The sequence below is a fragment of the Streptococcus australis genome, assembly GCF_040226615.1.
GTDB lineage: Bacteria > Bacillota > Bacilli > Lactobacillales > Streptococcaceae > Streptococcus > Streptococcus australis_E.
The window spans coordinates 101,841-159,511 of the sequence record NZ_JBCOAT010000004.1 but is presented as its reverse complement, the minus strand read 5'-3'; the positions used below and the strand labels follow the sequence as shown (position 1 = coordinate 159,511).

51 protein-coding genes and 2 tRNA genes (1 of these 53 only partly in view) are annotated in these 57,671 nt (G+C 43.8%); 7 read left to right on the top strand and 46 right to left on the bottom strand.

Annotation, left to right across the window (positions count from 1 at the left end; translation table 11 throughout):
• Positions 1-634, bottom strand: the 5' portion of a protein-coding gene (locus ABT997_RS05535) for a MerR family transcriptional regulator (protein WP_006595545.1). 107 nt of this gene lie to the left of the window's left edge; only the first 634 of its 741 coding nucleotides appear in the window; it begins with the start codon at positions 632-634; its stop codon lies beyond the left edge, outside the window.
• A gap of 249 nt (positions 635-883) precedes the next feature.
• Between ABT997_RS05535 and ABT997_RS05530 the strand changes: the two genes are divergently transcribed.
• Positions 884-2,224: a sodium-dependent transporter gene (locus ABT997_RS05530; protein ID WP_006595544.1), complete on the top strand. Its 1,341-nt coding sequence runs from the start codon at positions 884-886 to the stop codon at positions 2,222-2,224.
• A 40-nt stretch (positions 2,225-2,264) separates the two neighbouring features.
• Here the strand turns inward: ABT997_RS05530 and ABT997_RS05525 are convergent, their stop codons facing one another.
• The 6 genes from ABT997_RS05525 to tsaB all read right to left on the bottom strand — a co-directional run bounded on the left by ABT997_RS05525 (position 2,265) and on the right by tsaB (position 6,288).
• A complete protein-coding gene (locus ABT997_RS05525; protein WP_006595543.1) occupies positions 2,265-2,939 on the bottom strand; it encodes a hypothetical protein in 675 nt (224 codons plus the stop codon).
• Positions 2,940-3,059: 120 nt separating this feature from the next.
• Positions 3,060-3,389 (bottom strand): AzlD domain-containing protein, encoded by a 330-nt coding sequence (locus tag ABT997_RS05520; RefSeq protein ID WP_350018939.1) that lies wholly within the window; start codon positions 3,387-3,389, stop codon positions 3,060-3,062.
• Positions 3,376-4,071, bottom strand: a complete 696-nt coding sequence (locus ABT997_RS05515) for an AzlC family ABC transporter permease (RefSeq protein WP_350018938.1) — start codon at positions 4,069-4,071, stop codon at positions 3,376-3,378. Before ABT997_RS05515 ends, ABT997_RS05520 begins: the two co-directional genes overlap by 14 nt.
• 93 nt (positions 4,072-4,164) lie before the next feature.
• A complete protein-coding gene (tsaD, locus tag ABT997_RS05510) occupies positions 4,165-5,181 on the bottom strand; it encodes a tRNA (adenosine(37)-N6)-threonylcarbamoyltransferase complex transferase subunit TsaD (RefSeq protein ID WP_350018937.1) in 1,017 nt (338 codons plus the stop codon).
• Positions 5,171-5,608 (bottom strand): ribosomal protein S18-alanine N-acetyltransferase, encoded by a 438-nt coding sequence (gene rimI / locus ABT997_RS05505; protein WP_350018936.1) that lies wholly within the window; start codon positions 5,606-5,608, stop codon positions 5,171-5,173. The genes tsaD and rimI overlap by 11 nt, the downstream gene beginning before the upstream one ends.
• Positions 5,605-6,288: a tRNA (adenosine(37)-N6)-threonylcarbamoyltransferase complex dimerization subunit type 1 TsaB gene (tsaB, locus tag ABT997_RS05500; RefSeq protein ID WP_350018935.1), complete on the bottom strand. Its 684-nt coding sequence runs from the start codon at positions 6,286-6,288 to the stop codon at positions 5,605-5,607. The genes rimI and tsaB overlap by 4 nt, the downstream gene beginning before the upstream one ends.
• 284 nt (positions 6,289-6,572) lie before the next feature.
• Between tsaB and ABT997_RS05495 the strand changes: the two genes are divergently transcribed.
• Together ABT997_RS05495 and rnjA are read left to right on the top strand one after the other, a co-directional pair.
• Positions 6,573-6,803, top strand: coding sequence for a DNA-dependent RNA polymerase subunit epsilon (locus ABT997_RS05495; RefSeq protein ID WP_126404878.1), 231 nt, complete (start codon positions 6,573-6,575; stop codon positions 6,801-6,803).
• A 3-nt stretch (positions 6,804-6,806) separates the two neighbouring features.
• The gene (gene rnjA / locus ABT997_RS05490; RefSeq protein WP_350018934.1) at positions 6,807-8,489 is read left to right on the top strand and encodes a ribonuclease J1; all 1,683 of its coding nucleotides are present in this window, start codon (positions 6,807-6,809) and stop codon (positions 8,487-8,489) included.
• Between the two features lie 248 nt (positions 8,490-8,737).
• On the opposite strand, the gene glnA is transcribed toward rnjA, so the two are convergent.
• The 4 genes from glnA to ABT997_RS05470 all read right to left on the bottom strand — a co-directional run bounded on the left by glnA (position 8,738) and on the right by ABT997_RS05470 (position 12,440).
• Positions 8,738-10,084: a type I glutamate--ammonia ligase gene (gene glnA / locus ABT997_RS05485; RefSeq protein WP_350018933.1), complete on the bottom strand. Its 1,347-nt coding sequence runs from the start codon at positions 10,082-10,084 to the stop codon at positions 8,738-8,740.
• Between the two features lie 41 nt (positions 10,085-10,125).
• Entirely contained in the window at positions 10,126-10,491 is a 366-nt protein-coding gene (locus tag ABT997_RS05480; protein ID WP_350018932.1) for a MerR family transcriptional regulator, read from the bottom strand.
• Positions 10,492-10,560: 69 nt separating this feature from the next.
• Positions 10,561-11,094 carry an FUSC family protein gene (locus ABT997_RS05475; RefSeq protein WP_126404882.1) on the bottom strand — a complete coding sequence of 178 codons (534 nt, stop codon included), beginning with the start codon at positions 11,092-11,094 and terminating at the stop codon, positions 10,561-10,563.
• 146 nt (positions 11,095-11,240) lie between these two features.
• Positions 11,241-12,440, bottom strand: coding sequence for a phosphoglycerate kinase (locus ABT997_RS05470; RefSeq protein ID WP_006151517.1), 1,200 nt, complete (start codon positions 12,438-12,440; stop codon positions 11,241-11,243).
• Between the two features lie 141 nt (positions 12,441-12,581).
• On the opposite strand from ABT997_RS05470, the gene ABT997_RS05465 reads away from it, so the two are divergent.
• The gene (locus ABT997_RS05465; protein WP_350018931.1) at positions 12,582-13,289 is read left to right on the top strand and encodes a hypothetical protein; all 708 of its coding nucleotides are present in this window, start codon (positions 12,582-12,584) and stop codon (positions 13,287-13,289) included.
• Positions 13,290-13,383: 94 nt separating this feature from the next.
• Here the strand turns inward: ABT997_RS05465 and ABT997_RS05460 are convergent, their stop codons facing one another.
• The 12 genes from ABT997_RS05460 to rsgA form a co-directional block, all read right to left on the bottom strand.
• The gene (locus ABT997_RS05460; RefSeq protein WP_350018930.1) at positions 13,384-18,117 is read right to left on the bottom strand and encodes an endo-beta-N-acetylglucosaminidase; all 4,734 of its coding nucleotides are present in this window, start codon (positions 18,115-18,117) and stop codon (positions 13,384-13,386) included.
• 228 nt (positions 18,118-18,345) lie between these two features.
• Positions 18,346-19,356, bottom strand: coding sequence for a type I glyceraldehyde-3-phosphate dehydrogenase (gap, locus tag ABT997_RS05455; protein ID WP_129269939.1), 1,011 nt, complete (start codon positions 19,354-19,356; stop codon positions 18,346-18,348).
• A 255-nt stretch (positions 19,357-19,611) separates the two neighbouring features.
• A complete protein-coding gene (gene fusA, locus ABT997_RS05450; protein ID WP_350018929.1) occupies positions 19,612-21,693 on the bottom strand; it encodes an elongation factor G in 2,082 nt (693 codons plus the stop codon).
• 234 nt (positions 21,694-21,927) lie between these two features.
• Positions 21,928-22,398 carry a 30S ribosomal protein S7 gene (rpsG, locus tag ABT997_RS05445; protein ID WP_003003105.1) on the bottom strand — a complete coding sequence of 157 codons (471 nt, stop codon included), beginning with the start codon at positions 22,396-22,398 and terminating at the stop codon, positions 21,928-21,930.
• Positions 22,399-22,417: 19 nt separating this feature from the next.
• Positions 22,418-22,831 carry a 30S ribosomal protein S12 gene (rpsL, locus tag ABT997_RS05440; protein WP_001142332.1) on the bottom strand — a complete coding sequence of 138 codons (414 nt, stop codon included), beginning with the start codon at positions 22,829-22,831 and terminating at the stop codon, positions 22,418-22,420.
• Positions 22,832-23,046: 215 nt separating this feature from the next.
• Complete coding sequence (locus ABT997_RS05435; protein WP_306474702.1) at positions 23,047-23,583, bottom strand: hypothetical protein; 537 nt, start codon at positions 23,581-23,583, stop codon at positions 23,047-23,049.
• Positions 23,584-23,605: 22 nt separating this feature from the next.
• Positions 23,606-24,430 carry a pur operon repressor gene (gene purR / locus ABT997_RS05430; protein ID WP_048715719.1) on the bottom strand — a complete coding sequence of 275 codons (825 nt, stop codon included), beginning with the start codon at positions 24,428-24,430 and terminating at the stop codon, positions 23,606-23,608.
• Between the two features lie 129 nt (positions 24,431-24,559).
• A complete protein-coding gene (locus tag ABT997_RS05425) occupies positions 24,560-25,510 on the bottom strand; it encodes a 3'-5' exoribonuclease YhaM family protein (RefSeq protein WP_129269931.1) in 951 nt (316 codons plus the stop codon).
• Positions 25,497-26,753: a DNA recombination protein RmuC gene (locus tag ABT997_RS05420; RefSeq protein ID WP_154854434.1), complete on the bottom strand. Its 1,257-nt coding sequence runs from the start codon at positions 26,751-26,753 to the stop codon at positions 25,497-25,499. Before ABT997_RS05420 ends, ABT997_RS05425 begins: the two co-directional genes overlap by 14 nt.
• Position 26,754: 1 nt before the next feature.
• Positions 26,755-27,420: a thiamine diphosphokinase gene (locus ABT997_RS05415; protein ID WP_154854431.1), complete on the bottom strand. Its 666-nt coding sequence runs from the start codon at positions 27,418-27,420 to the stop codon at positions 26,755-26,757.
• A complete protein-coding gene (gene rpe / locus ABT997_RS05410; RefSeq protein WP_154854428.1) occupies positions 27,380-28,039 on the bottom strand; it encodes a ribulose-phosphate 3-epimerase in 660 nt (219 codons plus the stop codon). The genes ABT997_RS05415 and rpe overlap by 41 nt, the downstream gene beginning before the upstream one ends.
• Positions 28,040-28,054: 15 nt before the next feature.
• Positions 28,055-28,933 (bottom strand): ribosome small subunit-dependent GTPase A, encoded by an 879-nt coding sequence (gene rsgA, locus ABT997_RS05405; RefSeq protein ID WP_350018928.1) that lies wholly within the window; start codon positions 28,931-28,933, stop codon positions 28,055-28,057.
• Positions 28,934-29,263: 330 nt separating this feature from the next.
• Between rsgA and ABT997_RS05400 the strand changes: the two genes are divergently transcribed.
• The 3 genes from ABT997_RS05400 (at position 29,264) to ABT997_RS05390 (ending at position 30,477) form a co-directional block, all read left to right on the top strand.
• Positions 29,264-30,184 carry a CPBP family intramembrane glutamic endopeptidase gene (locus ABT997_RS05400; protein WP_154854419.1) on the top strand — a complete coding sequence of 307 codons (921 nt, stop codon included), beginning with the start codon at positions 29,264-29,266 and terminating at the stop codon, positions 30,182-30,184.
• Between the two features lie 117 nt (positions 30,185-30,301).
• A tRNA-Leu gene (locus tag ABT997_RS05395) sits at positions 30,302-30,384 on the top strand.
• 4 nt (positions 30,385-30,388) lie between these two features.
• Positions 30,389-30,477 (top strand) — tRNA-Ser (locus tag ABT997_RS05390).
• 46 nt (positions 30,478-30,523) lie between these two features.
• Here the strand turns inward: ABT997_RS05390 and rsmA are convergent.
• The 23 genes from rsmA to ABT997_RS05275 form a co-directional block, all read right to left on the bottom strand.
• The gene (gene rsmA, locus ABT997_RS05385; RefSeq protein WP_350018927.1) at positions 30,524-31,399 is read right to left on the bottom strand and encodes a 16S rRNA (adenine(1518)-N(6)/adenine(1519)-N(6))-dimethyltransferase RsmA; all 876 of its coding nucleotides are present in this window, start codon (positions 31,397-31,399) and stop codon (positions 30,524-30,526) included.
• Positions 31,400-31,472: 73 nt separating this feature from the next.
• Entirely contained in the window at positions 31,473-32,099 is a 627-nt protein-coding gene (locus tag ABT997_RS05380) for an immunity protein Imm33 domain-containing protein (protein WP_350018926.1), read from the bottom strand.
• Positions 32,100-32,119: 20 nt separating this feature from the next.
• The gene (gene rnmV, locus ABT997_RS05375; protein WP_350018943.1) at positions 32,120-32,704 is read right to left on the bottom strand and encodes a ribonuclease M5; all 585 of its coding nucleotides are present in this window, start codon (positions 32,702-32,704) and stop codon (positions 32,120-32,122) included.
• On the bottom strand, positions 32,676-33,446 hold the full coding sequence (locus ABT997_RS05370) for a TatD family hydrolase (RefSeq protein WP_314369006.1): 771 nt from the start codon (positions 33,444-33,446) through the stop codon (positions 32,676-32,678). The genes rnmV and ABT997_RS05370 overlap by 29 nt, the downstream gene beginning before the upstream one ends.
• 122 nt (positions 33,447-33,568) lie before the next feature.
• Entirely contained in the window at positions 33,569-33,703 is a 135-nt protein-coding gene (gene rpmH / locus ABT997_RS05365; protein WP_003003086.1) for a 50S ribosomal protein L34, read from the bottom strand.
• Positions 33,704-33,849: 146 nt separating this feature from the next.
• A complete protein-coding gene (locus tag ABT997_RS05360; protein ID WP_048715697.1) occupies positions 33,850-34,494 on the bottom strand; it encodes a hypothetical protein in 645 nt (214 codons plus the stop codon).
• Positions 34,495-34,580: 86 nt separating this feature from the next.
• Positions 34,581-35,525, bottom strand: coding sequence for an RNA-binding cell elongation regulator Jag/EloR (gene jag / locus ABT997_RS05355; protein ID WP_350018925.1), 945 nt, complete (start codon positions 35,523-35,525; stop codon positions 34,581-34,583).
• 15 nt (positions 35,526-35,540) lie between these two features.
• Positions 35,541-36,356: a YidC/Oxa1 family membrane protein insertase gene (locus ABT997_RS05350; protein ID WP_048715693.1), complete on the bottom strand. Its 816-nt coding sequence runs from the start codon at positions 36,354-36,356 to the stop codon at positions 35,541-35,543.
• A gap of 4 nt (positions 36,357-36,360) precedes the next feature.
• Positions 36,361-36,702, bottom strand: a complete 342-nt coding sequence (gene rnpA / locus ABT997_RS05345; protein WP_048690882.1) for a ribonuclease P protein component — start codon at positions 36,700-36,702, stop codon at positions 36,361-36,363.
• Positions 36,703-36,808: 106 nt separating this feature from the next.
• Positions 36,809-37,504: a CPBP family intramembrane glutamic endopeptidase gene (locus ABT997_RS05340; protein ID WP_129822514.1), complete on the bottom strand. Its 696-nt coding sequence runs from the start codon at positions 37,502-37,504 to the stop codon at positions 36,809-36,811.
• Between the two features lie 110 nt (positions 37,505-37,614).
• A complete protein-coding gene (locus tag ABT997_RS05335) occupies positions 37,615-38,532 on the bottom strand; it encodes a TDT family transporter (RefSeq protein ID WP_350018924.1) in 918 nt (305 codons plus the stop codon).
• 142 nt (positions 38,533-38,674) lie between these two features.
• Positions 38,675-39,223, bottom strand: a complete 549-nt coding sequence (locus ABT997_RS05330) for a carboxymuconolactone decarboxylase family protein (protein WP_023024535.1) — start codon at positions 39,221-39,223, stop codon at positions 38,675-38,677.
• Between the two features lie 185 nt (positions 39,224-39,408).
• The gene (asp5, locus tag ABT997_RS05325; RefSeq protein ID WP_129269911.1) at positions 39,409-39,633 is read right to left on the bottom strand and encodes an accessory Sec system protein Asp5; all 225 of its coding nucleotides are present in this window, start codon (positions 39,631-39,633) and stop codon (positions 39,409-39,411) included.
• Between the two features lies 1 nt (position 39,634).
• On the bottom strand, positions 39,635-39,823 hold the full coding sequence (asp4, locus tag ABT997_RS05320) for an accessory Sec system protein Asp4 (RefSeq protein ID WP_048715685.1): 189 nt from the start codon (positions 39,821-39,823) through the stop codon (positions 39,635-39,637).
• Positions 39,816-41,171, bottom strand: a complete 1,356-nt coding sequence (gene gtfB, locus ABT997_RS05315) for an accessory Sec system glycosylation chaperone GtfB (protein ID WP_350018923.1) — start codon at positions 41,169-41,171, stop codon at positions 39,816-39,818. Before gtfB ends, asp4 begins: the two co-directional genes overlap by 8 nt.
• Entirely contained in the window at positions 41,155-42,669 is a 1,515-nt protein-coding gene (gene gtfA / locus ABT997_RS05310; RefSeq protein WP_350018922.1) for an accessory Sec system glycosyltransferase GtfA, read from the bottom strand. The genes gtfB and gtfA overlap by 17 nt, the downstream gene beginning before the upstream one ends.
• 10 nt (positions 42,670-42,679) lie before the next feature.
• Complete coding sequence (gene secA2 / locus ABT997_RS05305) at positions 42,680-45,055, bottom strand: accessory Sec system translocase SecA2 (protein WP_350018921.1); 2,376 nt, start codon at positions 45,053-45,055, stop codon at positions 42,680-42,682.
• Positions 45,056-45,101: 46 nt separating this feature from the next.
• Positions 45,102-45,548, bottom strand: coding sequence for an accessory Sec system protein Asp3 (asp3, locus tag ABT997_RS05300; protein WP_350018920.1), 447 nt, complete (start codon positions 45,546-45,548; stop codon positions 45,102-45,104).
• Between the two features lie 5 nt (positions 45,549-45,553).
• Complete coding sequence (gene asp2, locus ABT997_RS05295) at positions 45,554-47,098, bottom strand: accessory Sec system protein Asp2 (RefSeq protein WP_350018919.1); 1,545 nt, start codon at positions 47,096-47,098, stop codon at positions 45,554-45,556.
• A 1-nt stretch (position 47,099) separates the two neighbouring features.
• Entirely contained in the window at positions 47,100-48,677 is a 1,578-nt protein-coding gene (gene asp1 / locus ABT997_RS05290) for an accessory Sec system protein Asp1 (RefSeq protein ID WP_350018918.1), read from the bottom strand.
• Between the two features lie 8 nt (positions 48,678-48,685).
• Positions 48,686-49,900, bottom strand: coding sequence for an accessory Sec system protein translocase subunit SecY2 (gene secY2 / locus ABT997_RS05285; RefSeq protein WP_350018917.1), 1,215 nt, complete (start codon positions 49,898-49,900; stop codon positions 48,686-48,688).
• Between the two features lie 304 nt (positions 49,901-50,204).
• Positions 50,205-56,741 carry an accessory Sec-dependent serine-rich glycoprotein adhesin gene (locus ABT997_RS05280; RefSeq protein ID WP_350018916.1) on the bottom strand — a complete coding sequence of 2,179 codons (6,537 nt, stop codon included), beginning with the start codon at positions 56,739-56,741 and terminating at the stop codon, positions 50,205-50,207.
• 239 nt (positions 56,742-56,980) lie between these two features.
• The coding region (locus ABT997_RS05275) for an LPXTG cell wall anchor domain-containing protein (RefSeq protein WP_350018915.1) at positions 56,981-57,671 on the bottom strand (691 nt) is incomplete at its 5' end.

Below are 57,671 nucleotides of genomic sequence, written 5' to 3'. Positions count from 1 at the left end.
ATCCTTTACCGATATGTCCGAAGACTTCAATAGAGCAGTCAAATCCATAAGTACGAATGGCTTGCAAGAGCTTGGCTGCTAGCTCTTGGTTTTCAATTGCTGTTGCAGGTAAACCAGCTTGAAGATTTTGTGCTAAAGTTTGAAAGACTTGGTTAAAGGCAGCCGTAGACTCATCTTCACGACCTTTTTGGCGTTCGAGGGCTTGATCCATGACTTCTTGGCCATACTTCTCCACCGCTTCTTGCTGGTATTTTTGATGATCTTGATAGCTAAATCCAGTGAATTTTTCCTCAATGGTCATTTTTCTTTCTCCTTTTTGTTCTCGAATCGTTTTTTGCAAGGTGGAAATCAAGGTATCCAGATGTTGCCTTTCTCGAGTTAGATAGTTCAACTGCCTAGTCAAATGGGGCAATAAATCTATTCTTTCTTCCTTTAATAGCTCTGCTATTTTCTCTAAAGAAAACCCTAGATATTTGTAGTAAAGAATGACCTGAAGGCGTTCCAAATCCTCTTGACTGTAAGTTCGATAGCCGTTTTCCGACTTTAAGGGGACCAAGAGTCCTATCTTGTCATAGTGGTGCAGGGTCTTGACAGAGACACCTGAAAGCTGCGCAGCTTCTTTTATTTGGTACATGATTTGCTCCTTACAATGATAGTATACCCCCTCCCCTTAGGTCAGAGTCAAGTGTTTTTGCGAAAATTTTTTAACTTTTTGAGAAAACTATAAAAACATGAAAACCGCTTTCTTGACAGTCTTTAAAAATCATGATAGGATAATCAAGTCTATCAATCACACAGAAGGCTCCTAAAGAGCCGTTGAGAGAAGGCTATTTGATAACTCAAGTAGCCTTTTCTTATTTAAAAATAGATCGGAGTTTTAAAGATGTCTGAAAAATCTCAATGGGGTTCCAAAATTGGCTTCATCCTAGCCTCTGCAGGTTCTGCAATTGGGCTTGGAGCAGTTTGGAAATTTCCCTATATGACCGCTGCTAACGGGGGCGGAAGTTTTCTTCTCGTTTTTTTGATAGCAACTCTACTCATCGGCTTTCCCCTCTTACTGGCTGAATTTACTCTAGGACGTGCAGCTGGTGTCTCTGCCATTAAGACCTTTGGAAAACTCGGTGGCCGTCGCCTCTACGATGGAATCGGTTGGATTGGTGCCTTTGCCCTGTTCATCCTCCTCTCCTTCTACAGTGTCATCGGTGGCTGGATCCTGATTTATCTAGGAGTCGCCTTGGGAGAGTTATTCCAACTTCTCTCAGTTAGTGATTATACCCAGCTCTTTGGGGAGATTATTTCAAATCCCTGGTTGGTTCTTGGGGCCCAGGCCATCTTCATCCTCCTCAATGTCTTGATTGTTTCTAAGGGGGTGGAACAAGGGATTGAAAAGGCCTCAAAATTCATGATGCCTCTTCTCTTCATCATTTTCTTAGTCATGATTGGTCGTTCCTTGACCTTACCTGGCGCTTGGGAGGGAGTCGCCTATTTCCTCAAGCCAGACTTCTCCAAGATGACCAGCGAAGGTCTTCTCTATGCCTTGGGCCAATCTTTCTTCGCCCTCTCTCTAGGGGTGACGGCCATGTTGACCTATGCTTCCTATTTGGACAAGGACACTGACCTGGTCCAATCCGGGATTTCCGTCGTCTTCATGAATATTGCCGTTTCCATCATGGCGGGCTTGGCGATCTTCCCAGCTATGTCAGCCTTTCAAATCCCTTCTACTAGTGGACCGGGGCTCCTCTTTGTAGTCCTTCCACAAGTCTTTGACAAGATGCCTTTTGGTACTCTCTTCTACCTGCTTTTCCTTCTTCTCTTCCTCTTTGCGACTATTACCTCATCCGTCGTCATGTTAGAGATTAATGTCGGAAATGTTACCAACCAAGACAACAAAAAGCGGGCTAAATGGAGCCAAATCATTGGTCTTCTGACCTTTGTCTTTGGGATCCCATCTGCTCTTTCCTATGGAGTGCTCTCCAAATGGACCCTCTTTGGAAAATCCTTCTTTGATTGCATGGACTTTTTGGTTTCCAACCTCCTCATGCCTTTTGGAGCTCTCTGCCTCTCCCTGTTTACAGGCTATCTCTTTGATCAAGTCCTAGCCCAAGAAGAACTCAAGGTGGGAGAAGAGAAAACCAAGAGTTTCTTCTTCAAGCTCTGGATTTTCTTGCTTCGCTTTGTGATTCCAATCGTCATCCTCATTGTCTTTATTACACAATTTATCTAAAACAAAATCCACGACTCCTTAGGGATTCGTGGATTTTTATTTATTTTGTAAGGGAAACACGGAAATCATTGTATTTGCTATAATCAAAGTCTTCATTAAGCCCTGTTACAAATACAATCGGTGTATAGTGGCCCTCTTCTAAAATGAAACCGGGTTTTACCTTCATATTCGCTCCTCCAAGTCCAGCAATCCCTGGAAGAAGGGCATCAAAAGCGCCAGGTTCGTCTGTTTCCCAGTAATAGACATTACCAGAAGCTTGGACGGCCTTGGCTTTTGTTGTTGCAGTACGAACAGGATTCAAGTCAGCTTGATAAAAGTTAGCTGTCGTAGTGACCGTACCGTCCGCAGCCACGGTCATTTGGACATCTTTGGCAATTTCGGTTGTTCCTGTCCAAGTCCCTACCAGCTCTTCTGGCACCATTTGAGACGAATCTGTGGCCTTGTCAGTGCTTGCTGCAGCAGATCCTGCTTCAGTTTGACCTGAGTTTGCTACATCTTTAGAAGCAGCTTGTGCCCCTTCTTGCGAATTCGCTTCAGTAGCTTTTGTCTCTTTCTTACCAGAAGCAGCCTTTGCTTTTTTCTGACTAGACTTCACCGTCGTTTGTGCTTCTTTAGCAGAAGATTTGTTCTCTTCTTTTTTTGAACCACAGGCTACGAGTAGGCTTGCAGAAGTTAATCCTAAAAGTGCTAAACTTGTCCATTTTTTCATCATCATGATCCCTCACTTCATTTGATAAAAACTATTATATTACAATATTACTCAATGTCAAGCTTTTTTTGAAATATTTTTGTAATATTTGCAACAAACAGTAATCTATCTAAAAATTCAGGAGATTCAGGCAACAAGCAATCGTAAGAGAGCAACCAAAACAATGCCAAATAGAACCGTGCCCATTAGGTTTTTGTAGCGAAAGGCTACCAGCATGGTCGGGACGGCTGCTAGCAGATCCAACCATCGAACCTGAGGGAGCTGGCCCACCTTCCCCTCAACTAGACTGGAAAGAATCAAGGCAAAAATGATGGCAATGGGAAGGTACTTTAGAAAACGCAGGACTGGATCTGGTAGGCCCCTGTATTTGACCAAAACAAAGGGCAGAATACGTGGAATCCAGGTGACCACTGCTGAAATCAAAATAACCAAGAAAACCCAACTATTCACGCGCATCACACATCACCCCCACAAAACAACCTGTTAAAGTAGCTACTAAAACAGCCAAGGATTGGCTCAAAAAGAAGGTCAAGAGGAAAAAGCTAAAAGCTACAGCACCTAAAACAAGGAGCATGGTTGACATCTTTTCCGTCAAACGCATTCCTTGAAACTGACCAACAAAAATCCCAATAAACATGGCCACTAGTGCAAAGTCTAAGCCAAAGGCACTAGGATTAGGTAAGAGGGCCCCCAACGCTGTCCCCAAAATAGTTGATGAGCCCCAGGCTAGATAACCGACCACATTATTGCCATGCATCCAGGGAACAGTGATCCGGTCATTTTTCAATTTTTCGCTTAAATAAACCCCATAACTTTCATCTGTCAACAAACTACCAATTCCAATATTATGGACCAGGCTAGCCTCCTTAAAATCAGGGGAGGTATGCAGACTCATGAGCATATTGCGCAAATTGATGAAAAAGACAGTTAAGGCAATATTCATGAGGGACGAATGAACGGCAATCAAAGAAATCATGGCAAACTGAGAAGCCCCTGCGTAAACTAAGAGACTCATCAAGCCCATTTCTAAAGGGGAGAGATAGGGCGAAGCTACCACACCACAAGCCAAGCCAATACTGATATAACCTAAGGCTGTCGGAAGGGCATCCCTGACCCCCTGCTGAAAATTCTTCTCCACTCCTTCTTCCTTTCCATTTTATGATGCTAACTATTATAACAAAAAAGAGACGGGAATCGTACTCCCGTCATTTATGTCTGTTCTTTAACTATTCTAGTTCTCTTCTAACGGATCAAAAGCAAGGCTTGGCTTAGCATTGAGGTCTAAGCTAGCAAAATTTCCCTTATTCCATTCGCTAACACTAGCATAGGCAATCATCCCCGCATTGTCCCCACAAAGGCGCAGAGGCGGAATGATGACCTTAACATCCGTGATTTCAGAAGCCAGGCGTTCACGTAATCCTTGGTTAGCCGCGACTCCTCCCGCCACCACCAGGGTCTTAACCGGGTATCTTTCCAGGGATTTTTTGGTCTTGGCCATCAAGATATCCATCACCGCCGCTTGGAAGGAAGCCGCTAGGTCTTCCTTGGACAGGCTCTCGCCTTTTTGCTTGGCATTGTGGTGGAGATTGATAAAGGCTGATTTGAGCCCTGAGAATGAGAACTCCAAATTATCTTCCTTGATCATGGCACGGGGGAAATCGTAGATATCCTGACCCTTATGCGCTAACTCGTCAATTTCGCGACCGGCTGGATAGGTCAAGCCCATGACGCGGCCGACCTTATCGTAGGCCTCACCAACCGCATCATCACGCGTTTCCCCAACAATTTTATAATCACCCGCCTCCGAGACATAGACCAACTCGGTGTGTCCTCCGCTGACAAGCAAGGCCAAGAGCGGAAATTCTAAAGGCTCAACGCTTTGAGCAGCCATCAAGTGTCCTGCCATATGATTGACAGGAATCAAAGGAATCCCATGGGCCCAAGCAAAGGCCTTGGCCGCAGCAAGGCCAACCAAGAGAGCTCCAACCAGACCGGGTCCGTACGTCACCGCAACCGCTGTGACTTCTTCTTCTGTAATGCCCGCTTCTTCTAGCGCTTCCTCAATACAGGCCGTAATGACTTCGACATGGTGCCGACTGGCAACTTCTGGAACCACACCCCCGAAGCGTTTATGGCTTTCAATTTGACTGGCAATGACATTGGACAAGAGCTCTGTATCGTTCTTTAAGACGGCGACACTGGTCTCATCACAAGATGTTTCAAATGCCAAAATATATCTATCCTTCATTTGCTTCCCTTTTCATCATAATAGCGTCTTCGGAAGGGGCATGATAATACCCTTTCCGACAACCAATTTCTTTAAATCCTTGCTTCTGATAGAGAGTCCGAGCCGGAGTGTTTCCTTCTCTCACCTCTAAAAAGACCTCTTTCTCCCAAGGGACGGTCTCTAGTAGCTGACCAGCAATCCCGCGACCTTGCCACTCTTTTCGAACAGCAATTTGGACGACTTCTAACTCGTATAGATTTTCTTGTATGGCCAAGAAGCCAACCAATTCTTCCCCACTATAGGCAAAGGCATACCAGTTTTGAGGTTGACCAAGATCTGCTAGGACTTGCTCCAAGGTCCATGGGCTTTGTGCATAGACATCGTCTAAGATTTCTACCAACTGAGGGGCTACGTCAAATCGCCCCGCCTCCTTCTCGATACGGATCATAGGCGTTTGATGTAAGACTGACCAGACTCTTGATGGTCCTTGAGCCAGTTTTCCTCAGCTTCTACCCGCTTGAGGTAGTTGGGCACAAAACCATGAACGGAGACAGCTTCTTTTGTAAGTCCTAGTCGACCGATCCGTACCGCATCCGGTAGAGTTTCTAGCATCTGAGCATGCGGCAAGGCTTCTTGTATCTGCTCCCCAAAGGCTTTCACTTCCCCAAGGAAGGTCACCTTTTCAGCTCCCTTTGCTCTTTCTAATACCGCTTCAAAAGAGAGGTGAGCCTCCGGATAGACCAGCTGATCCTCTTGGTAAAAGCCCGCATAGACATGGTTGCGCCGGGCATCCATTACTGGAATGGCCAGACCTTCTATCTCTTCTGGTACCAAGGCTAGTAAACTAGATACCCCTACCAAATCAATCTTTAATGTTTGAGCTAGAGTTTTAGCCGTTGCCACCGCAATTCGCAAGCCAGTATAGGATCCAGGTCCCTCTGCTACGACGATGCGGTCCAGATCTGTCGATTTCCAATCAATGCTCGCCATCAAAAATTCTATGGTAGGCATCAAGGTAATGCTGTGGTTTTTCTTGATTGTAAGCGTCAACTCTGCTAATAAATTTTCTTCCTCCAAAAGGGCAACGGATAGGGCCTTACTGGAGGTGTCGAATGCTAATACTTTCATATTTTCTCCTCGTTGTCTGTCTCATATTATACTACAAATAGACGCCAAACGGTAGAGGAAGCCCCCCTCAGACTGTGAAATCCCCTGCTCTCTATTCCCTCTAAAAAAGCGCTTCCTTCTGCTTTCAGAGCCTGCTTGCATCTTTTCCTTAGAGCCTATTTATGGTATAATGAATAATAATTGTATCGAATCAGGACAAAAGAAAGCAAGAATAGGTGTCTCAGCTAGCTACTAGCTGTTTCTTTTCTGCTACAGTCCGAACAAATGAAAGGAACCAAAACGAAATGATTTACAAAGTTTTCTACCAAGAAACAAAAGAACGAAACCCTCGTCGTGAAACGACTCATGCCCTCTATCTCGATATTGATGCTAAGAATGAGCTGGAAGGACGCATTGAAGCTCGTCGCATCGTTGAAGAAAATACATCATACAACATCGAATTTATCACCCTCTTGTCAGACCAACACCTAGAATATGAAAAAGAGTCTGGCGCATTTGAAATTACGGAGTTCTAATCCATGGCATATACCTTAAAACCTGAAGAAGTTGGTGTTTTCGCCATTGGAGGTCTCGGGGAAATTGGTAAAAATACCTATGGGATTGAATACCAAGACGAAATCATCATTGTAGATGCTGGGATCAAGTTTCCTGAAGATGATTTGTTAGGGATTGATTACGTTATTCCTGACTATTCCTATATCGTTGAAAATATCGACCGTGTCAAAGGGGTCTTGATTACTCACGGACACGAAGACCATATCGGAGGAATTCCCTTCCTCTTGAAGCAAGCCAATGTGCCCATCTATGCTGGACCTTTGGCCCTAGCCCTTATTCGTGGAAAATTGGAAGAGCATGGCCTCCTTCGCGGTGCTAAACTCTATGAAATAAACCAAAATACGGAGTTGACCTTTAAGCATATTAAAGCGACCTTCTTCCGTACAACTCACTCCATTCCAGAACCTTTGGGGATTGTTCTCCACACACCTCAAGGAAAAATCGTCTGCACGGGAGACTTTAAATTTGACTTCACGCCCGTTGGTGATCCGGCCGATCTTCACCGGATGGCTGCACTAGGAGAGGAAGGCGTCCTCTGTCTGCTTTCTGACTCAACCAACGCGGAAGTCCCAACCTTTACCAACTCTGAAAAAGTCGTTGGCCAATCCATTATGAAGATCATTGAAGGCATTCATGGACGCATCATCTTTGCATCCTTTGCTTCTAATATCTTCCGTCTCCAACAGGCTGCGGATGCCGCTGTTAAAACCGGCCGTAAGATTGTTGTCTTTGGACGCTCGATGGAAAAAGCCATTGTCAACGGGATTGAGCTGGGCTATATCAAGGTACCTCCTGGAACAATTATTGAACCAAGTGAGATCAAAGATTACCCGGCAAACGAAATCCTCATTATGTGTACAGGGAGTCAAGGGGAGCCCATGGCGGCCCTATCTCGGATTGCTAATGGAACCCACCGCCAAGTGCAACTCCAACCGGGAGATACCGTTATCTTCTCATCTAGTCCGATTCCTGGGAATACAACCAGCGTTAACAAATTGATTAATACGATTTCTGAAGCGGGTGTCGATGTTATTCACGGGAAGATCAACAACATCCATACATCTGGACACGGGGGGCAACAAGAACAAAAACTCATGCTCCGCTTGATCAAACCAAAATACTTCATGCCTGTCCATGGTGAATACCGGATGCAGAAGATCCACGCAGGACTTGCTCGTGATTGCGGAGTAGAAAAAGACAATATCTTCATCATGAGTAACGGTGATGTCCTCGCCCTTACAGCCAACTCTGCTCGTATCGCAGGAAGCTTTAATGCTCAAGACATCTATGTCGATGGAAACCGCATCGGGGAAATCGGTGCTGCTGTCCTTCGTGACCGGCGTGATCTGTCCGAAGACGGTGTCGTGCTTGCTGTTGCAACAGTTGACTTCAAGTCAAAAATGATTTTAGCTGGACCAGATATTCTCAGCCGTGGCTTCATTTACATGCGTGAATCAGGAGATTTGATCCGTGAAAGCCAACGCATCCTCTTCAATGCCATTCGTATCGCCTTGAAGAACAAGGATGCCAACATTCAAACCGTACACGGTGCTATTGTCAACGCCCTTCGTCCTTTCCTTTACGAAAGCACGGAACGTGAACCCATCATTATCCCTATGATTTTGACACCAGATAAAGAAAATTAAGTAAAAAGAATGAGGCTGGGACAAAAGTCCTAGCCTCTCAATTGTCTTTGGATTGTCGAGCAAGACGCAGTGGTTGAGTGGGCTCTACTACGCTGATTTCATCAGCTTTTACAGCCCTACTCAACTGTGCGGAGGTGGGACGACGAAATCGAATTCTAACGAATTATCGATTTCTGTCCCACTCTCATTTTCTATATATGAACAATGAGCCAGGTCATCAAACCTAGCTCATTTTTGTATGGATCTGCTTAATACAAGTCCAAATAGTTATCAATTTCCCATTGTGAAACAAAGGTTGCATAGCTTGCCCACTCGATGCGTTTGGCTTCTAAGAAGCTGGTATAGATATGTTCACCAAGAGCATCCTTAACTACTTCGTCTTCCGTCAAAGCTTTCAAAGCATTGTGAAGGGTAGATGGAAGGTCAGTGATTCCAGCTTCTTTACGCTCTTCCGCTGTCATGATGTAAATATTTTCTTCGATCGGAGCGGGTGCTTCGATTTTGTTTTCAATCCCATGCAAACCAACTTCCAAAAGAACAGCCATAGCAATATAAGGATTGGCCATCGGATCTACTGAGCGCAATTCAAGGCGTGTTCCCATACCACGTGAAGCTGGTACACGAACCAATGGGGAGCGGTTGCGACCAGCCCAAGCGATGTAAACGGGTGCTTCATAACCTGGAACCAAACGTTTGTAAGAGTTAACCGTTGGATTCATGATGGCTGTATAGTTGTATGCGTGCTTGATCAAACCACCAAGGAAGTGATAAGCTGTTTCTGATAACTGCATCCCACGTGGATCCTCAGGATCAAAGAAGGCATTGTTTCCTTCGGCATCAAACAAGGACATATTACAGTGCATCCCTGAACCAGCAATCCCAAATTTTGGCTTAGCCATAAAGGTTGCATACAAACCGTGTTTGCGAGCAATGGTTTTGACAACGAGTTTAAAGATTTGGATCTTGTCACATGCGCGAAGAACTTCATCATACTTAAAGTCAATCTCATGTTGTCCCACTGCCACTTCGTGGTGACTAGCTTCTACTTCAAATCCCATTTGAGTCAAGACATTAACGATCTCACGACGAGTGTTGTCGGCAAGGTCTGTCGGAGCCAGATCAAAATAGCCACCCTTGTCATTCACCTCAAGAGTTGGGTCTCCATTTTCATCGAGCTTAAAGAGGAAGAACTCTGGTTCTGGTCCAAGGTTGAAAGATTTGAAGCCAACTTCTTCCATGTGACGAAGGGCACGTTTGAGGTTACCACGTGGGTCTCCTGCAAAAGGTTCCCCTTCTGTTGTATAGACATCACAAATCAATCCTGCAACACTACCGTTCTCATCTCCCCAAGGGAAAACCGTCCAAGAGTCCAAGTCAGGATAGAGATACATATCAGATTCATTAATCCGAACAAACCCTTCAATAGAAGATCCATCAAACATAGCCTTGTTTGATAGAACTTTTTCCAACTGTTCATCTGTCGCTGGAATTTCAACGTTTTTCATGGTCCCTAAGATATCTGAGAACATCAACCGAATAAAGGTTACATTTTTTTCTTTGACTTCGCGGCGAATATCTTCAACAGTAATTGACATGTGTGTCTCCTTATGAATAAAGCAATAAGCAAAAAGAATGATCAGCGTAACTGACCATATGACGATGAGGTCGTATGAAAGCGACTTTGCTGGAGAATGTCGCGGTGAAGAGCCCTTCGAACTTCCTTCTCGCTGACAACCTTGGCAGCTTGACGTTTAGCTTCTTTCTCAGCAATCCGTTTTTTAATTCCTGCGATATTGAGACCTTCCGATAGGTAATCCTTGATTTCCAACAGGCGATCCATATCGTTAAGAGAAAACATCCGACGGTTGCCTTCTGTTCGATCCGGAGTAATGAGTTGTTGATCTTCGTAGTAGCGAATTTGACGAGCTGTTAAATCCGTCAATTTCATAACACTACCAATCGGAAAGACCGCTAACGTTCGTCTTAGTTCTTTTTCTTTCATACCCGACCTCCTTTCCCTTCTATTATAACCGAAAAAAAACCGATGTCAAGATTAAAATGTCATATAATCTCACATGGTTTTTCTTTTTTCTTTTATAAAATCTCGAATCCGATCCACATCTGAATTAACCAAAATCGCAACGAAGACTCCGATAAAGGTTTCAAAGATGCGGGCAAAAACATATAGGAAAGTTTCTCCTGTCGGAATCGAGAGAGTAATAATCAACATGGCTGAAACACCACCGATGATTCCAGCTTTATTGTTCATGGCGACATTGGTCATAATGGTTAACATGGTCGCAATGGGCACAAAAATCAGGGTTACCCAAAAAGCATTGTGGAAGAGGATCTTAATCATAAAGAACAGCAGCGCATAAAAACCACCGATGCTGTTGCCCATCACGCGCGAAGCTCCGAAGTGAACACTCTTATCAAAATCTTCTCTCAAACTAAAGACAGCTGTCAGCGCCCCAATCTGCAAGCCCCGCCAGCCAAAGATACCAAAAATCAATAGAACCAGAAAAACGGCTATCCCTGTTTTGAAGGTTCGCATTCCTAATCGAAATTTGGAACGGTCAAATTTATGTCGTTTAAAGTAATCCATTGTCCCCTATCTTTCTATCTCTTTTATTCTAACATATTTCTAGAAAGGTTCAAGCAGGGAAATGAAGATCGACTAGCTTCCTTCTACTCACATCCAATAGAAAAAGCACCTTTCGGTGCTTCTTCTATGGTTCATGAGGAACCGTCTTATTTTTCAGTCAAGGCTGCAAGTCCTGGAAGAACTTTACCTTCAAGAAGCTCCATTGAAGCTCCACCACCAGTAGAGATCCATGAGAACTTGTCTGCGCGACCAAGGTTGATCGCTGCAGCTGCTGAGTCACCACCACCGATGATTGATTTAACACCTGGTTGTTTCACGATAGCGTCCATCACACCGATTGTACCAGCTTGGAAGTCAGGGTTTTCAAATACACCCATTGGTCCGTTCCATACAACTGTTTTCGCACCAGTCAATGCTTCATCAAATTTAGCGATAGATTTTGGACCGATATCCAAACCAAGGAAACCTGGGTCTACTGCTTCACCTTCAGTGTCTTTCACTTCAGTGTAGTCAGCAAATGCGTTTGCTTCTTTTGAGTCAACTGGCAAGATCAATTTGCCGTTTGCTTTTTCAAGAAGAGCTTTAGCGACATCCAATTTGTCTTCTTCTACAAGTGAGTTACCGATTTCGATCCCTTGCGCTTTGTAGAATGTGTAAGTCATCCCACCACCGATAAGAACTTTATCAGCTTTTTCAAGCAAGTTTTCGATAACACCGATCTTGTCTGAAACTTTTGAACCACCAAGGATAGCCACGAATGGACGTTCTGGAGCTTCAACTGCTTCTTGGATGTAGGCAATTTCGTTTTCAAGAAGGAATCCAGCAACAGCTTTTTCAACGTTTGCTGAGATACCAACGTTAGATGCGTGTGCACGGTGAGCTGTACCGAATGCATCGTTTACGAAGATACCATCTCCAAGTGATGCCCAGTATTTACCAAGTTCAGGATCGTTTTTAGATTCTTTCTTGCCGTCAACATCTTCATAACGAGTATTTTCAACCAAGAGAACTTGTCCATCTTCAAGAGCGTTAATCGCTGCTTCCAATTCAGCACCACGAGTAACACCTGGAAGGAATGTAACTTCTTGACCCAATTTAGCAGCCAAGTCAGCCGCTACAGGAGCAAGTGATTTACCTTCTTTGTCTGCTTCTTCTTTTACACGTCCAAGGTGAGAGAAGAGGATTGCACGTCCACCTTGCTCAAGGATGTACTTGATTGTTGGAAGAGCAGCAGTGATACGGTTGTCGTTTGTGATCACGCCATCTTTTACAGGAACGTTGAAGTCAACACGAACGAGAACTTTTTTCCCTTTCAAGTCAACGTCTTTAACAGTCAATTTTGCCATTGGATATGACTCCTTCTATTTTTTATACATGATAATTATATCACAAAAGCTGTAAAAGAGGTAGAAAAACCCAAAGCTTTTCCCCTCTAATTGACAGTCCAGCCCATAGAACCTATAATAGATTTAAAAAAGGAGATCGAGATGAAACAAGGATTATCTAGTCAACAAAAAGAAGCCGATCAAGATTTAAATATCCTGGCACTTTTTACCTTTCTTCCTCTAATAGGCTTTCTAGCTTTCCAGGAGCCGATCATCAGCTTCAGTCGAAACCCAGACCATTCTCTCTGGATGCGCTTATTCGTTCTCGCACTTTGTCAATTTTCTATAGCGGGCTTGGGAGCTAGCGTCATCCTGATCTATCGCAAGGAAGGTTTACAGAAATATGGATTAGTCGGAAAAGAAATCTTCCCAACACTCCTTCAAACAGCCCTGATTGCCTTACCTCTTCTTATTTTTCTCATCGCTTCAGGCCAGGTACACTCCTATCTTCCTTTTCAATCCATCCTCCTAACTAAAGAGGTCTTAGCAAGTCCCTTCCCCATCAATTTCCTAGTTTATTTCTTCATTTCTCTTATATGGGGATTCTGGGAAGGGTTTAATTATGTCTTAATTGCCCAAAAGATCAACCTCCGCTATCCTCAAAAAGGAAACGGCTTTTGGAATCTAGGAGCCTTGATTTGCGCCTTGATCTGCCTGCTTATCCATGGGATGATAGGACTTAACCCCTCGTCTCTCTTACAAGAAAGTACTGTTTTCATTCTAATTTATGGAATGCTCCAAATTCATAGACGTACAGGAAATGCTTGGAGCTGTATTCTGATTTTTTTCCTTCTTTGGAACGCCTTTTAAGATTTTTTAAACAAGAGCAAACCTCCCTTGACGATTACAAGGGAGGTTTTTACTTGGCGAGTCTACAGAATGGATAATCACTGGGTAGATAGAATTACTCTTCTTTCTTCTTACCAGCCAAGAGGAAGCCTCCAAGCGCTGCTAGGAGAACAGCTTCTGCTGCAAAAGTAGCCTCTAAACTTGCAGTTATTGGCAATTCCTTGTCAGTATCTTTGCTGGTTTGATGATCTTGTTGAGAGATTCCTTCTTTAGACGGTGTTAAATAGCGACTCAAAACTTGTTGAACTCCTTGATCCAGAAGATCTGGACCATTTTCCTTTTGATTCAATGAATCAGTTGGTTTCGTTGGATTCAATTGTTCTGGTGATTTTTGATTGTCATCCGGTTGTTCTGGCTTTGTTGGATTCTCCGGCTGAGCTGGTTGATCTGGTGTCGCAGGTTGATCCGGTACCGCTGGACTTGGTGTCTTATAGACAATCGCATAGTGGGTAAAGTGAGGAGCTGTAAAGATAACCACATCTCCCACCCGTTCAAAGGCCAAGGATTGAGGAGCTTGACCTTCTGGGAAGAAGAGGACTTGCTCCACTTCTTTATCCTTATCCACAGGGATTTTTACAAGTGATGGATGCTGGGTATCGACATCCTGACCACTTGCATCGACTCCTTCGATATCAAAGAGAGTCGCTTCTCGTCCCTTCAGCTCTTCTTTTTCTGCCTGATTGGCTCCAACTTTCGCAACTTTCAACCCCTTAATAGCAGTCGGCTCCAAGTTAGAGAACTGAACTTCGACTCCAGTCGCAAGGTCTACAAAGACCGCTGGCTTATCTTCTTTCAGGAGCGCAATCAAGGTCTCTAGTCCTGTTTTTGCGGTTGCGAGCGCTTCAGGAGTGAGCTCTGAAGAGTCGAGGAGTTCTTTGTTTTTCTCAACCAGTGCCTGCAAAGCGTCACCAGAAGGGTGATTTGGCTTGCTTGCTAATAGAGCTGTCGCTTCTTCTGTCAGAGCAGAAAGTGCTTCTTTCTCTTTGACTAGATTAGCTTGTCCATCTAAGGCTTTCAAGAGAGCGGTCAATTGGTTCAACTGCTCATTGACCTGATCTTGTGTGCTGGTATCGTGCTCTTTCAAGACTTTTTCAGAAGCAGCCATTCCAGCCAACAAGGCTTCTTTGACTTCAGGACTGGCAAATATGAAGTCTACTTTGGCTTTTGCAGCTTCAGCTTCAGCCAATTTTTGCTTGAGGTATTCATCGTTGAGAGCTGGTTTTGGATTCACGAGGACATCAAAACTTGTGCTAGCTCCTTTGTAATGGATGGTGATGGTTTGACGGCCTTCCTTGGTCGCATCAAAGCCAGTTACTTCCACCCCTTCATCGGTCAAAGCGTGCGTTTCGGTTGTTTCATCATCAAAGACAACTGTAAAGCGCCCGCCTTCTTTTTCAAATGCTTCTCCGACGATATATTCTACTTTTGGTTTGTCGGTCAATTCTAGACCAGCAACTGCTTTTTCACCGGCTTCCTCTGCACTGACCACAAAAACAGTGAGAGTCTTATCCAATTTCTGACCAAGGTAAGAAACTTCTAGGTGTTGTTCTCCAAGCTTGCTACTGTCAAATCCATGAATCTCTACACCTGAGTTGGTGAGGTTGACCAGTTGATCTGCTTGGCCATCTTTATAATGAACACGGAGAGTCGCCCCTTTCAAGGAAAGAGCATCCCCTTCCCGGTAAACCTTCTTGGTCAAACCATCTTCAAATTGAAGTCCCGCAATTTCTTTATCATTTTTTGGAACTTCGATCGCTAGAACATTACTGATATCTTTGCCAGGTTCTTGCGCACGATAGTAGAGAAGAGATGGGGTTGATTCAAAAGCCAGTGGTTTAAAGATCAGATTTCCAGCTTGATTGGCTGTCATGGTCGCAATTGGGCTAGTCGCTTCTTTATCGGCATAAAGAGTCAGTGTGGTATTGGCCGGTACATCTTTGAAGCCGACTTGGACAAAATGATTGCCTAAGTTTTGCGCTGCAGCATGTTTCATCGGGATGTTGACCGTTTCCTTATCCAGACTTTCATACATCTTCCAGTTGTAAATCCGGATGGCTTGCCATGGAGTTCCGTTATCTGCCGTAATGACATGGAGACGCCATTCTTGAGCCTTGATCGGATGATCCAGTGTAATTTCGGACACATGGGCTTTATTGCCACGAACTTCCTTAGCGAGCTTCCATTCACCCGCTTCATCCTTGTAGTAAAGGTCGAAGTCACGGGTATTCATCTTGCCATCATCGACTGACTCCCCACCCGCACCGGCATGGTCCATGACCCATCGAACAATGGTCCGAGGTTGTGTCAAGCGGATATCGACGGTTCCACTCAATTGAGCAGAGGACCATTTATCTGAAAGACTGGTAATGGTACCATTTAACATCCCCTCGATGCCTTCACTACCATCCGCATCTGGGAAGCTTGAACCAATGACTTTGGCTCCGATGACCACGTTTGGTGCTAGGGCTTTTGGAAGACTGGTATCTGACACGGTCATACCCCAATCAAAGGCCACAGTTCCTGCATCTGAACGTTGGCCGTTCTTCCCAACTGCAACGACCTTGAGGTCCTGAGTTGTTCCTTCAGCACTTGCTGAACGGCTAACTTTTGGTAGATAGACGGTTGTCGCAGAAGACCCTGTTAAGAGGCGCCAGTTGTCGCCATCTTTTTCGTAGACTTCATAATAATCCGCATCTGCTACCCCTTTGAAGTTTAGGACCGCTTCTGCTTCTTGTGCATTTTGTAGGCGTTTGCCTTGCACAGTTACTTCAGAAGGAGCAGCTGGTTTTTCTTGTTTCGACGTAATCGACAATTGACCGAGGTTGAACTTGTAATCTTTGACATCTGCATCATGATCAAAGAACATCTTAACGGCATAAATAGTCTTACCCGCCAAGCCTCCCAAATCAAAGGTTTGAGTAGACCAATCCGCACTCGGTGTCAATTCCTTCCATTCGTATTCAGAGTAGTCTTCTTTTGTGGCAACAGCTACCCAAGCAGCAGCTCCGACCCCACCCTTGTGAGACACACTTAATTTTGTCGTTTCTGTCACAGGAATCTTAGTAGAATAGAGCATGACATTTTGGCTGCTATTAGCTTTCAAATCCCCTTCAAAGGTTAAAGAGTTCCCTCCATTGTAGGCTTGATCAAAATCATAGCGACCTTTTAATGGCGTACTATCTTCACTATGCTCTACCCACCAGCGCCATGTTGGAAGGTAGCCAGAAACAGAACGGTAGTTCCACTCCCCTTCTTTAGAAATCTTGCCATCCACAAACCAATGTTTGCCGTGGCCTGTATTAAAGGACGTATTGAAATCAGCACTTGTAATTGGAGTTTTATCCACTACTAGATTGGACATCCCGTACCAAGATTGGTCTGCTGGTTTCCCTTTAGTCGGATCCCCTTGGAAGCCAGTCCAGAAGAGATCTTCGTGAGTATGATAACCTTCTCCCGTTTTTCCTAGACCCGTAATGGTATCTGGCGCATAAAGCCCAAGAGATAGACGCAACTTCCCATGCTCATCTAAAATAGCATTCCAGTCCACATTAGTCTTATAAGAGCCTCCTTTTTGGAGCTCGAGTCCAGCTAGAACATCATAAGGATTGCGGTTAATCCATTTGGCTGTACTAATCGAATAATCAACTTCTGATTTGCCCCAGTTAAAGTTGGCAAAGAAGGTATCAACTGGATTTTCCCCATTTTCAGGCTGCATGAAATTGTAGTTGTATTCACCCAGTGCATTTTCATGGTAGCGACCATATTCATAAGTCATGGCATCATACCAAGAGTACTTAATCGGATAGTTGATGCTCTTCGCATACTCCTTAGTATAAAGAAGGAAATCTCTTAATTTTGGCCCCAAAGGCTCTACTAAGTTCCCTGTTGTTTCTTGGTTGATAAAGTAGCCATCAAAACCATAGTACTTCGCTAAATCCACCAATTTCCGAGCAATCGGGAAGGTTTTTGAGCCTTCACTATCTTCTTTCAAGGTTTCTGCAAAGCGTTCTTGATCCTTAATGCTACTAGACCAGTTGTAAAAGAGTGTTCCATAAATAGGAACCCCATTTCGGTGAGCCGCATCAATCACGTCTGCTGAAGGGACAAGTCCTTCCCAAAAGACCATAGAATCCAAATATTGCCAGTAGTCAAAAGCATAAGCCTTAAACTCTTCCCCACCGACGGAAGCATGATCCTTAGCCTTTGAGTTCATGTTAGAAAGGGCTTGGATCTTTGCATCTGGGTTGGCTTGCTCGTTGATTTGCTTCCCTTGAAAACGGCTAGCAAGGGGGACACTTGCTCTGTTCAAATCATCATCTACTCGTTTTCCTGGTTCCCACTTCAAGAGATCGTCCCAGGTATCGAACTTAACTTCTTTCGGTCTTAATTGTTTTTCTTCATTGGTTGGTAAATCTTCCACTTTTTCTGCAGCTACTTTTGGTTGTTCCGTCGCTGAAACGGCTGGAGTATCTGTCGTCGTCGGGCTAGCTTCCGTGCTAGCAGGACCAGCCTCTGTCGTTGCTGGAGTTGCTACCTCAACTGGTTTTGCTGTTTCTGCAGTTGGCAAAGCAGCATCTGCAGTGTAGACTCCCGCTTCTCTAATCAAATGATTGACATCTTCCGTATTTGCTGTGGAAGCTTCTAAGGGTTGTTCATTAGTCGCATGCGTCTCATCTGCTGAGACTGCCCCCGTTCCTAAAAATGCCAATCCAATCAATGCAGAACATACTCCCACACTAAACTTTCGGATACTAAAACGTTGTTGTTTTTCAAATTGATGACCTTTCATCTTGACCTCCATCTTATTTTACTGATTTCCAATCTCCTAAAACACTCCTCCTTCACTCGCGTGCAATCGCTTACATTTTTTTGAATTGGAAATCTTCACTCAGATTTAGTTTACCCCTTTAAAGAGAGGTCTGTCAATTCATTTTAGCAAATCCTATAATAAGGTGAGGAGGAACTAAAAAAAGTACAAAAAAAGAGGAGGTTACCCTCCTCTCATCATACAGATGAATTATTTAGCAATTTTTGCGAAGTATTCAAGAGTACGAACAAGTTGTGCAGTGTAAGACATTTCGTTGTCATACCATGAAACAACTTTAACCAATTGTTTACCGTCAACGTCAAGAACTTTAGTTTGAGTTGCGTCAAACAATGAACCGTAAGCCATACCTACGATATCTGAAGATACGATTGGATCTTCTGTGTAACCGTATGATTCGTTAGATGCTGCTTTCATAGCTGCATTTACTTCATCAACAGTAACGTTCTTTTCAAGAACTGCAACCAATTCAGTAACTGATCCAGTTGGAGTTGGAACGCGTTGTGCAGATCCGTCCAATTTACCGTTCAATTCTGGGATTACAAGACCGATAGCTTTAGCAGCACCAGTTGAGTTAGGAACGATGTTAGCTGCACCAGCGCGAGCACGACGAAGGTCACCACCACGGTGTGGTCCGTCAAGGATCATTTGGTCACCAGTGTAAGCGTGGATAGTAGTCATCAATCCTTCTACAACACCGAAGTTATCTTGAAGAGCTTTAGCCATTGGAGCCAAGCAGTTTGTAGTACATGAAGCACCAGAGATAACTGTTTCAGTACCATCAAGAATGTCATGGTTAGTGTTAAATACAACTGTCTTAACATCGTTTCCACCAGGAGCAGTGATAACAACTTTCTTAGCTCCACCTGGGTGCAAGTGTTTTTCAGCAGCTTCTTTCTTAGCAAAGAAACCAGTTGCTTCAAGAACGATTTCTACACCGTCGTTAGCCCAGTCGATTTGTTCTGGATCACGTTCAGCAGAAACTTTAACGAATTTACCGTTAACTTCGAATCCACCTTCTTTAACTTCCACAGTACCGTCGAAACGACCTTGAGTTGTGTCATATTTCAACAAGTGTGCAAGCATAACTGGATCTGTAAGGTCGTTGATGCGAGTAACTTCAACACCTTCTACGTTTTGGATACGACGGAAAGCAAGACGACCGATACGACCGAAACCGTTAATACCAACTTTAACTACCATTCGTGATTTCCTCCTTATGAAAATCAAAAAATTTTTTATGTGAAAAGAGTAACTTGATAGGTTACAAATCATCTTTCAACAATATTATTATATACTTTCTTCCCCTAAAATGCAACTGATTTCATTAGGATTAGAAATATTACACAAACTTTCATATTCATTTTCACTATCTCTTATGAGGAAGAGGCCTTAAGTTCTTTTCGAATCAAAAAAAGCTTTCCTCCTATGAGGAAAGCTTTTAGCTAGACGGTAAAATTATGCTTCACCTTTAGCTTTTTTAATGATTTCTTCTTGTACTGATTTCGGTACATCTTCGTAGTGGTCAAATACCATCATGAAAGTACCACGTCCTTGAGTTGCAGAACGAAGGACAGTAGCGTAACCGAACATTTCAGCAAGTGGTACATAAGCACGAACGATTTGGCTTGCACCGTGTGCTTCCATACCGTCTACACGTCCACGACGAGCAGTTACATGACCCATAACATCCCCAAGGTTTTCTTCAGGAACTGTGATGGTTACAAGCATCATTGGTTCAAGGATAGCTGGTTGTGCTGATTTAGCTGCTTCTTTAAGAGCAAGAGATGCAGCAATCTTGAAGGCAGTTTCAGATGAGTCGACATCGTGGTATGATCCATCGTAAAGCTTCGCTTTCACGTCAACCATTGGGTAGCCAGCAAGGACACCGTTCGCCATAGATTCTTGAAGTCCTTTTTCTACTGCAGGGATGAATTCACGTGGAACCACACCACCGACGATCGCATTTTCGAACTCGAATCCTTTTCCTTCTTCGTTTGGAGTAAATTCGATCCAAACATCACCAAACTGACCTTTACCACCAGATTGACGTTTGAAGAATCCACGTGCTTGTGTAGAAGCACGGAATGTTTCACGGTAAGATACTTGAGGAGCACCAACGTTGGCTTCAACCTTGAATTCACGTTTCATACGGTCAACAAGGACATCCAAGTGCAACTCACCCATACCAGAGATAACTGTTTCACCTGTTTCAGGGTTTGTTTCAACGCGGAAGGTTGGATCTTCTTCAGCTAATTTTTGAAGAGCGATACCCATCTTGTCTTGGTCTGCTTTAGATTTTGGTTCAACCATCAATTGGATAACTGGTTCTGGAACTTCGATTGACTCAAGAATAACTTTCGCTTTTTCATCTGTCAATGAGTCACCAGTTGTTGTATCTTTCAAACCAACAGCAGCAGCAATATCACCAGAGTAAACTGTTTCGATTTCCATACGAGTGTTGGCGTGCATTTGAAGGATACGTCCGATACGTTCACGTTTACCTTTAGTAGTGTTCAATACGTAAGAACCTGAGTTCAAGACACCTGAATATACACGGAAGAATGTCAAACGACCTACGAATGGGTCAGTCATGATCTTGAAGGCAAGCGCTGCAAATGGCTCTTCGTCAGATGCTGGACGTTCTACTTCTTCGTCTGTATCTGGGTTCACACCCTTGATTGCAGGGATATCAAGTGGGCTTGGAAGGTAGTCAAGGACTGCATCCAACATCAATTGAACCCCTTTGTTCTTGAAGGCAGAACCACACAATACTGGGAAGAATTCAACGTTGATAGTCGCTTTACGGATACCAGCTTTCAATTCTTCATTAGTGATTTCTTCACCTTCAAGGTATTTCATCATCAAGTCTTCATCAGTTTCAGCAACTGCTTCAACCAATTTTTCACGGTATTCTTGAGCTTGGTCAAGGTATTCAGCTGGGATATCTTCTTCAAGAATGTCTGTACCAAGGTCGTTGGTGTAGATTTCAGCTTTCATCTTGATCAAGTCGATGATTCCACGGAAGTCATCTTCTGAACCGATTGGCAATTGAATTGGGTGTGCGTTTGCTTGAAGACGATCATGAAGTGTGCTTACTGAGTAAAGGAAGTCAGCACCGATTTTATCCATCTTGTTCGCAAATACGATACGAGGAACACGGTATTCAGTTGCTTGACGCCAAACTGTTTCTGTTTGAGGCTCAACACCTGATTGTGAGTCAAGAACCGTTACAGCACCGTCCAAAACGCGGAGTGAACGTTGTACTTCGATAGTGAAGTCCACGTGTCCTGGTGTGTCGATGATGTTAACACGAGTGTCTTTCCATTGAGCGGTTGTCGCAGCAGATGTGATGGTGATACCACGTTCTTGCTCTTGCTCCATCCAGTCCATTTGTGACGCACCTTCGTGAGTTTCACCGATTTTGTGAATCTTACCAGTGTAGTAAAGGATACGCTCAGTTGTAGTTGTTTTACCAGCATCGACGTGGGCCATGATACCGATATTACGAGTTTTTTCAAGTGAAAATTCGCGTGCCATGAGGTTTTGTTCTCCTATATTTTTTATTTCTATACTATTATAACATGATTTAACAAAAACGGATAGGCAGGACCTACCCGTTCTCATTGTTTATCCTGTTTGATTTAGCTGATTTGAGCTCAATTGAACTCGGGCTAAAAGCTCGGAAAATAGATAAGCTTTCCTAGAATCTTTGATTCTTCGTCAAGCTTCCTAATTTTCAGTCGCTTTTTTAACGCCCTTAGTATCTTAATCTTACCAGCGGAAGTGTGCGAAGGCACGGTTAGCTTCAGCCATACGGTGAGTGTCTTCACGTTTCTTAACTGCTGCACCAGTGTTGTTTGCAGCATCCAAGATTTCTTTAGCAAGGCGATCAACCATTGTGTGCTCACCACGTTGACGAGCGATGGTTACCAACCAACGAAGTCCAAGTGTTGTACGACGTTCTGGACGAACTTCAACTGGGACTTGGTAGTTAGATCCACCAACACGACGTGCACGTACTTCAAGTACAGGCATGATGTTTTCCATTGCTGTTTCAAATACTTCAAGCGCGTCATTTCCAGTAGCTTCTTTGATTTGCTCAAAAGCACCGTAAACGATTGAAGCTGCTGTACCACGTTTACCATCAAGCATAACGCGGTTGATAAGACGAGTAACTAGTTGTGAATTGTAAAGCGGATCTGGCAATACATCGCGCTTTGGAGCTCTATTTTTACGACTCATTTCTCTTTATCCCCTTTCCTTATGCTTTTGGACGTTTAGTACCGTATTTAGAACGGCCTTGTTTACGATCGTTAACACCTGCAGTATCAAGTGCACCACGGACGATATGGTAACGTACCCCTGGAAGGTCTTTTACACGTCCACCACGAAGAAGCACCACACTGTGCTCTTGCAAGTTGTGTCCGATACCTGGGATGTAGGCAGTAACTTCGATCAAGTTGCTCAAACGTACACGAGCGAATTTACGAAGGGCAGAGTTCGGTTTTTTAGGTGTCATTGTTCCAACACGAGTTGCAACACCACGTTTTTGTGGTGAAGAAACGTTTGTTTGAACTTTTTTATGACTGTTGTAACCAACGTTCAAAGCTGGTGATTTAGATTTTTCTACTTTTGATTTACGCGGTTTGCGAACCAATTGGTTAATTGTAGGCATCTACATTCTCCTGTATTTTTTTATTTTTGGTGATGATACACTTGGTGACAGCTACCATCTGTGTGTACTTTTGCAACATTTGTCAGCACGTCCCTGTACACTCTTGAGAGACCAAAAGTAAAAAGTACCGTCTATTATTGTAACATAGCGGTACTTTCACTGTCAAGATTTTTTCTCTTTTTTACACGATTGACTCTTCTTAAAATCGCGCCAGATTATTGTTCAGTTTGTTGCGTTACAGCCGGTGTGGTAGCATTCGAAACCTGAGGAACCTCATTGGACTGATACTGAGGGACTTCTGCGGGAACGACTTGTTGAGGTTGAACTGTTTGGCTAGCTTGATTCGTATCAGTTGATTGAGTATTCTGATTGGTTTGCATTCCGTAATAGTCTACAATATATTGAATACGAGCTTGAAAGGCCTGTTTCTTGGTTTCGTCCTTCACTTTTTCTACGGCCTCTTGGGCAGCGGTTAAGGTTTCTTGAGTTGCAGTCGTTTCAAAATGAGCAACTGCTTTTTCAGCCGCTTCAGCGATTTTCGCTTCCTCTTCTTCTTTGGCTTTTTTAGGGTCTTTCTTCTTAATAGGAAGAGAACCTGTTTTTTTGGTTTCTTGCTTCACTACTGTGACCTGGTCTGCAGAATTTTTACGAACCGTATAAAGCCCACCGACAAGAACTCCAGTCAAGATGAATATCGTTGCCAATCGAAGCCATAGGGGACTACGATCAAAACGGTCTAAAATTGTTTTCATTTTCCTTTCTCCCTCTCCAGACTTAGTTCTTATCGAAAATATTTCCGATTTCTACATCAATTTTATTTTCTGCTACATCAATGTTGGTCACACGTAAAAGTGACTTGTGATCGAATAAATCTTTACTTCTAGCCGAAGCATTGTCCGCAAAAATAGCGACTCCTGCCAACTCTGAATCGAACTCAGCCAAGAGACTAACCATCCCACTGATAGTTCCCCCTCCTTTAAGGAAATCATCGACAATCAGGACACGGCTTCCAGCTTTCAAACTACGTTTGGATAGGAACATTTTCTCAATCCGATCGCCACTGGAACCAGATACGTAGTTGACACTGACCGTTGAGCCTTCTGTAATTTTCAAATCGCGTCGTACAATGACAAAAGGAACATTTAAGACATTGGCTACCGCGTTTGCTAATGGGACACCCTTAGTGGCCACCGTCATGACTGCATCGATTTTTTGATCTCGGAAGGCCTTGGCAATAATGCGCCCAATATTATTTAAGATTTTTGGATCACTTAGCAAATCCGAAAGGTAGATATAACCACCTGGTAAAATCCGGTTACTTTCTGACAGTTGATCGCACAAATTTTGGACGATTTCTTTTGAATCTGCATCCGAAATCGATGGTGTAAAGATGACCCCTCCACCTGCACCGGTAAGAGTTTCAATGCTTCCAATTTCCATTTCTTCAAAGGCCCGTTTAATAATGACAATGTCCTCAGAAATAGATGATTTGGCAGATTCGTATTTTTCGGCAAATGTATTTAAACTCGTCAATTCGTAGGGATGATTAATCAAGTAATTCGAGATCACAACCATCCGCTCACTTCTTCTTAGCTTCATTTTCTCTCCACATAGTTTTTTATTGTATTATACCATATTATACCAAAAAACGAACGTTGTTAGTCTCACAACATTCGTTTTTGGTTTTTTTACTAACAAACTTAGAGTGACCTTTTTGGCTCCTGTTTATTAGGAATCTTTTAAATTCGGCTTATAGAAGGAGCGGTTATCCAAGGCAAAAATCTTATTGGTCATTTCACCAGGGCCCACTAAAGCCAAGGCAGAAGTCATCATCATCATTTCTGCATCTAGGTTATCAATCATATGGATGATCTCCGCTTCCATGATTTTTGGACGAACCGGACTACCATATTCTAGTAAACCATGGTGACTCAAAATCACATGTCGCAACACGATCACATCTTCTTTTTGATCATCAATCTTCAACTCTTGTAAGACCTTGGTAATTTCTTCATCGATCAGAGCAATGTGCCCGATGAGGTTTCCTCGAACCGTATATTCCGTATTTTCAGGGCCTGAGAGTTCCAGTACCTTGGCAAGATCATGGAGCATGATCCCGGCATAGAGAAGACTTTGGTTTAATTGAGGATAAACTTGAGAGATGCTCTCAGCCAAACGGACCATAGTGGCTGTGTGATAAGCTAAGCCTGTCTCAAAGGCATGGTGGTTGGTTTTGGCCGCAGGATAAGAGTAGAACTCTTTGTCGTACTTGCTGTAGAGCGCCCTCACCACACGTTGCCAAACCGGATTTTCTATTTTGAAAATCATCCCCGACAGGTAATCTTTCAAATCGACTGGATTCACTGGAGGTTTTTCTTTAAAGTCTGCTGGGTTAGACGGTTCCCCGCTTTGAGGCAACCGCAAGGTTAATTGATTGACCTGGGGCGTATTATTATAAACCTCCCGGCGGCCGCTCATATGAACGACGCGACCAGCTTGGAACTGCTCCACATTATGTGGCTGAGCATCCCACAATTTTCCTTCAATCGTGCCTGTCTCATCTTGGAAGACAAAGGCAAGATAGTTCTTTCCAGCCCGTGTCTGACGAACATCTGCTGACTTAATGAGGTAGAAGCCTTCAAATAATTCGTCTTTTTTCATTTGATTAATTTTGACCATCATCTTCTCCATCTTCTAAATTCAATAGGCTTGCTATATCTAGATTCTCTGACGTTTCAATGTTTCGGAGTGTACGCTCGATAGCATTTGTTCTCCGGTTTAAGAGTTCATCGATGTTGCCAGAAGCATGCTTCAACTGCCGTTGGGTCTTTTCTAAAACGCCTCCAAATTTTTGGAACTCTGTCTTGACGGAAGCAAGGACCTTACTAATATCATCTGCGCTTCGTTGAATATTAAGAGTCTTAAATCCAACCGATAGGGAATTTAACAAGGCCGAAAGCGTGCTTGGACCAGCGACGACGATCTGTTCCTCTCTTCGGAGGCGATCAAAGAAGGCTGGGTCGCGGACCACTTCTGAATAGAGGCCTTCCGTCGGTAAAAAGAGGATCCCAAAATTAGTAGTGGCAGGCGGATAGAGGTATTTTTGATGAATGTCCTTGGCAAATTGTTTGATACTAGCCAATAGGAGCTTGCGACACCGCTCAATCTCCTCTTTCTCTCCACCTTCATAGGCTTCTTCCAGTCGGTAATAACCCTCCAGAGGAAATTTAGAGTCGATTGGCAGATAGACATATTCCCCTCTGACCTGACCAGGCATCTTGATGGCATACTCGACGCGTTCGCTGGAGTTGGGAACTGTTACAAACTCTCTCTCGTATTGGGCGGGAGTTAGGATATCTTCGATAATCTGGCCCAGTTGGAGTTCTCCCATAATCCCACGGGTTTTGGTATTGGAGAGGACCTTATTGAGACTTCCCACATCTCTAGCGACCGTCTGCATTTCCCCAAGGCCTTTATTGACCGATTCCAATTGTTTGGAGACCGTCTCAAAGGAGGTTTGGAGACGACTATGCAAAGTTTTTTCTAGCTTTTCTTCGACCGTTTGACGCATCTGCTCCAACCGCAAATCATTGGAAGCTTGAATCTGTTGCATCCGCTCGTCCGTTTTGTCACGGTTTTTAGTGAAGTTCTCAGCAAGTTCTGCTCGTAAAGCAGTCGTTTGCTGATGCATTTCTGTCCGTAATTCCATTAGACGGTCACTGATCGCCATCTCTATCTGCTGGCCAGTGATTTGCTGAGCTTGTCGTTCTCTCTCAAATCGGTAATCCAGCTGATCCGAAAGATGATCTTCCTGATCTTCTAGTAAGTCACGGACCTGTTTGTTATCCGTTGCCCGTTGCTGGTAGAGCAAGAAGAGCAAGACCAGATTTCCCACTCCTAATACAAAAAGGATTAATTCCATCTTATTTCCCATCCTTGCTATAAATGATAAGGGCATAGCCTCGATCAAGGGTTACGGTAATCGGCTGATTGCTAAACTCGTTGGAACCATAAATTGCTTTTTTAAAATAATTGGTCGGATTTAAGGGATACTTGGCTCCTTCAATCTGGATGGAAGCTCCCTCAACTGGCATAAAAGCTACATAGGTATAGCCTGCTATAGGCTGAATGGTATGGCGACCTGCTGGACGATAGCAGAGATAATTTTGTTGGTCCATCAAGCACAGTTGCGACATAAAAGGACCAATCTCTGGATTGCTGGGCAAAAAAACGCTGGCCAAGTGGTGATCCAGGCGACCACCAAAGGCTCCAAAGATTAGAATATCCGCCTGAGGCCAACCTGCTAATACTTCCTTAATCGCCAATTCCAGATCCGTATCATTTTTTTCTGCTACCGAAGTCCGTAATTCATGAGCCGCAGATTGAATACTCTGGAATTCTTCTGGCTCGACAGAGTCAAAATCTCCAACTGCTAAAGATAGTTCCAGTCCTTGCTCTAAAAGGAAAAGGCAGCCTGCATCCACCCCGACATAAACATCCAAGTCTAGCGGAATGGCTTCCACTCGGCCTCCAGCTACAATGGCAACCTTAGTCTTGGATGGCTGCTCGAAGGGTTTGAACTCTTTCATTCACATCTCCATTAAACACATAGGAACCTGCTACAAAGACGTTTGCTCCTGCTTCTTTCGCAGCGTGAATCGTCTTGTCGTCAATTCCCCCATCGACTTCAATATCGAAATCCAAGCCTTTTTCTTTACGCAATTGAACCAATTGACGAACCTTATCCATGGTTTCTGGCAGGAAGGCTTGCCCACCAAATCCTGGGTTGACAGTCATAACAAGTACTTGGTCTACCAAGTTCAAGATGTGTTGGATACTTTCAACAGGGGTTCCTGGATTGATGACCACACTTGGTTTCACACCTGCCAAACGAATTTTTTGAAGAGCACCATGGATGTGTGGAGTCGCTTCTACATGAATGCTAATGATATCTGCCCCGGCACGCGCAAACTCTTCAATATGTTGCTCAGGATTGGTAACCATCAAGTGGCAGTCAAACACTAGCTTGCTGTGAGGACGCATACTAGCAACTACACCAGCTCCAAAGCTGATATTAGGCACAAAGTGGCCGTCCATCACATCGATGTGAGCGTACTCCGCACCAGATGCTTCTAATTTTTTCAATTCACTTTCAAAATTTGCATAATCTGCACTCAAAATAGAAGGGGCTAATTTGTTTATTTTCATATTCTTCAGATCTCCTTATTTGGGTAATTTTTTCGATACTTTTTTATAGGTTTCTCGTCTATTTTCGATCTCACTCAAAAACTGTAAGTAATTCTCAAAGCGGAAGGAAGCTATAATTCCTTCCTCAACAGCAGGCTTGACGGCACAGGATGGTTCATGTGTGTGGGTACAAGTACGGAACTTGCAATCCTGACTTACCTTGGCGATATCTGGAAAAGCATGATTCAGATCTTCCGCATTATCGACTTCATAATCTAAAGAGGAAAAGCCAGGGGTATCCGCAATTTTGCCCCCATTGAGATCATAGAAACTGACAGCTCTCGTCGTATGGCGGCCTCGTCCAAGACTATCGGAAATTTCTCCTGTCTCTAACTCCAACTCCGGAGCCAAAATATTCAAGAGGGTTGATTTCCCCACTCCTGTTTGGCCCATAAATACCGTCACCTGATCCTTCAAGAGAGGCAAGAGCTCTTCCTTGTCCGTGACAAAGTCATAGCCCATTTGGCGGTAGACTTCCTGGAAAGGAAGCATCTCAGCTGGATCTTCTAGTAAGTCCATTTTTGAAATATAAACAACCGGATGAATCGCCTTTTGCTCCAAGAGGACCAAAAAGCGGTCCAATAAATTAACATTAAAATCGGGCTCTTTGGCAGACATGATGACAACAGCCTGATCAATATTAACAATCGGTGGACGGACTAAGCTATTCTTTCGCGGGAATATTTTTAAAATGTAGCCCTCCGAATTTTCTTCTGCTGAAAATTCTACTTTGTCTCCAACATAGGGAGTTTGTCCCTTTTTCCGGAAATTTCCTCGGGCGCGTGTTTGGTATATTTCCCCCTCGCACTCCACATAATAAAAACCGGCCAAGGCTTTAACAATCGTTCCTTGCAACTAGCACTCCTTTAAAGTTAATACTACTATTATATCAAAAAATATACGATAGCGCTTGCTTACTTGGGGATGAAAAAGAAGTCCATTCAGTTTTTTTGAGCAAGATGCAGACAAAAGGTTGTAAACGTTTTCAGATAGGTTTATAATAGAGGAGAAGGACATAATATATATGCCTCTTGTGGGAAGCACAAACCATTTTATAGAAAGGAAGTGACGGAGACTGATACATTTCTTGACGAAGCTACCTGATTAGTAATGAAAGAAGCCCTCTTTTTGGTGCCTGATTTCTGACTTTCTTACTAATCCCTGCCAGTTATAAGGAGGTCCTTTATGAGTTTTTCATTTCTTTCTAAGAGTAACCCTCTCGTTTCTAATGTAAGGAAAGGGAAGTTCTTAACCCCTTGGTTTTTAGCTCCCTTTATTCTCTATTACATCACCCAGTACATGTCTCCGATTAGTACTGCTTCCACAAACTTCTTTTTGAACAAACAAAGTTGGATTCCCGACTGGTGGAATATTCTAGATCTTTTGTCCTTCCTCTATACCATCATCGCCTTCTTCCTCTGGGTGAAACTTATTGAAAAACGACCGGTTCGGACCATGGGCTTTTCCAAAGGAAATGGACTGTCCGAATTCGCTAAGGGGGTCTTGGTCGGCGCCATTATGATTACCACGGTATTAATCGTCTTCTTTATTACTGGTGATGTTCGTTTCGATCGCATTCAATTTAGTCTTCCTTTCCTCGTATCTTGGATCTTGGTTCTGATTGGCTATATTTTTCAAACGGCAGCAGAAGAAATTTATATCCGTGGTTGGTTGATTCCGATTATTTCTTATCATAAGAATGCTTACTTAGCTATCCTCATTTCTTCTACCATGTTCTCCTACTTCCACTTGAACAACAACGGAGCTTCTTGGCTCTCAACGGTTCACCTCTTCGTTTTCGGTCTCTTCACAGCTGTCTATGCCTTAAAGAGAGGAAATATCTGGGGACCTTGTGGCTTCCACTTCGCCTGGAACTTCATTATGGGCAATGTCTACGGCTTCCATGTCAGTGGCTTTGATAGTGAATCCTCTCTGATGTACTTCACGACTTCAAACCGGACCTTTATCACAGGTGGTGAGTTTGGACCTGAAGGCGGGATCCCTGGCTTAGTCGTCTTTCTCCTTGCTCTCTTATGGGCCATCTTTATTCTCAAAGATACCTCTGCAGAACAAGAAGAACTCTATCCTCAACTGAGTTATGAATAAGTAAAAGAAAGAAAAGGCTGGATTTTCCCAGCCTTTTTCTATTTCCTCTATAGGTTCGATAAAAAAACATGCTATTTTTTCTTGGCATTTCTTTTAAAAAGAGTATAATAGAACTATGCGGAGGTGGTGGAACGGCAGACACGCATGCTTCAGGCGCATGTGCCCCTTCGGGCGTGAGGGTTCAAATCCCTTTCTCCGCATCTTGGAAAGGTGGCTCAGCTCGGTACAGCACCGGACTCGAAATCCGGCAAGTGGATTTTCTTCACGCGCGGGTTCAAATCCCGTCCTTTCCTTCCATCACTCAAAAAGACATGAGCTTCATATCTCATGTCTTTTCTATTATTTGATCCCGGCTTCTAGAAGACCGTCTGCCAAGCGGGCGAAGTCTTCTAAGCTAAGGGCTTCTCCTCGTACAGAAGGTTGCAGGCCTGCAGCTTGGATCCCAGCTTCTAGTTTGTCTTTGATTTCTTCGGTCTTGCCAAAGCGACTGGTCAAGTTGTTCCAAAGAGTCTTGCGGCGGTGGACAAAACTGGCCTTGCTGACAGAGAAGAAGAAATCTTCATCCTTGACTGCCACTGCTGGTTCTGGGCGACGCACCATCTTGAGGATGGCAGAATCGACGTTTGGCGCTGGCACAAAGACGGTGCGAGGCACGATAAAGGCTACCTTAGCAGTCATATAGTATTGGACTGCAATGGACAAAGACCCATAAGCCTTAGTATTAGGTTCGGCTGAGATGCGGTCTGCCACCTCTTTTTGCATCATGACCACAAATTCTTGGAAAGGAATTTTAGACTCGATCAAGTGCATGAGGATGGGAGTCGTGATGTAGTAAGGAAGGTTGGCCACCACCTTGATCGGAAGGTCTGGATTTTTGAACTCTGCGATGTACTGGTTGAGGTCTACCTTGAGGATGTCTTGATTGACAACCGTGACATTGTCAAAATCCCGCAAGGTATCCGCTAAGATAGGAACCAAGCGGTCATCAATCTCAAAGGCCATCACTTCTGCGGCATTTTCTGCCAAAAACTCAGTGAGAGCTCCAATTCCAGGACCGATTTCGATGACATTGACCTGCTTATCAATCTCAGCCGTATCCACAATCTTTTGAAGGATGTTGGTATCAGTCAAGAAGTTCTGACCGAAGGATTTTTTAAAGGTAAAACCGTGACGCTCTAGCACTGCCTTTGTCACGCTATAATCTGCAATTCTCATTTTTTCTCTTTTCTAATCCATTTAGTGTAAGAAATAATCACTCTATCTCTCTTGTGTTTCTCTACAAGCTAGCCTAACAGTCTTCCACAAAGGCATTCTGCTCCGCTTGGTAGACATAAGCTTCCCCGTTCTTATCTAAGACGGTTTCCAACAAGGGCTCTATTTCCAAGGCCTCTTCAAGACTGATAATGGTGATCTTAGATGGATCGTCCAAATCTTCCTGAGACTCAAAGCCTGTAAAGAATTGCCAACCACTATCTTGTGGATGATGAGGTACATCGTGAATCGCCCAATTAATCTCACGTCGTAGGAAGCAATCCTTGGTAATCATGGCCCCTTTTTGCGTATCAAGATTCAGCGGAGGAACCATCAGGCTTGCGATATGTTTCTGGGCAAATTCCAGCTCATCTCCAAGCTGGATGGAGGTAATATAAGCCGGTTGATTGGTTAAACGTCCTTTAAATTTTCCATCATGAATCTCAGTCAGTTCAACCCACATACGCTCTGCTCGACACCCATTCTCCAAAACGGTATCCAGCACAAAGATAAGGCGAACCTGATCTCCAAGCTTCAATTGGTCGATTTCTTCTTGACTAGGAATCAAAAAATGTCGCGGGTTCTTTTGGTGCTCCACTTGAACATTCTCTAACGAAAAGCCTATCACTTTTTTCTTATCTGTAAACAGGTCGAACAATCCCATCTTCTACCTCTATCTCTTTTTTAATAACTAGCCATCGTTTCTTCAACTTCCGCTAATGTTACCCCAAACAACTCCAAGCGTTTGAGCAGTTGTTTGCCATTGCAGTAGCCGATGCGCAAGGCTTCTCCTAGATATTCCCGCCGTTTGCGACTTTCACTGCCCATCAGCAGGCCGAGTCGCATCAGATCTGATTTGGTAATATCAAAGAAATGCTCATCTTCATAGGAGGCCACCAGTCCCGCTAAGGCTTTTTCTAAGTCTTCAAAGCTGGCATGCTCGACTCCCAAGGAACGGCCCTTGGTTTTTGATTTGGGTACTGCTTCGCCACGATTTAAAAAGGCATGCTTGGCCTGCGGAATTTCTTGCATGATGATCTTACGAATGCGCTCCCCATTGTAATCCGGATCCGTAAAAACTATGACTCCACGCAACTCCTGCAAGGTAGCAATTCGTTCTAGGTCATCTTGATTAATGGCGGATCCACGTGTCTCATAGGTATCCACCTCATAATAGCGTTTCAGATTGGCCGTATCATCCTTGCCTTCAACAACAATCACTTCTGGTATTTTTCTTTTCTCAGTCAAGTCCAAATACCTTTCTCGCATTGTCATAGGTGGCTTGAGCTACTTCCTCTGTCGTCAAACCACGTAGTGTTGCAATATGATCCACTACATAGCGGGTGTAGGCTGTTTTATTTTCCCGGCCTCGCTTAGGAACTGGCGCCAGATAAGGGGCATCTGTCTCAACCAAGATTTTATCGAGCGGAAGGCCAGCTGCGGCTTCTTGGACATCTGTTGCTTTCTTAAACGTGACCACTCCAGAAAAAGAGATCATCATTCCCAGATCCATGAAGCGCTTAGCTTCCTCTAAGCTTCCTGAGAAAGAATGCATGATCCCACCGCGCGGACCCACTCCTTCACTCTTGATAATGGCATAGGTATCTTCAAGAGCATCACGCGTATGCACTACAAAAGGCAAGTCCAAGTCCTTGGACAGTTGGATCTGACGACGAAAAACCTTTTCTTGAACGTCTTTTGGTGCTGTCATCCAGTGATAGTCCAGACCGATTTCTCCTAAGGCGACGACTTTAGGATGTTTCAACTGTTCCAGTAGGTAAGCCTCTACCTTAGGACTATAGTCTCCTGCCTCGGTAGGATGCCAACCAAGTGTGAGATAAACTTCCGGGTACTGGTCGGCCAAGGCTATTGCTCGTTCGATGGTTGGTTTGTCAAAGCCAACAACATTGTGGGCAAAGACTCCCAGCTCTTTAGCTAGTTCTAATTCCTCTTTTTCTCTCCCTGCAAACTCTTCAACGTTGAGGTGAGTATGGGTATCAAAAATTTGCATATGGATCCTTTTCTTCGATTTTTTCTCACTCTATTATAACAGAAAGCCTAGCTGAATACACTTTTGGCAAAACAAAAACCAGTAGTCTCGAGTTTCTACTGGTTTTTAGTTTTTTATCTGAATTACGCAGCCAAAACTTTGCGTCCTTTACGACGACGAGCTGCCAATACGCGACGACCGTTTTTAGTTGCCATACGGTGACGGAAACCATGTTTGCGCGCACGACGAAGTTTACTTGGTTGATAAGTACGTTTCACGATGAATACCTCCTCATAGATTTTGTATTCGTTTAGCCGGCTATAATGTGATCAGTTACTAAACATACTTTACTATTCTATCTGATTCACGTCTGTTTGTCAATAGCTATGAAAAATTTGTTGGGGCAGGTTCAATGATACCGCTTTTATTGGGCATCTCCTTCTATCCTTTGACGAGTCGCTTCATAGTAGGGAAGCAAGCTAGCCATTCCTTTTTTTAATTCCTCAAGAATGGCATCTCGACTCGTCGCTTGCGATAGATTGACATCGACTTTTACCAAGACCTTTCGGACCTGGCCAGTTTCCACACCTTTGAGAAGTCTCTGGCGATTGGCTTCTGTCCCTTGGAATCGTTGACTGACACCTTCTATTTGGGCGAAGTAATAGACTGGCGAAAAAACCGGAAGAGTTAAAACGCGGTTCTGCTTTTGTAGACTCTCCTCATCCTTCTTGCGTTCGATAAAACTTACTTCCAGGGACACACCAAAGTCCTTCGCATCTCCATAAAGTCGCAAGGCAAACATCGGATCCGCTATCTCTCCCTCTCCTTGGAGATAAGCCCAAAAATGAGGGCGAAGAATTTGAGCTTGATTCATCCACTGACTGGTCCGATCTTGTTTTAAATGCGGAAAGAGCTTCTGAAAATCGCTGACCAAGTGGGTGAATTCCTGCCGAGCTTCTTGCCCTAACTCGCGATACTCTACCATTCGCTCTGCATCCTCACCAGCTTTAGCAGGGGCTAGGTACTTGATCCCCTGACAATTCAAAAAGTCTCTCATCTTACTATACATTTTTGTCTTCCTTTCCCAAATAGAAAAGGAGAGAGCAAGCTTACACCCCTCTCTCCCTTTTGAAATTTTCCTTTTTAGACGGCAGATTAACCTTCAATATCGACGACAACGTAACGATTTGGTTCTTCTCCTTCAGAATAGCTGGTGACTCCATCCATTTTCGATACGATGCGGTGGATGATCTTGCGTTCACTATTAGACATTGGATCTGTATGTTGCGCTCGACCTTCTTCTAGAGCACGACTTGCCAATTTTTGCGCATAGCTTTGAAGGACTTCTGCACGGTGTTCAACATAATCATTAACGTTGATCGCAATGTAGAAATTCTTAGAATACTGATTGTAAAGGTAGTTCTGTGCCAACAATTGAAGGGCCTTGAGAACTTTCCCGTGGTAGCCAATGACACGACCTGGCTCATTGGTATCAATCTGCATATTGATGGTTCGACGGTTGTAGCTACTTGAAATGCTAGCTTCTACATCCATTTCATCAATTACTGTTTGAACATAGGAAGTGACATCAGAAACAACCTTTTCGATGTCATAGCTTTCTTCTACTTCAATGCCCAAATCAGCAAAATCAGACGTTTGGCGTGACTCAGCTTCTTTAGGACTTGAATCGAGAATCTCCCCATGACCTTGTTCTTCAAGAATGGTTTCAGGAGCCTTCTCATGTTTAAGAATCTCAGCCTTCACCTCTTCCGAAACTTCTTGGCCTTCTTCTTCAACTTTTTTAATCGCAGCCACCACACGACCCAAATCAACAGTCTCTTCACTGACACTCTTGACAGGTTCGTTTTGAACATTTATTTCCTCAGGAACTCCCTTAACAGCTTGTTGATTAGCTTTTGTAACCGTAGTTTCTGCAATCGGTTCGATGTCTACCACAGCTGGCTTCTTACCAAAGAGACCAAGGAACCCTTTCTTTTCACGAGAAACGACAGTAATATGTGCTTTCATGCGCGGGATATCTAATTCTTTCAAACCATTTTGAATGGCTTCTTCAACATTGACTCCTGTATATTGGACCATCTGTCAAACTCCTTCTTAGTTTTTCTTTTTCTGTGCTTTATTAAATGCACGTCGTTTTTGTTTTTCTAGATCTTTGATTGCCTGTTGCTCTGCTTCACGCGCCGCAATAATCTTAAATGGATTGTTCAATAGGTAAGTTTGCCCAACTTGGTAAGCATTGGAAACTACCCAGTAGAGAGCAACCCCGCTGGCTGAGTACATAGCGAAGAAGAAAATCATCACGGGCATCGCATACATCATGGCTGTCATTCCACCATTTTTTTCTGGCATGGCTTTGTTGCTCAACCAGGTGCTAAAGAAGGTGAAGACGGCTGCCAAAACTGGCAAAATAAAGGTTGGGTCTGTTGCGCTCATATCCAACCAAAGAAAATGACCGACTTTTAGGAATTCTACCCGACTCAAGGCTTGGAACAAGGCCATCAAGACTGGCATTTGTACAAGCAATGGCAAGAAGGCAGAGGAAGTCTTGACACCTTTTTCTTTGTAGAGGGCCCGCATTTCTTCTGACATGCGAGTGCGGCTTTCCAAATCCTTCCCAGGATACTTGGCCTGGATTTCTTTTACAAGTGGCTGAATCTCCTGCATTTTGCGCGAGGAGGTCATTTGGTATTGGAAAACTGGCAAGAGAATGGTCCGAATCAAGAGAGTGAAGAGGATAATCCCGACTCCGATGTTTCCCCCAATAGAAAGGAAACGAATGACTTCTGCAAAGAAGTAAACGAATTTTTCCCAAACTCCTGATGATTGGGAAGTCACTTCAGACGTTCCACAGGCTGTTAATAAAAGGAGGGCCCCTCCGAGTAAGCTAGCTACTTTTAGTTTCTTTTTCACGTAATTACCTTTCCTGACGATAGACTTGCGCTAATTTTAATACATGGACTAGATTTTTTTCGACCTGATCAAAATCCAGTTCTTCAACTCCCTTTCGAGCAATCACAACAAAATCATCTGCCACAAGATGATCCTGGTGCTTCATTAAAACATGACGAATCAAGCGCTTGATTCGGTTGCGTGTCACAGCATTTCCTAGTTTTTTACTCACGGATAAGCCGACACGGAAATGGGGCTGCTCTTGTGGCAAACGGTAGATGACAAATTTTCTATTTGCACAATTCTTGCCGCTTTTAAAAATGGCATTGAAATCTTTTTCTCGCTTGACACGATAGCTTTTTCTCAAACTCCCACTCCCTCTTTTAAATTTATTCTATTATACCATAATTTCAAAAAAAACCAACGACCTTCTGGCCCTTGGTTTGAAGCCTCCACCAGTGCCGTCACAACGACTAGGAGAAGAGATGCTGGATGGTTGATAAGATGATGGGTAAGCTATAAATGAAGTTCAGCCCGATATGAGCAAGGATAGGATAATACAAGGAGCCCGTCTTTTCATTCAATAATCCAAACATCAGGGCGGGGATGGTATAGATCAAAAAACTCAAAACAGTAAAAGGATGGTGAAGTAATTGAAGTCCACTATAGATAAGAGCTGGCGCCCATACACTTGCATAGAAGGGCCATTTTTTAAAATAGGCTTGGACGAGTGCTCCACGAAAGATCAATTCCACGGTCATCGGTCGGATGATGACCACTAGGACAAAAAGGATGAGAGAGCCTAAGGCTTCCAAGGTTACCGGAAAAGAGTGATAAATAGCTTGACGTCCTTTGGTGAACCCACTGAGAAAATAGTCCAGCCAGTAGATGGCACAGCTGGAGAATATAGTTGCGTAGATAGCGGGAAGGAATTGTTTCTTCTTCGCCCACTGAAAGACCGTACGTGGACTATACTTCTTTACCAATGAAAAAACAAGCATCAAATAACCTGCCTCTAAAAAGAGAAGGGTCCAAAAATAGCTAAGGGCTTGGCCGACTTGGTTGCTGACTAGTTGGGCCAACTCGCGAAATTGTGGCCGAACCAAGATATAGAAAACCAGTAGTAAAAGTGGATAAAAGAGCTTGGCCTTTGTCTTTATAAATTTCATACATTCCTTTCGAAGGAGATTAAAAATGATTTATTGCATCTTACCATAATCATTCCTAGGATTCAATTAGAAAGTAAACCAAAAAAGGTCGAGACAACCGTCTCTGACCTCTAGTTTCTATTGGAATACTCGTTCTCCCCTTTTCTGTAAGTCACAAAGCCTACAAGCACGGATACAAGAATGGCTAGGCACAGAATGGTCTCTAACCAGAAAAGGGGCCTTAACAGAGAACTGTGCAATAGGCCTTGGGCCATTTTCAGGGAGGTAGCTGTGATGACCGTGGGGAAGGTTAAAGCTGAAAAGGCTGGTTGAAAGCCCTCTTTTATCATTTTAGGTAGGCGCGTTAAAACGAAGAAATAAAAAGTTTGAGAGAGTCCGACCATGATGGATAACAGCCAAACAGGTAGACTGGCTCCACCCACACGAACCAGAGCTGCTAGCAGTAGAGAAAAGGGGGCACAATAGATGCCTTCTTGTCCCAATAAGTGGCTCGGTAAAGGGCTGGTTTTCAACCCCTGGTAGATCAGGGGATAAAGAATCAAGGTTAAGACAAAGCCAAATCCAAGAGTCAGATAGGCCAGCTCAACCACTCCTACCACTGGGTAAGTCAAGGCGGCAACAGCAATCCCCACATAAAGGACGGTCCAACTAGGGGTGGCATTGGCTCTTGGTTTAGCCAATATATGGGTCTTGGTAAAGTAGAAGATCAAGCCACAATCTAAGAGGAAAGCAGTCCACCAAACTGCCTGAGCGAGTCCTCCAAATGTCGGAAAGAGTCGTAAGAGATAAGTCGATAGAATCATCCCAGCCATGGGAAAGGTCGCCATCCCAGATAGAAGGGCTGGTTCTTGTAGTTCGATCTTGGTTTCTTGCCAGTAGATCAGATGGTGACATAAAAAGAAAACCCATAGGATCAAACCCGTCAAACTGAAGAAATGAGCCAGAACTGGGAAGGTATCAGACAGAAGGTTTCCAGCCCCTGCTAAACCTAACAGGCAGCCTGAAAATGCTAAAGGAATCTTTTTCATCTTGATCTCCAATCATTTTATCGCTTTCAGTATACCATAAAAGAGGGGGAAGCATATCAAAAAAAGAAGTAGGCATAAAAGCTACTTCTCATTTCCTTATTGTTAAGCTCAACTCCATCATGTCACGCACAAGCTTTTTTGGTTAAGCGTAGGGTTGCAATTCTGGGTTGATGGGTGTGTTGGCTAGGTTATTGGCATAGTTACAGAGGCTAGCTAGACTCACACCTAGCACCACATCCAAAGCATTTTGGTGACTATAACCTGCTTCCAAAAATTCAGCTAAGGCTTCATCTCCAACGCGCCCCTTGGTATTGATCACTGCTAGGGTGAATTTAGCCAAGGTGTCCAACTTCGGATCAGTTTCGATTGGAGTACGATTGCGCAGGGCTTGAAGAAGGTCATCGTTCATTTGGATTTGCTTGATCGAAAAGGCTGTATGACCTGCCACACAGAAGGCACAACCATTGGTCACCGCTGCAGTGATTTGGACCACTTCACGTTCAACTGGTGTCAAACTGTTGCGGCGGTTAATCGCACCGACTGTACGATAAGCTTCCAAAGCTGTCGGTGCATTTGCTAAAAGACCGATGAGATTCGGAATGTAGCCGTTATTATCTTTTTGAACGGTTTCAAGAACCTCTTTTACCTCTTCCGGTGCTGTCTCAACTGTATGAATCTGGAATGTTGTCATAAATGTACCTCTTTTTCTTTTGGTGACACTTAGTCTATCATAGAAACGGAAGCTTGAAAAATATATATTTCATATACCTTCCATAAAAAATAGTTATCACCAGGAAGAAAAGATTGAGACATGCCGATCCCACTTCTGCTCTCATTCAAAGTCGCTACTTCAAGAAGAAGGTCCTTCCTATCCTTCTAAACCCGTGCAAGGAGCAGATAGATAAACAAGGTTAAGAAGAAGAGGACACTAACGATCAGCGTCGCTAGCTTGATCCCTCGACGGGCTAGCCAATAACTTGGCTTCCCTAAGTTACTGGTCGCATCTGTTGACAGAGATTGTTGTTGACGAGGTTGAAACATCACCAACAAGATTAGACTGATCGATAAAAGAAAAATCAGTACCACAAATAGCATTTCCATCTTAGCCTCCAAACACTCGGAAAAGGGTGAGCAGCACCCCCAACAAGATAACGAGGCCGATGACGACATTTAAAGTCAGGTTGACGTTTTCTGAGCGCGTTGCTTTTTCTTTTTCTGCGGATCGTCGCTTCAGCGCATTCATCCGTCCTTCTACTTCTTTATAGAACAAGTCCTTCTTCTGATCAGGCATCTCTATTACCTATCCCTTCCTGGAATCTCGAACGGAACTCTTCCTGTTCGATTGCGTTAGACTGTGCAATTTGATTTGAAACTGCGTGTCGGTAGTTCTCTATTGATTGATAAACTTCTTTGATGCGTGCCACGAGTTCGTCTTTTTCTCCTTGCCTAAAGATATTTTCTTGAGCAAGATAAGGCGGGTCATGTAAGGTCTGCTCAAAGCCTAGGATCAGCTGTTGGTGCTCAAAGGCCTTACGAACAATGCCCTGTACCTCCCCAAAATGATTGATATCTAGATAGATACTGGACTGGTGAAGAAGCTCCTTGATCCGTTTCTGGCTAATATTCTGATACAAGACCAAATTGGGGTAGCGGACCAGAGACATGAGTTCTGGAGACATTTCTGTCACTGCAGCAACTCGGAAGGTCACATCCGGTAAGTGCTCTAGTAAATAAGGCAAGGCTTCAATCTGATCGGAATTTGTTAATACAAAAGCGTCCTTACGAATATCGTCTTTGACAGCAAAATCATAGATATAACCAAGAGGGGCAAAACAATCCTTTTGCTCTGGTGATACCAACTCTAGGGCACGGCGATAGGTCTCCCTTTGAGGGATGAAAATCTTCTTCGTCCGTATCTCTGGGCTATTGAGGATCAGTTGCATATTGCCTGGCAGACTATCCTGTAATGGCTCTTGCCAAACCAAGACATCCCGGCCTACCAGTCCCATTTTGCCAAGTTGCAAACTCAAAGCAAAAGACTGAGCCAGCGTATTGAAGAGCACTTGATCTAGAGCAAATCCTCGGCATTGGACATAAAAGACGTAGAAAGCTAGTCGATTTTTGAAAATCCGCATGGGCTCATGATCCAGCGTCAAAATCAGATCACCTGTTTGATGATTTTCTGTTAGGCGTTCCATCTCTTCTTCAAAGTAGGTGGTTAACAAGGGATTGCCCTGGCCATCACAAGTGGTCACCGCTATTTTTCGACCGTATTGATCATAGTGATCCACTGTGCTTACTTGTCCCTCTTGATGGAACCACTCTACCCGTTCGACGATTCGTTTATGAGTAGCATCTTGGTAATAGATGCGTGCTTTTTCTTGGCCGTAGTAGGAAATCCGTCCACCAGATGCATCACCAGTGATTTCCCAAAAATCAGGGACTAAAATTTCGTTAAAGAAACGCCCCCGTTTTTCACCTGTCGGTTGACCTAAAAAGTAAAGAAAGGGCGACTCTACTCCATCAGGTAAAAAGCCATTCGGTTCCAAGACGATCGTTGGATGCGTGTAACCTGCTCTCTGTAAAGAATAGAGCAGATCTTGGCTTTCACGCGAAAACTGATCAAATACGTTCAGCATGGGTCACCTCCTCAATCAATTGAGACCAAGATTTTTCAACCTTACTGGTTAGAAAATCTTCTGCACGCGCATAAGATGCTTGACGCATGGATGGCATCTTTTGGCTCTGGTATAGCAAGCAGATCATTTCAGCAAAGGATCTCGCTATCCTGTCCACAACCTGGTCTGGTTCAGTCGGAAGCAGGTAGCCATTTCCCCCATCTCTAACAAAGTTCTGATTGCCATAAGGCACATCAAAGCCAATGATCGGAAGACCAGAACCAATGGCCTCCATCAAGGTCAGGCCAAAGCCTTCACTGGTAGAAGCCGAAAGGTAGACTTCATAATCTTTGTAAATATCGGTCAAGTCCATATGGCCTTTGAGCTGGATATAGTCCGTCGCTCCTAACTCTTCAATCAGTGATTGCAACTTACCTTCCTCTCCGCCTTTTCCATAAATATCAAAAGAAAGGGACGGTAGCTCTTTTTTTGCTTCGACAACTGCTCGAACTAACCAGTCGATGTGTTTTTCTGTCGCCAGACGCGAAGCAGTCATCAGAGAAAAAGGTTTACGAGAGTCGTTTTGCGGTAGACTGGCGAGACTTCCTACCGGAATGGTGTAAATAACAGGAGCATGAGGGGTATATTTGGCGAACTGCGCTGCTAAAACTTCCTTTTGCCGATCGGTTGCGACAATAAAGAAGTCCACCTTGTCCGCATTGGTAAATTGGTAATCGTAATAATTGTTCCACAAAATATATTGATCATCGGTATGATTGACACTATAGTGCTCCGCATGGACCACGACTCCTAGACGAGCTTTTTGGGCCTCTTCAAAAATAGGTTGGCCGATGTCAGTCTCCCGATCCAAAATCACCAGATCTTGTTTGGTCAAGTTGAGACTTTGCATAAAGTAGCGGATCAATTCCTGCCGACCCAGGAGATAACGATCTGGAAAACGGTAAATCTCCTGACCATCTGCCAACTGCATCCGATAGGCCACACTTCCATCTTCATTGTAGAAACGTCGTTCAATCAAGTCGGCTTGATTATTTTTAGGGATAAAGTACTCTGTACAGTAGCGAGTATAGGAAAAGTAGTCTTTTCTGACTAGAATTCCTCTGGAAACATACTCACAGCGCTCTACATAGGGACTCTTTTCGTCCCGAAGATAGCAGGTCAAAAAACTGTCTTGGTCTTCATAGAAATAGCGCTTCACCTTCCCTGTGGTCTCTTCTCGCGTTGGCTTCCCAGCGAACCTAGCCAGGACTTGATCCACCGTATAAGTGGTTGGTGCAATTTTGATATCCGTAAAATGGGTGTAGATCCATATGATTTCATGGTCTTTAAATCCAATATTCTCTGTTAAGTGTTGAATATTGTCTGCTAATATCATATCCATAAAAATAAATTTTGCAGGTTCTTGGATCTGTCTTAGCAACTTGGCCCGATAGGCTTGTGCATACTCGACGCCACTACTGGCCCATCCAATCCCAAGATTGATATTGTATACTGTCATAAATCCTCTTTTATGGGAAATACAGGACAATTTCCCCTTTTGTATTGATTTCTACTCGACTGAGTAAGAGATTGCGAACCATCTGCTCTTTTGCCAAAGCCTTCATCCGATCAAAAGATAAAGAGGCTTCTTGGTAAAATTCGACCAGTGGATTCTTTTGACTGGCGTACTGACCAGACAAGGCCACACGTAATTGTTGCAAATAATCCACTTGTTCCACCCAATTTTCGTCAATAGCTTTTAAGAGCACCATCCGTTGAAACTGAGCAATTACCTCATCGGATTCCAGCCTTTGATATTTAGCAAGCAACTCCGAGCGGGCTAGCTCCCAGAGGAAATCCTCTTTTGCCTGCTTGGAAGGAAAGGCTTGATGGATCTGAGCAGGATTAACCTGATAACTGATATGATCTAAAATATAGTGATAGAAGGCAATCGGGTCTTGATACTTTTTATTTTTAGCCACTTGGGCAAACACTTCCCGAGCAATTTTCTCGATCAGTCCATCCAAACGTCTGTCCAGCCTGATCAACCGATCCCGTTCCTTATAAACCAAATCGCGTTGAATGTTCATACTCTCTGCGAACTCCAAGGTCAAGCAACGACTAGCTTGCGCAGCACTTTCACTCGCATCCTGAGCTTGAGCGACGATGCGTTGGTATTTCCTCCGGGTTAGAGGTTTGGCTTTTCGAAGTCGATCCTCTACGTCGTAATCTTGATACCTATCTTGGATCCAGTTTGGCCCCCAGTGTTTGATTAAATCATCCTCCAGAGAGACAAAAAACTTGGTTTTTCCAGGATCTCCTTGACGTCCTGATCGTCCTCGAATCTGGAGATCTATCCGGCGATTCATCATCCGCTCCGTCCCGACGACAACCAAACCACCTAAGGCAGCTACACCCTGCCCTAATTTGATATCTGTCCCCCGACCTGCCATCGAGGTCGCAACGGTCACTGCACCTTTTTGCCCAGATTCAGCAATGATCTGTGCTTCACGAGAAGCCTTATTGGCATTCAACAGATTATGGGGAATTCCTTCACGAAGGAGAAGGTTTGAATACAAGACAGACATCTCAACCGAGCCGGCAAAGATCAAAATCGGGTTTCCCTTTGCATGGACTTCTTTGATGTAGGCCATAGAAGCATAGACTTTTTCTGGCAAGGTCTGGTATATCTCATCTGGAAGATCCTGCCTAATCCGTTTTCGATTGGTTGGGATCTGAATCACTGACATGGCATAGGTCTCCAAAAATTCAGCTTCTGCAACCTTCCCGGTTCCCGTCATACCGCCAAGTTTTTGAAACATCTTGAATAAATTTTGGTAAGTAATCGAAGCCATGGCCCGTGTCTCTGGTGTCAATGAAAGTCCTTCCTTAGCTTCAAGAGCCTGATGAAGTCCCCCTTGAAGACGAGTCAATTCCATAAGACGCCCCGTTGCTTGATCCAAAAGGACAAGCTCCTGTTCTCCTTTTTTATTCGAACGGACGACATAGTCCTTGTCCCTTTTATAGTGTTGATGTGCTTGTAAAGCCAGACTAATATGGCGGACAAGATCACGGTGCTCAGGATCATACAAATGCTGCAGGGATAGAAAAGCCTCGGCTGCTTTTACACCTTTTGGGGTCAACCACACCTGTTTCTTGTCCCCGTCGGCCTTGTACTCTTCACCTTCTTTGAAGGTTCGGATCAAGGTGTCTACAATCCCATATAGATTGGACTGCACGCGAGGAGAGCCCGAAATCACTAAGGGTGTCTGAGCACTATCCAATAAGATAGAATCGATTTCATCTACAATCGCATAGTTTAAATTTGCTAGGAATTGGCCATCAACAGAGGCGGTTAAATTTTCTGAAAGATAATCAAAGCCCAAGCTGCTATTGGTGGTATAAACAATGTCAGATTGATAGAGCGACCGCTTCTTAGCTGGGGAGAGTTCGCCCTCAGTATCTTGAAGTGGAACTCCAACTGTCAAACCTAGAAAACGATAAATCTTACCCATTTCTTCCGCATCACGAGTTGCCAGGTAAGTATTGGGGGTAATCACCATAACCCCCTTCCCTTCTATTGCATTCAGGTAGGCGGGCATGGTTGCCGTTAGGGTCTTTCCTTCCCCGGTTTCCATCTCTGCAATATTTCCTTGGTGGAGGACGATCGCTCCCATGACTTGAACATCGTAAGGAAACATCCCCAAGACTCTCTGAGAGACTTCTCTCACGACTGCATAAGCTTCAGCTAGCAAATCGTCTAGTGACTCTCCTTGTCGGAAACGGCGGCGGAATTCCTCTGTCTTTTCTTGTAACTGCTGGTCTGCCAACTGGGACATCTGATCTTTCCAGCTATTCACCTCATTTAAGATCTTTTTTATTTTTTTCAATTTTATAGAATCCACTGGGTCCTCATTTACTATCCATCTGCTTGATCTATATCAGAATAACTCATTGTTCAGACGAAATCGGTGAAATTGTGAAATAGCGAAAGGTAAACTCTTGCATCCCAGCACTGAGGAGATGCACTTGGTAAGAATAAGCTTGCTCTGGATATACCAACTTAACTTGCCCTTCTGTACTGACCTGCCGGTCCACTATCTTGCCAAAACGATCCTGGCAAACAACTTCTAGCATAACCGTATGAGCAGGCCTAGAAGTCATCTGAACTTCAACTACATAGGTCCGGCCTCTCTGTAAAAGTGGCAGACTGGGTGCCAGCCGATCCTCCCCATAGCTTGTGAGGGATTTCCAACTTTTTAAGACTTGACCAGAAGGCATCAAAGGATTCGTAAATCGAATCTGATCTTCTGCTAGTCTTTCTATCACAGACCCCCACAAATAATCAACTGAAGAGATCGGCCCCCAATAAAGGGGACGATCTTTTTGCTTTCTCATCCTAATCATCCACTTCTTCCAAAATCTCTTTCCATGATTTCTTTGTATTGGGTCAAGAACCACTCGATGATGGTTTCCGTTGCATCATTGTGGCGACCCGGGCGACTTGAACTAATGATCCGAATAGGCTGGTGATAAAGAGCTTCTAAAATATCCGAATAAGCCTTCTGGTCGTAGTCATCGTCTCTCATATAAGCCAAGGCTAAGAGGGTATCCTTTAACTCTGCCTGATGAAATCGATCCCAAAAACGCTTGTTCAAGGCCTCTATGCCTTCACTTGACACTCGACCAAGGAGCAATTGCATCATATCGAGCGAGGTTCCAAATTCATCCGGCCGTTTAAACTTCAGATTGGCAGCTACATCCCCAAGGTTGACAATCGGTTTCCCAACCAAGATTGCATGAGGTGAGTAAGAGGCTCCATAGTAGAGAGCTCCATAAGTGCCCATCGATAGACCTGAAAAGTTCAATTCTTTGGGACCAAATCCTAAGGATTGAAGATGGTCATCGATAAAATCCTGAATCTTCTTTTCCAACTCCGGAGAGCCTAGATAGAAGCATCCCCCCTCTAGACGTGGATCCGAAAAGAGAATAAAGGGCGCTCCCATATTTTTCATCATGGCAAAGCCTTCAAAGCCCTCTGCAGGACGATAACCGGAGAAATAGACATTCAGAGGTGGCTTCAGGTCTCCTGGATGGAAATAAGCAAAAATTTCCTGACGCTTGCTGTCTCTGAGAGTCTGTGAACCAAGAGCAATTTCTCCAAAAGGACCATGAGAGAAGCGCTTGTGCAAAGCACCGATTATGAGTCGCCCCTGGCCCTTCGCTTCTAGTGTAAAGGATAGGTAATAACGATCAGGCTCATCAATCAGAACCGGCCTTTCCAAATCTGCTTCTGAATAGACAAGCTCCTTCACTAAAGATCCTAAGGTCCCACTCTGGAAAAATTGGACCCGCAACTGGATCTGGCAGTCTGGCGTTTTCTCGTACTCTAGCCATAGATCCGTAGGAAGGACCCCATCATACGAATAGGTGTTGACCCACTGGGCTATGGGAGTATATTCTTCTCCATATGAACCCTCTAACTCCAAAAAGTGTTTCCCTCTGACCGTTTGACTGCCTGCAAAGTCAGCTCTAACTCGTAACTCTCTGACACTAAAGGCATCCCCATACTGGCCGTCATAAAGGAAACGATGGAGTTGATAGAGAAAGGGAGCCTTATCGGAAAAATCCCAAGCCTTAGCCTGAACCAGTTGCATCAAATGATTCAGTTCTTCTGTAACTGACTCTTGATCATATACTTGATCATAAAATACAGTGTAGGGCTGAAAGAGACCCAGCTCTTCTTTGAAACTCAATAGTCTTTCTGGATGATCCAGCACCAAGGCCTGAAACTGCTTGATACCTTGCTCCGCCATGTAGTCCTCTATCTGTAGAGGGGGTTGGATAGAAAAATAATGCCAGTTCAGACCTTCTGGAATTGTCACTTCTTCCTGCCAATTTGTAGGTCCAATTTGAAGAATATGGCCTGTTTCCAACTTCCTGTCCATCCTAGTTTTTCATCCATCCTTCCCATTTTGCGATCAAGCGCTGGCCTGTGTATTCTTGGATCTTTTCGACGGAATAAATCAGCGCTTCATTCCATGGTTTCAGATCCCTAAGGAAATAGTCTATCGCTGTTTCTAGTTCTTCCTCCATCTCCCCCAAGAGATATCCATTTTTTAAATGGTCTACATACTCCGTATGGGTACGATTGATCTGAGGAATTCCTGCCGAAATGCCTGCAATTTGTGTATACAGATTGGGTTCCTCACTTACGTCTACTATTAAGCGAGTCTGTTCTAATTCTTTGATGATATCATTCTCGTTAAAGAAATTTCGAACCTGATAACGATCTTGCTTCTTTTCAAAGAGAGAGGCATCTTCGAGGAGGTGGTTTTCTCCCAGTTCTCGAGAATCAACCTGCCCCCCTAGAGAAGCTATCCCCTTCTTGCTAGCCAAGTCTTCTAGCTGATGTTCTAGTGTCGCTACTGTTTCATCAGAAGCATTGTAAATCGCGAAAACGACCTCAAACAAGGGATTTTTCGCTAATATTTCAAACATTTTCTGTAAAACGGATTGAGAGGGGAGATCCTTTTCATCCAGGTGGAAAAAGATTTTCAACTCCTTCCTCTCCTGACTGCTTCCCAATCTCAGCCGCGAATCAAAGGAGGTCAGGCGATGGATCTTAGAAGTAAGACTTGGAGCAAGACCAAGCAAGTCCTGTTTCGTTTTTTCACTATCTGTCAGCACCAAGTCAACCTCTTTTAAAGAAAAATGAAGCGACGAATCTTCTTGAGATAACGACTGACGTTGCCCATAAAAAGAAAGAACCTTTGAAAGACCTAGTCCCACTTGTTGGACAAAGGGTAGATTGGCTGGATGGGCTGCAATCACCAAACGATCTTGACCCGGAACCAGGTCTCCTAGGTTGGCTTTCAATTTTTCAGCAACCACTTCTCCCATGTCCGGATAGGTTTCTCGTTTAAACTGCTTCTGAAAAGCTTCATTGACAAAGACCATGTGGTTAGCATCCGTCAACAACTCTCTTAAAACCCATTCTCCTTCGGGGGTTAGATAGTCTTGGAAAAAGGGACTTCCTTCTTTGTAGTAAATGACACTGGAAATAAATCCTCGGTCATCCAGATACTGCACATAAACCGTTTCCTGATCCTTTACCCGTCTAACTGATAAGATATTACCGTCTATCCCCAGATCGATACTAGCAATCTCCTGACCGCGACAGAATGCCACTATTTGAAACGGCGTATAGGTAAAGCTTGTGTGAGCAGGCCATTCCAAATCCTCAATCTGAATTGGGACCATCTCTTGATGAGGGGAAACCCCCTGAATGTGATCAAAAGTCGATAGATAGTCTGTTTCCAACAAATCTTGCCGGTGGAGGTAGTAACGCAATTGTGGGCAATAGTGTGGAATCACTAATTTCCGATCCACTCCCGCTTCATGGAAGACGCGAACTTGATGAATAGTCTCATCAAATTCAATCATATCTTTCGACCAATACCAAGGCGTCGTCGTATTGTGCCAAATACGCTCGCTGCCATACCAGGCTGGTATAAAGTAATACATAGCAACTCCTAAAACAATCTTGTGTAGCCTTGGTTCACGCGAAGAGCTCGAACTTCCTCCCGGATCGTCGAAATCATCCCCACAAACATGAGAAAACTTCCTGGAACCATGACCAAACGCAGGAGCCCTCTATCCCAAAGTAGAAAAAGGAAGGGCAACACGGTAAACAGGATTAAATAAAGCGTCCCAAAGACCGTTAAGCGGAAGACAATTCGATTGATGTACCTACGCGTCTCTTCTCCAGGATAAACGAAATCAATATACTCTGAATTTTTCATCATTTTGTCGGCGATTTCTTCCCCATTGACCGTCACAAAAGCAAAAGCAAAGGACAGAATTGCCATCATCAGACTGTAGAGCAATATCCACGCCGGCTCTCCAATGACCAACTCCTTAGCGATAGTGGCAGCCCATGAAGCATGGGGATTGATGACTTGGACCAGCAAAAAGATGTATTGCGGGATAGAAACCAAGGTCATGGCATACATAAAGGGCATGCCCCCAGCTGGATTGAGCTTAACATCTAAAAACGTGTGAGCTTTCAAACTGTTGTGAATCCCCAGCTTATTCACAGGGATCCGATAGCGAGCATACTCGATGCTAACGACCATAAAAATAAATGCTAATAAGAGGGGCAATAGAGTCAGAAGGCTGTATGCTGAAACCCCACTCTTTGATAAGGTCCCAAGGACATCCTCTGGCAAGTACAGGAGCATCCCAGCCATCATGATCACAATAGAATTCCCCAATCCTAGTGCAGTATTTAAATCAGCTAACCAGACCAAGAAAAAGGTTCCTGCTATCATTATCAAGGCATTGAGCGAAACAACTAGAAGGGGGCTCAGGTTTGTTTGTAAGGGGAGATAAAGAGAGATGGCCAAAGATTGAACAAGAGCCAGAGCAAGTGTCAGGTACATCTTCCGTCGCTCCACAAGGTCCGAACTGGTCCTCTCCAGGTTATGACGTTTAGATACTGTAAACAACCGCCACAAGATCATGGAAGACATCCAGGGCGAAAGTCCAAGAGCGAAGATGGACATGCCACGAAGATTCCCACCCATGATAGCACTCGTCAACTCCAGCCCCCTTGCGGTACCTTCGTTCACATTTAGAACCTTCGCTAGGTCTACAAAGGGTAAAGTGATTTTACTTCCTAAAACATAAACAAAGACGAATAGGATCGTCCAAAATAATCGATTCCTAACTCCAGATTGTTTCATCATATCCTACTCTTCTACTCCCCCTTCTTTCGAATGCTTATCTTAACTAAATCCGCGCATCAAATACTCGCGTAAAACTTAACCATTTCACCCAAACGATCCCTGATCTATAAGAGAAAAAAAGTTCTTCAGAAGATGATCTGAAGAACCACTATTCATCTAGCTTTTCTCCATTCATTATACCATATTTCACTAGGCTTTTCACCCGACATTCTCAAAGAAAACCGACAAATCCTCTCATGGATCTGCCGGTATATCAGAAGAATCGAAAGAAGCAAATTCTCACCTTTAAGAAAGAGGATTGTATTTACTTTTTACGATGGAAGAATGAGGCCAAACCTGCAAAAAAAGCCACTACAAGCGTGATAAACAGCTCACGTGACGTCACTCCCAGAGAGTCCGACGTCGATTTTGCTTCAGATACAGAAGCAGCCGATTTCTCGCCAGAAGAGCTCATCTGAGGAGTCGCTTGACTTTGTGAATGGGATTGGCTTGTCGAACTAGAGGTAGAACGACTCGTTGAAAGAGAAGTCGATTCTGAGGAGAGCTGGCTTGCTTTTGATGAAACAAGTGTGCTCACCGGCTCCTGAAGAATCGTCGAAGCGGACTCGTACACCACTGTAGATTCGTTTACCACGTTTGAAGCCGAGGTCGAAACGGATGACCAATTTGGTGTCAGTGGCATAGAATGACTAGACGAAGTCGATCTGTCTGTCGAAGTCGAAGATGGATCAGAAGCACTCGTTTGAAGCGATGCTGAAGCCAAGGTTGAGATGGACTCTGATACGGAATCTTGTTTGCTCGAAGTTGTTTCTGATGTACTTGTTGAAACTGACTCGGAATTCAAGATAGATTCTGAGGCACTTGTTGAAATCGATGTACTAGTTTCTGATACACTTGTTGATGCTGAAGCTGAAACACTAGTTGATACCGAAGCCAACTCAGAGGCTTGCTTGCGTGAGGTTGATTCAGAACTACTGATTGAAACAGATTCGGATGCACTTGCTGAAATCGATGCCCCGACTTCTGACACACTTGTCGATGCTGAAGTGGTTGACTCTGATACAGACAACGATCCACTCAATGATTCAGAAGCGGATTTCTCTGATGCTGATAAAGAGCTACTTAATGAGGCCGAAACGGCTACTTCTGATTCTGATACTGAAGCACTTGCTGAAGCGGATGTAGAATCCAAAACAGACTCTGAGCTACTTACTGATACAGACTCACTAGTTGATACTGAAGCAGATGTTGATACTGATTCTAACTCAGAGGCTTGCTTGCGTGAAGTTGATTCAGAGCTACTGATTGAAATAGACTTAGAATTCAATTCAGATTCGGACGCACTGGTCGAAGCAGAAACTGACTCGCTAGTGGATTCCGAAGTCAACTCAGAGACTGAGGCAGATTGAAGTTCAGAAGATTCCATTTGAGTTACAGATTCTAAAGTACTTGTTGAGACTGACTCTGAGGCTGAAGCCGACGCCAACTTAGAGGCTTGCTTGCGTGAAGTTGACTCAGAGGCACTGGTCGAAACTAATTCTGAACTCAAGACTGATTCTGAGCTACTTACCGATACAGACTCACTGGTTGAGACTGACTCTGAAGCCGAAGCGGATTCCAACTCAGAGGCTTGCTTGCGTGAAGTTGACTCAGAGGCACTGGTCGAAACTGATTCTGAACTCAAGACTGACTCTGAGCTACTTACCGATACAGACTCACTGATTGAGACTGACTCTGAAGCCGAAGTAGATTCCAACTCAGAGGTTTGCTTACGTGAGGTTGACTCAGAACTACTGATTGAAACAGACTCGGAATTCAAGACTGATTCGGATGCGCTTACCGAAATCGACGTACTAGTTTCTGATACACTTGTTGACGCTGAAACGGAAACGCTGGTTGATTTCGAAGTCAACTTAGAGACTGAGGCAGATTGAAGCTCAGAAGATTCAATTTGAGCTACAGATTCTGAAGTGCTGGTTGAGATTGACTCAGATGCACTTGTTGAAACAGATTCGGAACTCAAGACTGATTCTGAGCTACTTACCGATACAGACTCACTGGTTGAGGCCGAAGTGGAGGCCAACTCAGAAATTTGCTTACGTGAGGTTGATTCAGATGTACTTACTGAAACCGATGTAGAATTCAAAACAGACTCTGAACTACTTACTGATACCGACTCACTGGTTGATACTGAATCAGATGTTGATGTTGACTCTAATTCAGAAGCTTGCTTGCGTGAACTTGATTCTGAGCTACTAATTGAAACAGACTTAGAATTCAATTCAGATTCGGACGCACTTGTCGAAGCTGAAACTGAAACACTAGTTGATTTCGAAGTCAACTCAGACGCTGATGCAGACTGAAGTTCAGAAGATTCCATTTGAGCTACAGATTCAGAAGTACTTGTTGAGGCTGATGCAACCGATTCCGATACAGACAACGAACCACTTAATGATTCAGAAGTTCTCTTCTCTGAGGCTGATAGAGAACTGCTTACTGATTCCGAAGTGACTACCTCTGAAGCTGAGACCGATGCACTTGTCGATGCCGAAGCAATCGATTCCGATACAGACTCGCTGGTTGACACTAACTCGGAAGCTGAAACGGACGCAAATTCAGAAGTTTGCTTGCGTGAGCTTGATTCAGAGCTACTAATTGAAACAGATTTAGAATTCAATTCAGATTCGGATGTACTTGCTGAAATGGAAACGCTGGTTGATTTCGAAGTCAACTCAGACACCGATGCAGATTGAAGTTCAGAAGATTCCATTTGAGCTACAGATGCTGAAGTGCTAGTTGAGACTGACTCTGAGGCTGAAGCCGACGCCAACTTAGATGCTTGATTGCGTGAAGTGGACTCAGAGTCACTGGTCGAAACTGATTCTGAACTCAAGACTGACTCTGAGCTACTTACCGATACAGACTCACTGATTGAGATTGAGACTGACTCTGAAGCCGAAGTAGATTCCAACTCAGAGGCTTGCTTACGTGAGGTTGATTCAGAACTACTGATTGAAACAGATTCTGAACTCAAAACTGATTCTGAGCTACTTATCGATACAGACTCACTGGTTGATACTGACTCTGAAGCTGAAACGGACGCAAATTCAGAAGCTTGCTTGCGTGAGCTTGATTCAGAGTTACTAATTGAAACAGACTTAGAATTCAATTCAGATTCGGATGTACTTGTTGAAATGGAAACGCTAATTGATTCCGAAGCAAACTCAGATACTGATGCAGATTGAAGCTCAGACGACTCTATTTGAGCTACAGATTCAGAAGTACTTGTTGAGGCTGATGCAACCGATTCCGATACAGACAGCGACCCACTTAATGATTCAGAAGCGGATTTTTCTGAAGCTGATAGAGAACTGCTTGCAGATTCCGAAGTGACTACCTCTGACGCTGAGACCGATGCACTTGTCGATGACGAAGCAATCGATTCTGATACAGACAAGGATTCGCTCAATGATTCAGAAGCGGATTTCTCTGAAGCTGATAGAGAGCTACTTACTGATTCCGAAGTGACTACCTCTGACGCTGAGACCGATGCACTTATCGATGACGAAGCAATCGATTCCGATACAAACTCACTGGTTGATACTGACTCTGAAGCTGAAACGGACGCCAATTCAGAAGCTTGCTTGCGTGAGCTTGATTCTGAGCTACTAATTGAAACAGACTTAGAATTCAATTCAGATTCGGATGTACTTGCTGAAATGGATACGCTAATTGATTCCGAAGCCAACTCAGATACTGATGCAGATTGAAGCTCAGACGACTCTATTTGAGCTACAGATTCAGAAGTACTTGTTGAGGCTGATGCAATCGATTCTGATACAGACAAGGATTCGCTCAATGATTCAGAAGCGGATTTCTCTGAAGCCGATAGAGAACTGCTTGCAGATTCCGAAATGGCTACCTCTGATACTGAGACCGATGCACTTGTCGATGCCGAAGCAATCGATTCTGACACAGACATGGAACCACTCAATGATTCAGAAGCGGATTTCTCTGAAGCTGATAGAGAGCTACTTACTGATTCCGAAGTGACTACCTCTGACGCTGAGACCGATGCACTTATCGATGCCGAAGCAATCGATTCTGACACAGACATGGAACCACTCAATGATTCAGAAGCGGATTTCTCTGACGCTGATAGAGAGCTACTTACTGATTCCGAAGTGACTACCTCTGATACTGAGACCGATGCACTTGTCGATGATGAAGTGATCGACTCTGATACAGACATGGAACCACTCAATGATTCAGAAGCTAATGCCTCTGAAGCCGACAGAGAACTACTTACTGAGGCTGAGTTCTCTGAGTTATTCAGAAAATCAGACTGAGAAGAGGATAACGATTGAGATTCGAGTTCCTGTGAAATTGAAAAACTATCTGATACCGAGTCACTACTTGAGATCGACTCAGATAAGGATGTTGATTGACTATCCCACAGAGAAACTGCTGCAGACAGAGATTTAGACTCTGAAGCAACTACTTGTGAGTTGCTTTCTGAGTAGGAAAGACTATCTTGTGCTGACATCGAATGAGAAGCTGAATAAATGAATGATTGAGAACTCAATTCAGAAGGAGTCATTCTTCTGTAATAGTAATTCACACTCTTCAATGGAAAGTAACTAACCCGGGTCGAAACCGTATGATAAAACTTAGAAAATCCATCAGCACCTTGAAGGGATGCATCATCACCCACAATATGGCTACCGCTCAGTTGTGCTTGTTTTTCTGGAGCGGAAGTATAGGGCTTGCGGAAAGAATATTCCTTACCCGTTTTTTCATCCGTATAGCTCTCCTTCTCTGTCAAGGAGAACCAACCTGAGATTTTTAGCTTAAAGTTTTTTCCATCTGAAAAATCAGGAGTAACTGTAAGAGAATAATCTTCTTTCTTGCTTTTTACCTCTCGCGTCTCAAGATTTTCAAAAGTTTCATTCCAATGATCATTTCTAAAGGCCTTTTCATAGACTAAGGTATAATTTGCAAGGTCAAATACTGTACCGTTATCACCTTTCCGGTAATTTCTCTGTTTGGAAGGATCCAACACATAGTATTTTAAGGTGAAATCGCCATTTGGACTCGTCACTTCTCGGACAAGCTTAATATAATGGTCTCTTGCCCCTCCCCAATAAGTATCTACATTCTGTTCTCCAACCTTTCTCAAATCAAAGACGCCAGACATTTTATTCTGATGGTAGTCTACTAGCGGAACTTGAACAAAACCATCCAATTGTCGAGCAGCTGAAGCTGTGTACTCCTGACCTTCAATACCAACCTGGGCATAAGAGGCCAAAACAGTTTCCCTACCATTCGGGACGTAAGCTCCTTGTCGGAATTCTCCCTTGTCGTCAATGAGCTTGTAATAGGTGACATGTTCAGCACTTCGTGATGGAACAATGGATGCTACTGTCGATGGTGCATAAAGACCTACATTTTTAGGTTCTAGCACATCATAAAGCTGTTGAATCATAAATTTAGGAGTCTGGTAACTTACACTTTGCATCCGTATAACTCCAGGTTTCCCATCATTATAAATTGAGTAAAAGACCCTGTATTGGCGGTTTGTATCTGAACCAACTAATTCCTTTGGTAAATCAAACTCAACCACACTATTTGCTTTAACTGTTTGAGCATAAACCTCCGTACCACTAGACTTTTTAACCAAGCGGAAGTATACATCGACACCTTTAGGGCTAGTTGAATCAATCGAACTACGGTCGACAGACAAGGTTGCATAATAATCCAGAGGATCCGGCTTCACTCGATTAACGAAATCCCAAATAGCAAAAGTATAGCGCGTCACATCATGAGTCTCAGAAAGAGATTTGAGAGCCTCAGGATCAAGATTTGTAACAGATTTATCTAAATGCGGATCCTTTTCTACTCCTGCAAATTTCAAAGCAACATCTTCGATGTTAGCTCCGTTTCGGTCTTCCAAATCAGGGGTAATTTCTGATAACTCATTAGAATCTCTTACTGTTTCATAAATTGGTGCTAACTGAGCTGCAATAGCAGGTTTGCCGTTTACACTGCTATTTCCCACAAAACCTGTCGCTTTCAAAGCAAGCATCATCTCGTCAACAGACTTACTTAACCGTTGACGCTGATCCACAAATGCTTGCGTTTCCCCATTTTCATGAAGCAACTGAGTACTAGTTGACAATTCTATTTGCACCTTAGCGATCGCAACCGAGAGAGCTGCTTTCTGATTCGCATCTGTAAGGTTTGAAGCATAGTTTTCGGCCATCTGGGTCAATAAGGTCGCCTCTGACAGATTCTGTTCCAGACCAACTTTATCCGTTGCTCCTAGAACCGTTTCTGTCGTTTCCACGCTTGACTCTGATGTCGTCGCAGCTTCTGAGGTAGATTCGCTCAGAGTCACAGCAAGATTCTCAGAACCTTGCTCACTTAAAGAAGCCGAAGCACTTGTCGATTCTAGACTTTCTTCTGACAGTGATCTTGCATCAGATACTGAACCAATCACTAAGCTATTAGCTTCTGCTAAGGTTTCTTTCTGTAATTCAGAGGTTGTCGCCACATCAACACCTGCTTCATCCGCATAGGCCGTATTGATAATAGCGGTGGCACCAACAGTTGCTCCCGTCGCCAATAATCCTTTCAGTACGAATTGACTTGTAGAACGGATCCCATCCCGCTCCTTATCTGACTTTATTACAACTGTTTTTTCTACTTCTCCACGAACAATTTTAAATAAACCTAAAGTGGAATTTTCAGATCGAACCCAATGCTTCCCAGACTTGATTAACTTGAAACGAGTCGTTCGATCCATCTCCCTAACTTTTCCATTCAAACTTTTCAAAAACATGAATATCCCCTCAACATTATAGTCATTAATATTATACATCATTACTATACATATTCAAGTAATTTGAGGTAGATAACAATTTAAATTTCAAAAAATTTCCTCCCCAAAAGCAATTCCGTTTTCTTTTAATAAAATCCGTAAAATTTAGTAGGGTAAAAAAGAAAAAAAGAACCTCAAAATGAGGTTCTTTTGCAGACACTTTGAATACTAGACGGGGGTTTTCCCACAGAGAAATATCATTATTCTTCCTCTTCTTTTTTACGGCGCCCCAATAGAGCTAGTCCAATGAAAGATGCAAGAGTAGCAAATAAGGTTGATGCTGTAGATCTCTTTTCACCAGTTGCCGGAAGAACGGCTTTCGAAGAGCTTTCTTTGTTAGATAGGGACTGGATGAGTAATCCCGGAGCCCCATCAGATTGAGCCTCACTTGTTGAATCCAACCTTGAAAGAGACTGAGAATGACTGAATGACTCTAAGTGTCTATGTGAGTCAAATGAGGATTCTGAAAGGGTTTCACTAGTTGAGATTGAACCACTCAAAGATTCCGATGACGACTCGGTTAGACTGACTGATTCAGACCTAGACTCCGATGTTGAGACAGACTCACTTATTGGAGCAGATTGACTCAAGGAACTCGAGATAGAATCTGAACTTCTTGCCAACTCAGATTGGAAAGCCGACATAGATTCACTTGCAAAAATTGAGGTACTCATTAATTTGGAGACTGACTCTGAAACACTTGCCGATACAGACTGACTAATCAACTCGGATTCTGAGGTCGAAATTGACTCACTGGCGGAAACCGAGGTACCCAAGGATTCGGAGACTGATGCTGAAACACTTGCCGATACAGACTGGCTGAGCAACTCTGATTGAGATGTCGAAATTGACTCGCTTGTGGAAACCGAAGTGCTTAACGATCCTGAGCCT

Coding starts and splice junctions, on each gene's coding strand:
- ABT997_RS05530 (WP_006595544.1), top strand. CDS start 884: ATGTCTGAAAAATCTCAATGGGGTTCCAAAATTGGCTTCATCCTAGCC.
- ABT997_RS05525 (WP_006595543.1), bottom strand. CDS start 2,939: ATGATGATGAAAAAATGGACAAGTTTAGCACTTTTAGGATTAACTTCT.
- ABT997_RS05520 (WP_350018939.1), bottom strand. CDS start 3,389: ATGCGCGTGAATAGTTGGGTTTTCTTGGTTATTTTGATTTCAGCAGTG.
- tsaD (WP_350018937.1), bottom strand. CDS start 5,181: ATGAAGGATAGATATATTTTGGCATTTGAAACATCTTGTGATGAGACC.
- rimI (WP_350018936.1), bottom strand. CDS start 5,608: ATGATCCGTATCGAGAAGGAGGCGGGGCGATTTGACGTAGCCCCTCAG.
- tsaB (WP_350018935.1), bottom strand. CDS start 6,288: ATGAAAGTATTAGCATTCGACACCTCCAGTAAGGCCCTATCCGTTGCC.
- ABT997_RS05495 (WP_126404878.1), top strand. CDS start 6,573: ATGATTTACAAAGTTTTCTACCAAGAAACAAAAGAACGAAACCCTCGT.
- rnjA (WP_350018934.1), top strand. CDS start 6,807: ATGGCATATACCTTAAAACCTGAAGAAGTTGGTGTTTTCGCCATTGGA.
- glnA (WP_350018933.1), bottom strand. CDS start 10,084: ATGTCAATTACTGTTGAAGATATTCGCCGCGAAGTCAAAGAAAAAAAT.
- ABT997_RS05480 (WP_350018932.1), bottom strand. CDS start 10,491: ATGAAAGAAAAAGAACTAAGACGAACGTTAGCGGTCTTTCCGATTGGT.
- ABT997_RS05475 (WP_126404882.1), bottom strand. CDS start 11,094: ATGGATTACTTTAAACGACATAAATTTGACCGTTCCAAATTTCGATTA.
- ABT997_RS05470 (WP_006151517.1), bottom strand. CDS start 12,440: ATGGCAAAATTGACTGTTAAAGACGTTGACTTGAAAGGGAAAAAAGTT.
- ABT997_RS05465 (WP_350018931.1), top strand. CDS start 12,582: ATGAAACAAGGATTATCTAGTCAACAAAAAGAAGCCGATCAAGATTTA.
- ABT997_RS05460 (WP_350018930.1), bottom strand. CDS start 18,117: ATGAAAGGTCATCAATTTGAAAAACAACAACGTTTTAGTATCCGAAAG.
- gap (WP_129269939.1), bottom strand. CDS start 19,356: ATGGTAGTTAAAGTTGGTATTAACGGTTTCGGTCGTATCGGTCGTCTT.
- fusA (WP_350018929.1), bottom strand. CDS start 21,693: ATGGCACGCGAATTTTCACTTGAAAAAACTCGTAATATCGGTATCATG.
- rpsG (WP_003003105.1), bottom strand. CDS start 22,398: ATGAGTCGTAAAAATAGAGCTCCAAAGCGCGATGTATTGCCAGATCCG.
- rpsL (WP_001142332.1), bottom strand. CDS start 22,831: ATGCCTACAATTAACCAATTGGTTCGCAAACCGCGTAAATCAAAAGTA.
- ABT997_RS05435 (WP_306474702.1), bottom strand. CDS start 23,583: ATGAAAACAATTTTAGACCGTTTTGATCGTAGTCCCCTATGGCTTCGA.
- purR (WP_048715719.1), bottom strand. CDS start 24,430: ATGAAGCTAAGAAGAAGTGAGCGGATGGTTGTGATCTCGAATTACTTG.
- ABT997_RS05425 (WP_129269931.1), bottom strand. CDS start 25,510: ATGGTCAAAATTAATCAAATGAAAAAAGACGAATTATTTGAAGGCTTC.
- ABT997_RS05420 (WP_154854434.1), bottom strand. CDS start 26,753: ATGGAATTAATCCTTTTTGTATTAGGAGTGGGAAATCTGGTCTTGCTC.
- ABT997_RS05415 (WP_154854431.1), bottom strand. CDS start 27,420: ATGAAAGAGTTCAAACCCTTCGAGCAGCCATCCAAGACTAAGGTTGCC.
- rpe (WP_154854428.1), bottom strand. CDS start 28,039: ATGAAAATAAACAAATTAGCCCCTTCTATTTTGAGTGCAGATTATGCA.
- ABT997_RS05400 (WP_154854419.1), top strand. CDS start 29,264: ATGAGTTTTTCATTTCTTTCTAAGAGTAACCCTCTCGTTTCTAATGTA.
- rsmA (WP_350018927.1), bottom strand. CDS start 31,399: ATGAGAATTGCAGATTATAGCGTGACAAAGGCAGTGCTAGAGCGTCAC.
- ABT997_RS05380 (WP_350018926.1), bottom strand. CDS start 32,099: ATGGGATTGTTCGACCTGTTTACAGATAAGAAAAAAGTGATAGGCTTT.
- rnmV (WP_350018943.1), bottom strand. CDS start 32,704: ATGCGAGAAAGGTATTTGGACTTGACTGAGAAAAGAAAAATACCAGAA.
- ABT997_RS05370 (WP_314369006.1), bottom strand. CDS start 33,446: ATGCAAATTTTTGATACCCATACTCACCTCAACGTTGAAGAGTTTGCA.
- ABT997_RS05360 (WP_048715697.1), bottom strand. CDS start 34,494: ATGTATAGTAAGATGAGAGACTTTTTGAATTGTCAGGGGATCAAGTAC.
- jag (WP_350018925.1), bottom strand. CDS start 35,525: ATGGTCCAATATACAGGAGTCAATGTTGAAGAAGCCATTCAAAATGGT.
- ABT997_RS05340 (WP_129822514.1), bottom strand. CDS start 37,504: ATGAAATTTATAAAGACAAAGGCCAAGCTCTTTTATCCACTTTTACTA.
- ABT997_RS05335 (WP_350018924.1), bottom strand. CDS start 38,532: ATGAAAAAGATTCCTTTAGCATTTTCAGGCTGCCTGTTAGGTTTAGCA.
- ABT997_RS05330 (WP_023024535.1), bottom strand. CDS start 39,223: ATGACAACATTCCAGATTCATACAGTTGAGACAGCACCGGAAGAGGTA.
- asp5 (WP_129269911.1), bottom strand. CDS start 39,633: ATGGAAATGCTATTTGTGGTACTGATTTTTCTTTTATCGATCAGTCTA.
- asp4 (WP_048715685.1), bottom strand. CDS start 39,823: ATGCCTGATCAGAAGAAGGACTTGTTCTATAAAGAAGTAGAAGGACGG.
- gtfB (WP_350018923.1), bottom strand. CDS start 41,171: ATGCTGAACGTATTTGATCAGTTTTCGCGTGAAAGCCAAGATCTGCTC.
- gtfA (WP_350018922.1), bottom strand. CDS start 42,669: ATGACAGTATACAATATCAATCTTGGGATTGGATGGGCCAGTAGTGGC.
- asp3 (WP_350018920.1), bottom strand. CDS start 45,548: ATGAGAAAGCAAAAAGATCGTCCCCTTTATTGGGGGCCGATCTCTTCA.
- asp2 (WP_350018919.1), bottom strand. CDS start 47,098: ATGGACAGGAAGTTGGAAACAGGCCATATTCTTCAAATTGGACCTACA.
- asp1 (WP_350018918.1), bottom strand. CDS start 48,677: ATGTATTACTTTATACCAGCCTGGTATGGCAGCGAGCGTATTTGGCAC.
- secY2 (WP_350018917.1), bottom strand. CDS start 49,900: ATGATGAAACAATCTGGAGTTAGGAATCGATTATTTTGGACGATCCTA.
- ABT997_RS05280 (WP_350018916.1), bottom strand. CDS start 56,741: ATGTTTTTGAAAAGTTTGAATGGAAAAGTTAGGGAGATGGATCGAACG.